This window comes from Paenibacillus sp. CR_12 (assembly GCF_041953985.1).
Lineage (GTDB): Bacteria > Bacillota > Bacilli > Paenibacillales > Paenibacillaceae > Paenibacillus_AQ > Paenibacillus_AQ lautus_A.
On record NZ_JAVFHO010000012.1, the window covers coordinates 1 to 57,671 of the forward strand.

Annotated in this window: 45 protein-coding genes and 1 pseudogene (1 of these 46 running past the window's edge); 13 read left to right on the top strand and 33 right to left on the bottom strand. The window is 50.5% G+C overall.

Going from position 1 to position 57,671, the window contains the following annotated elements; all coding sequences use genetic code 11:
- Positions 1–95: 95 nt before the first annotated feature.
- Complete coding sequence (locus RB297_RS28595; protein ID WP_192570217.1) at positions 96–623, bottom strand: DinB family protein; 528 nt, start codon at positions 621–623, stop codon at positions 96–98.
- Positions 624–747: 124 nt separating this feature from the next.
- On the bottom strand, positions 748–1,884 hold the full coding sequence (locus RB297_RS28600; RefSeq protein WP_096777195.1) for a VanZ family protein: 1,137 nt from the start codon (positions 1,882–1,884) through the stop codon (positions 748–750).
- Positions 1,885–2,120: 236 nt separating this feature from the next.
- On the opposite strand from RB297_RS28600, the gene RB297_RS28605 reads away from it, so the two are divergent.
- Both RB297_RS28605 and RB297_RS28610 read left to right on the top strand, forming a co-directional pair.
- Entirely contained in the window at positions 2,121–2,522 is a 402-nt protein-coding gene (locus RB297_RS28605; RefSeq protein WP_096777196.1) for a MerR family transcriptional regulator, read from the top strand.
- Between the two features lie 11 nt (positions 2,523–2,533).
- A complete protein-coding gene (locus tag RB297_RS28610) occupies positions 2,534–3,382 on the top strand; it encodes an SDR family NAD(P)-dependent oxidoreductase (RefSeq protein WP_375121960.1) in 849 nt (282 codons plus the stop codon).
- A 50-nt stretch (positions 3,383–3,432) separates the two neighbouring features.
- On the opposite strand, the gene RB297_RS28615 is transcribed toward RB297_RS28610, so the two are convergent.
- From RB297_RS28615 to RB297_RS28635, 5 genes are all read right to left on the bottom strand, one after another.
- On the bottom strand, positions 3,433–4,422 hold the full coding sequence (locus tag RB297_RS28615; RefSeq protein ID WP_375121961.1) for an aminoglycoside phosphotransferase family protein: 990 nt from the start codon (positions 4,420–4,422) through the stop codon (positions 3,433–3,435).
- Between the two features lie 319 nt (positions 4,423–4,741).
- On the bottom strand, positions 4,742–6,220 hold the full coding sequence (locus tag RB297_RS28620; RefSeq protein ID WP_375121962.1) for a protein adenylyltransferase SelO: 1,479 nt from the start codon (positions 6,218–6,220) through the stop codon (positions 4,742–4,744).
- A gap of 177 nt (positions 6,221–6,397) precedes the next feature.
- Positions 6,398–7,138, bottom strand: coding sequence for a Bax inhibitor-1/YccA family protein (locus RB297_RS28625; protein ID WP_375121963.1), 741 nt, complete (start codon positions 7,136–7,138; stop codon positions 6,398–6,400).
- A 204-nt stretch (positions 7,139–7,342) separates the two neighbouring features.
- Positions 7,343–8,215: an SMI1/KNR4 family protein gene (locus tag RB297_RS28630; RefSeq protein WP_375121964.1), complete on the bottom strand. Its 873-nt coding sequence runs from the start codon at positions 8,213–8,215 to the stop codon at positions 7,343–7,345.
- A 181-nt stretch (positions 8,216–8,396) separates the two neighbouring features.
- Entirely contained in the window at positions 8,397–11,081 is a 2,685-nt protein-coding gene (locus RB297_RS28635) for an Ig-like domain-containing protein (protein ID WP_375121965.1), read from the bottom strand.
- A 345-nt stretch (positions 11,082–11,426) separates the two neighbouring features.
- Here RB297_RS28635 and RB297_RS28640 point away from each other — a divergent pair, with 345 nt between their 5' ends.
- Entirely contained in the window at positions 11,427–11,864 is a 438-nt protein-coding gene (locus RB297_RS28640; protein WP_375121966.1) for a VOC family protein, read from the top strand.
- Positions 11,865–11,959: 95 nt separating this feature from the next.
- Here RB297_RS28640 and RB297_RS28645 read toward each other — a convergent pair whose 3' ends face one another.
- Positions 11,960–14,059, bottom strand: a complete 2,100-nt coding sequence (locus RB297_RS28645; RefSeq protein WP_375121967.1) for a cytoplasmic protein — start codon at positions 14,057–14,059, stop codon at positions 11,960–11,962.
- 348 nt (positions 14,060–14,407) lie between these two features.
- Positions 14,408–15,043 (bottom strand): hypothetical protein, encoded by a 636-nt coding sequence (locus RB297_RS28650; protein WP_375121968.1) that lies wholly within the window; start codon positions 15,041–15,043, stop codon positions 14,408–14,410.
- A gap of 206 nt (positions 15,044–15,249) precedes the next feature.
- Here RB297_RS28650 and RB297_RS28655 point away from each other — a divergent pair, with 206 nt between their 5' ends.
- A complete protein-coding gene (locus tag RB297_RS28655) occupies positions 15,250–15,633 on the top strand; it encodes a hypothetical protein (protein ID WP_249732899.1) in 384 nt (127 codons plus the stop codon).
- A 14-nt stretch (positions 15,634–15,647) separates the two neighbouring features.
- Here the strand turns inward: RB297_RS28655 and RB297_RS28660 are convergent, their stop codons facing one another.
- The 3 genes from RB297_RS28660 to RB297_RS28670 all read right to left on the bottom strand — a co-directional run bounded on the left by RB297_RS28660 (position 15,648) and on the right by RB297_RS28670 (position 18,324).
- Entirely contained in the window at positions 15,648–16,727 is a 1,080-nt protein-coding gene (locus RB297_RS28660; RefSeq protein ID WP_213580827.1) for an ankyrin repeat domain-containing protein, read from the bottom strand.
- Positions 16,728–16,956: 229 nt separating this feature from the next.
- The gene (locus tag RB297_RS28665) at positions 16,957–17,523 is read right to left on the bottom strand and encodes a hypothetical protein (RefSeq protein ID WP_375121969.1); all 567 of its coding nucleotides are present in this window, start codon (positions 17,521–17,523) and stop codon (positions 16,957–16,959) included.
- Positions 17,524–17,586: 63 nt separating this feature from the next.
- Complete coding sequence (locus RB297_RS28670; protein ID WP_375121970.1) at positions 17,587–18,324, bottom strand: hypothetical protein; 738 nt, start codon at positions 18,322–18,324, stop codon at positions 17,587–17,589.
- A gap of 198 nt (positions 18,325–18,522) precedes the next feature.
- On the opposite strand from RB297_RS28670, the gene RB297_RS28675 reads away from it, so the two are divergent.
- The 5 genes from RB297_RS28675 (at position 18,523) to RB297_RS28695 (ending at position 23,649) form a co-directional block, all read left to right on the top strand.
- The gene (locus RB297_RS28675) at positions 18,523–19,659 is read left to right on the top strand and encodes a DUF418 domain-containing protein (protein ID WP_096777209.1); all 1,137 of its coding nucleotides are present in this window, start codon (positions 18,523–18,525) and stop codon (positions 19,657–19,659) included.
- 19 nt (positions 19,660–19,678) lie between these two features.
- Positions 19,679–20,800 (top strand): sensor histidine kinase, encoded by a 1,122-nt coding sequence (locus RB297_RS28680; protein ID WP_192570202.1) that lies wholly within the window; start codon positions 19,679–19,681, stop codon positions 20,798–20,800.
- Entirely contained in the window at positions 20,797–21,402 is a 606-nt protein-coding gene (locus RB297_RS28685; RefSeq protein ID WP_090909640.1) for a response regulator transcription factor, read from the top strand. Before RB297_RS28680 ends, RB297_RS28685 begins: the two co-directional genes overlap by 4 nt.
- A 34-nt stretch (positions 21,403–21,436) precedes the next feature.
- Complete coding sequence (locus RB297_RS28690; RefSeq protein ID WP_096777212.1) at positions 21,437–21,979, top strand: hypothetical protein; 543 nt, start codon at positions 21,437–21,439, stop codon at positions 21,977–21,979.
- A gap of 164 nt (positions 21,980–22,143) precedes the next feature.
- A complete protein-coding gene (locus RB297_RS28695; RefSeq protein WP_375121971.1) occupies positions 22,144–23,649 on the top strand; it encodes an alpha/beta hydrolase family protein in 1,506 nt (501 codons plus the stop codon).
- Positions 23,650–23,780: 131 nt separating this feature from the next.
- Here the strand turns inward: RB297_RS28695 and RB297_RS28700 are convergent, their stop codons facing one another.
- From RB297_RS28700 to RB297_RS28740, 9 genes are all read right to left on the bottom strand, one after another.
- The gene (locus RB297_RS28700) at positions 23,781–24,290 is read right to left on the bottom strand and encodes a hypothetical protein (protein ID WP_375121972.1); all 510 of its coding nucleotides are present in this window, start codon (positions 24,288–24,290) and stop codon (positions 23,781–23,783) included.
- On the bottom strand, positions 24,287–24,412 hold the full coding sequence (locus tag RB297_RS28705) for a hypothetical protein (RefSeq protein WP_375121973.1): 126 nt from the start codon (positions 24,410–24,412) through the stop codon (positions 24,287–24,289). Before RB297_RS28705 ends, RB297_RS28700 begins: the two co-directional genes overlap by 4 nt.
- Positions 24,413–24,447: 35 nt before the next feature.
- Positions 24,448–27,582: a hybrid sensor histidine kinase/response regulator gene (locus RB297_RS28710; protein WP_375121974.1), complete on the bottom strand. Its 3,135-nt coding sequence runs from the start codon at positions 27,580–27,582 to the stop codon at positions 24,448–24,450.
- A gap of 366 nt (positions 27,583–27,948) precedes the next feature.
- Positions 27,949–30,729, bottom strand: coding sequence for an endo-beta-N-acetylglucosaminidase (locus tag RB297_RS28715; RefSeq protein WP_375121975.1), 2,781 nt, complete (start codon positions 30,727–30,729; stop codon positions 27,949–27,951).
- A 129-nt stretch (positions 30,730–30,858) separates the two neighbouring features.
- Positions 30,859–32,382, bottom strand: coding sequence for an ABC transporter substrate-binding protein (locus tag RB297_RS28720; protein WP_096777216.1), 1,524 nt, complete (start codon positions 32,380–32,382; stop codon positions 30,859–30,861).
- A 117-nt stretch (positions 32,383–32,499) separates the two neighbouring features.
- The gene (locus RB297_RS28725) at positions 32,500–33,447 is read right to left on the bottom strand and encodes a carbohydrate ABC transporter permease (RefSeq protein ID WP_009590967.1); all 948 of its coding nucleotides are present in this window, start codon (positions 33,445–33,447) and stop codon (positions 32,500–32,502) included.
- A 21-nt stretch (positions 33,448–33,468) separates the two neighbouring features.
- Positions 33,469–34,398: an ABC transporter permease gene (locus RB297_RS28730; RefSeq protein ID WP_009590960.1), complete on the bottom strand. Its 930-nt coding sequence runs from the start codon at positions 34,396–34,398 to the stop codon at positions 33,469–33,471.
- Between the two features lie 271 nt (positions 34,399–34,669).
- Positions 34,670–36,220, bottom strand: coding sequence for a response regulator (locus RB297_RS28735; RefSeq protein ID WP_375121976.1), 1,551 nt, complete (start codon positions 36,218–36,220; stop codon positions 34,670–34,672).
- On the bottom strand, positions 36,217–38,079 hold the full coding sequence (locus tag RB297_RS28740) for a sensor histidine kinase (protein WP_375121977.1): 1,863 nt from the start codon (positions 38,077–38,079) through the stop codon (positions 36,217–36,219). The genes RB297_RS28735 and RB297_RS28740 overlap by 4 nt, the downstream gene beginning before the upstream one ends.
- Positions 38,080–38,514: 435 nt before the next feature.
- Here RB297_RS28740 and RB297_RS28745 point away from each other — a divergent pair, with 435 nt between their 5' ends.
- Positions 38,515–38,865, top strand: a complete 351-nt coding sequence (locus tag RB297_RS28745) for a hypothetical protein (RefSeq protein ID WP_375121978.1) — start codon at positions 38,515–38,517, stop codon at positions 38,863–38,865.
- Here RB297_RS28745 and RB297_RS28750 read toward each other — a convergent pair.
- The 3 genes and pseudogenes from RB297_RS28750 to RB297_RS28760 form a co-directional block, all read right to left on the bottom strand.
- Positions 38,843–39,268: pseudogene (locus RB297_RS28750) on the bottom strand (uracil-DNA glycosylase); the annotation flags it as partial. The gene RB297_RS28745 and the pseudogene RB297_RS28750 overlap by 23 nt on opposite strands.
- A gap of 339 nt (positions 39,269–39,607) precedes the next feature.
- Positions 39,608–40,384: an AAC(3) family N-acetyltransferase gene (locus tag RB297_RS28755; protein ID WP_375121979.1), complete on the bottom strand. Its 777-nt coding sequence runs from the start codon at positions 40,382–40,384 to the stop codon at positions 39,608–39,610.
- 198 nt (positions 40,385–40,582) lie between these two features.
- Entirely contained in the window at positions 40,583–41,137 is a 555-nt protein-coding gene (locus RB297_RS28760) for a TetR/AcrR family transcriptional regulator (RefSeq protein WP_192570191.1), read from the bottom strand.
- Between the two features lie 167 nt (positions 41,138–41,304).
- On the opposite strand from RB297_RS28760, the gene RB297_RS28765 reads away from it, so the two are divergent.
- On the top strand, positions 41,305–42,756 hold the full coding sequence (locus tag RB297_RS28765; RefSeq protein ID WP_375121980.1) for a DHA2 family efflux MFS transporter permease subunit: 1,452 nt from the start codon (positions 41,305–41,307) through the stop codon (positions 42,754–42,756).
- A 53-nt stretch (positions 42,757–42,809) separates the two neighbouring features.
- Here the strand turns inward: RB297_RS28765 and RB297_RS28770 are convergent, their stop codons facing one another.
- Both RB297_RS28770 and RB297_RS28775 read right to left on the bottom strand, forming a co-directional pair.
- The gene (locus tag RB297_RS28770) at positions 42,810–43,388 is read right to left on the bottom strand and encodes a TMEM175 family protein (protein WP_375121981.1); all 579 of its coding nucleotides are present in this window, start codon (positions 43,386–43,388) and stop codon (positions 42,810–42,812) included.
- 251 nt (positions 43,389–43,639) lie between these two features.
- Entirely contained in the window at positions 43,640–43,999 is a 360-nt protein-coding gene (locus RB297_RS28775; RefSeq protein ID WP_375121982.1) for a DoxX family protein, read from the bottom strand.
- Positions 44,000–44,166: 167 nt separating this feature from the next.
- Between RB297_RS28775 and RB297_RS28780 the strand changes: the two genes are divergently transcribed.
- Positions 44,167–44,766, top strand: coding sequence for a TetR/AcrR family transcriptional regulator (locus RB297_RS28780; RefSeq protein ID WP_213580841.1), 600 nt, complete (start codon positions 44,167–44,169; stop codon positions 44,764–44,766).
- Positions 44,767–45,045: 279 nt separating this feature from the next.
- Here the strand turns inward: RB297_RS28780 and RB297_RS28785 are convergent, their stop codons facing one another.
- The 4 genes from RB297_RS28785 to RB297_RS28800 form a co-directional block, all read right to left on the bottom strand.
- On the bottom strand, positions 45,046–45,486 hold the full coding sequence (locus RB297_RS28785; RefSeq protein ID WP_375121983.1) for an SRPBCC family protein: 441 nt from the start codon (positions 45,484–45,486) through the stop codon (positions 45,046–45,048).
- Positions 45,483–45,932 (bottom strand): SRPBCC family protein, encoded by a 450-nt coding sequence (locus RB297_RS28790; RefSeq protein ID WP_375121984.1) that lies wholly within the window; start codon positions 45,930–45,932, stop codon positions 45,483–45,485. Before RB297_RS28790 ends, RB297_RS28785 begins: the two co-directional genes overlap by 4 nt.
- Positions 45,929–46,435 carry a MerR family transcriptional regulator gene (locus RB297_RS28795; RefSeq protein ID WP_015738063.1) on the bottom strand — a complete coding sequence of 169 codons (507 nt, stop codon included), beginning with the start codon at positions 46,433–46,435 and terminating at the stop codon, positions 45,929–45,931. Before RB297_RS28795 ends, RB297_RS28790 begins: the two co-directional genes overlap by 4 nt.
- Positions 46,436–46,653: 218 nt before the next feature.
- Positions 46,654–47,574: an alpha/beta hydrolase family protein gene (locus RB297_RS28800; protein ID WP_096777226.1), complete on the bottom strand. Its 921-nt coding sequence runs from the start codon at positions 47,572–47,574 to the stop codon at positions 46,654–46,656.
- A 160-nt stretch (positions 47,575–47,734) separates the two neighbouring features.
- On the opposite strand from RB297_RS28800, the gene RB297_RS28805 reads away from it, so the two are divergent.
- Positions 47,735–48,205 (top strand): MarR family winged helix-turn-helix transcriptional regulator, encoded by a 471-nt coding sequence (locus RB297_RS28805; protein ID WP_375121985.1) that lies wholly within the window; start codon positions 47,735–47,737, stop codon positions 48,203–48,205.
- Between the two features lie 370 nt (positions 48,206–48,575).
- On the opposite strand, the gene srtB is transcribed toward RB297_RS28805, so the two are convergent.
- The 3 genes from srtB to RB297_RS28820 all read right to left on the bottom strand — a co-directional run.
- The gene (gene srtB / locus RB297_RS28810) at positions 48,576–49,355 is read right to left on the bottom strand and encodes a class B sortase (protein WP_375121986.1); all 780 of its coding nucleotides are present in this window, start codon (positions 49,353–49,355) and stop codon (positions 48,576–48,578) included.
- An 18-nt stretch (positions 49,356–49,373) separates the two neighbouring features.
- Positions 49,374–55,376 (bottom strand): DUF7601 domain-containing protein, encoded by a 6,003-nt coding sequence (locus RB297_RS28815; protein WP_375121987.1) that lies wholly within the window; start codon positions 55,374–55,376, stop codon positions 49,374–49,376.
- A 410-nt stretch (positions 55,377–55,786) separates the two neighbouring features.
- Positions 55,787–57,671: the final stretch of a CehA/McbA family metallohydrolase gene (locus tag RB297_RS28820; protein WP_375121988.1), read on the bottom strand. It continues 4,181 nt past the right edge of the window; the window shows 1,885 of its 6,066 coding nt (coding positions 4,182–6,066); its start codon lies off the right edge, out of view — the gene reads right to left on this strand; it ends in the stop codon at positions 55,787–55,789.

Below are 57,671 nucleotides of genomic sequence, written 5' to 3' on the forward strand. Positions count from 1 at the left end.
TCGAATGCGGATCATCGGCTTTTTATTATATAGGTAAGACTCCTGCGGTGCTTACCCCCGGACATATAGAGGGTAGGGCCTGCCGATTGACATCATCATCGTCTCTTCAGAATTCCCAAATACTCGATCCATGGCCCCACGTCATGCCGGTAACGCTCGGCCAGGACCCGCACAATTTGAGACGTATGCGTTAAATCGTGAACCACCCACGTCGACAGCAGCTCTCTTAATTTCACCACGCCGAATGCCGGGTGCAGGCCCGTCCGTTCGAAATCCGGCGCCGAATCCATCAGAACCTTCAGTTTAGCCAGATTTTGAGTACGGATGGCCTTGAACGCCTGCAGCTTTTGATCGATGGATTGCTCAGCCGCCTCGTTCAAGTGGGCGTAACGGTCAAAGGGCGGAAACGGCTTGTCCTCCCCTTCCTGCAGCATAAACTCCAGCCGCGGTATCCAGTTGGTCCGCTCAGCTTCGATAAGGTGCTCGATCACCTCCATGGCATTCCAGGTGCCTTCCCCTTCATGGCTCCTAAGCCATCCATCCGATAAACCGGATAACATGTGCTCCAAGGTGACGGGGGTTCGTTCCAGAATCTCAACGGCTTCCTTGATATCAAAATTCATGCTCCCTCAGCTCCCATCTGTTCCGTATTCACCATGCCACTTCCTATGGAAACCGGAATCGTCTCGATTTAATAACGCTATCGACTTATTCTTGGTTCCATATAATCCGTAATTTTTACATTGATCACTTTTCACCCGTGATTCTAACAGCCTCTATGCGACTGTATCGATTAAAGTAAAGAACGTTGTCCTTTTTGATCCATCTAATCACGATATGGCAGAAGATAAAGAACCATAACAGGCCTGTAAGGAAAACCACCCCAATTGCAAAAAGGTTGGCTAGAAGATCTTCTCCCATATGATTCGAAAATATCTCCGATAAGGCTGAGCACAAAAAAGGCAAATAGACAATGGCGTAACGTCGGCTCAAGCTTCCTATCCAATTCCCCTTTTCCGGAATTAATCTCATGCGAACGATCTTGGAGCCCAACGTATTTCCCTTCCAAATCACAGGGATAACGACCATCAACACAAAGAAAACAATGGCAAAGATGATCTCGTCAACCAATAATCCTCGACTCTTCAGTAGCCCTAATATAAAGCCGGTTATCACTCTGGCAATCATAATATTTAGAAGAATCTCCATGAGTTGGGCACCAAAGGTTGCTTTTCTCTGATTGTGAAAGAAGTGGCTTTGCTCACTAAGGGTTTCCCGCGATGGTATTAACACCAAAAACATGGGGGCGAGTATAAAGCCAAGTACAGTCCCAACCGTATTCGTCAACAAATCATCTACATCAAATATACGATAGGGGCATTCAAAAAAGCCAAACAAAGCGGTTCGTTGGGTGATTTCAAAGAAAAGCGAAACACCAAAGCCAATAAGAGCAGCATGAAACCATTTTGCTTTACCTTTGAAAAAATACCTCAGAAACACACCTAAAGGAAACAAAAGCAAAACATTAAAAAACATTTGATAAAAGGCCCGCGTTGTTAACAAATGGAGATAACTTGAGGGGTTCGTCCAATGAAATCCGCTTTCACGCTGAATATCCCGTATAAATTGAAAAGGGCGATACTGAATGAGAATCGTACCGGGATCCATTGAAGCACAATTATTCCGGGCACTGGGGAGTGGAAAAATCACTAAAAAGAAAGCACTTAATCCATACAAGATAAAACTAAAGATAAGTAATGTTCTCCAAAAGCTAAAGTACCCATGTTTACGGTACTGATAAACGGCCCAAGGAAGCGTCAGAAAAGACGCTAATAAAAAACATACGGAGATCGCAATGAAAATAGGCAATACATAAGCTTGCATTTCATTCTCCCTTTCTAGAAGCAGCTAGAGAAATAACAACTGAAAAGATAAATAATCTTTAGTCTTTTATATAAGCATTTCCAAAAGATCGATCTGGCAATACTTTAAGATCCTTCATCAAAGGGCACAGAGACGTAAATGATCTGTGAATAAAAAATAGATATTGACTTGGTGTTAACACCAAGTTGTACGATAACGTTGCAACTCGTTACGAGCTGCAGAAATGAGGTGACCTCATGGGAGAAACATTCTCCATCAAGCAAGTGTCTGAACGAACCGGATTGACCGAGGATGCCATTCGCTATTACGAAAAAATCGGGCTCCTCCCCTCTCCCAAAAGAAAGGATAACGGCCATCGTGTCTATCACATAGAGGATGCCGAAATTATGGAGTTGATCACATGCCTGAAGAAGACAGGAATGTCGCTGGAGGATATGAAAGCCTATGTGCATCTTCCCTTTAAGGAAAATATTCAATCCGTTCCGGAGCTGAATGCCATGCTCCAGAATTACCGTCAAAAAATTACCGGTCAGATTTCGGACCTGCAGCGCATTCTGCGTTTCATCGATGACAAGTTGAACCAAAATCAGTCCCTGCTTAATCCCGAAAAGGCGGCCAGCAAAGAATCCGAAGTATAGGAGATTTACACATGACAGAGAAAAGAATGAATAACGTCGCCTTGATCACGGGAGCAAGCTCCGGCATTGGCTTGGAGTTAACCAAGCGATTGTTATCCGAAGGCTGGCAAGTCCTCGCTTTGATCCGTTCTGCCTTTCCAACGGACGATGCACGGATTCAAGATGCACTGCGATTGCGGCAGCTCAGAACGTACAAGGCTGATTTATCGGATTTCACGGATCTCCAAGCCTCGCTGGATCAGATCAAGAAACACGAGGGTCATATTGACTTGCTGTTCAATAACGCAGGCGTCTCCTTCGGCGAATTATCCTACTCCCAACAAGGACGCGAGATGCATTTTGAAGTAAACTCTATCGTCCCTTATATCATCTTGATGGAACTGAAGGAGCTTCTTGGGAAAGGCAGCTTCAAGACGGTAATCAATACGTCTTCGAATGCGTTGTTGTATCTCAAACAGTTCGATCACCGTACCTTGGCGTCCCCTGTCGGGTTCAAGAAGCTGATTGGGCCTTATGCTGCGAGCAAATTAGCCTTATCGTTGTGGACTCAGGAGATCGCCACTTCCATGCAGGCAGATGGCATTACGATCCGAAGCGTCTGTCCGGGAGGGAATAAAACAACCATGACCAAAAACGCCGGGATGCCAAAATTTATGATCCCGATCCGTAACCTGTTCTTCTCCCATCCCAGTGAAGGAGCTTCACGCCTGTATGAAGCAGCGCTAGGTCAATCCCGACAATCGACGGGGGCATTTCTCAACAAGGGTAAAGCAACGCCTTTAAAATTCTCAAGCCAAGGTGCAGAGCTGCTTAGCACGATCGAGCTAATCTATAAGCAGGAGTTTGCAGTCAAATCTTAGAACCCATGCAGCCCGAGGGTTCGTGATGTTTCCAGCCTAGCTCATGAAGGCTAGTTATCGAGCTGCCATTCCTCCATGAATCGTAGGGTGTTGCGAGCATGATAATCAGCCAAATTCGAAGCAAAGACCCGATCCGGAAATCCACGGTGAAGAAGCTTCAAGCCGCCCGAGGTTAATGAGATATAGTGATGCAGACGGTAAAATAGCATCCGATTCGGATCAAGCCCGTTTTGTTGGAAATACCGATAATGCTTCCCGAATCGCAGCTCCAGAAATGTATGCTCATGCTCGATGTCGAAGAATTGCGCACCTTCAATATCAATGAGATAAGGCTCTAAGCGGTCTGTGACCAGGACATGGTCGGGTCCCAACTCGCCGTGGATAAAGCCATATCGCTTGCGTGAATCTATCCTGGATTCCAGTTCATGCAACACAGCGAGCAGCCTGTCGTGATTCTTCCGGATACTCTCGTTATGCAGGACGATGTAGGACAGCTGTTCCTTGGCATTTTCCAGCTGTAGATGATGGCATCGCTCCCGTTGGTTCCCGCTTTGATCGGGCTTTCCGTAACTCTGCCTGTGGTTTGCATGCATGCGTTCGATCATGCTGCCTATCCGTTCCAGGACCTCATCCCGGACCCGTTGGTCCGGGTCCTGAAGGCAAGCTTCTGCCTTCTGTCCTTCAATACATTCAACAAGAGCATAGTCAAACGGGTAACGGTCCTGTCCCGTGTGAAGATCATATAGAGCAGGCGTAGAAATACCATGATTCCTTAACCATCTGTTATTGGTTTCGAACGAATGTCCGCCAAAGGATCGTTCATGCACACGCTCGTTCGCTATTTCTTCCTGAAAATAATTCTTCGTCAAATCCCACACATACAGCACGCAGGCAAATCCATTGCGACAGTGAATTTTATAGACCACCTTTTGCGCTCCGCCATGCATCTTCTTTACATCCGCGACAATATATCCGGTACCCAAAACCTTCCCGACATACTCCTGTACATCTGTTTCATCGAGGTGACAAGTCCAACTCATGAAAACACGCTCCATTCCATTGTTTTTGCCGGCTCCCCCACTCTATGGCATTTCCGGGCAAAAATATAGACTATTTCTTTCGGCTCTGCTATGATGTTGAATTAGGTCTCGAATAAAACAGCCATACGATTTATAGCCCTTGGACGCTTGGTCCAGGGGCTTTTTTGATGTGTTTTATATATAAAAAAGACCAAGCAAGGTCATTCTTGCTTGGTCTTGACGCATCTCGGATATCGGATCTCGCATCCGCTGCCCGTGGTACACGATGATCAATATCCATCCATCATCTTCGGGACGTTCCACGGGTGGCTATCCTTCCTTACGTGCCGCAGAAGGTACGGTAAGGACGGGAACGCTCGGGCACGATCGCATATTCCGCTTGTTCCGGGGAATGCGCGTATGGATCAGACAGAACGTTCAGCAGTTCATTCATCACGCTGTAGTCCCCTTCGTTCTCCGCGGCTTCCAGCGCTTCCTCCACCCGGTGGTTCCGCGGAATGACCGCAGGATTGCTGCTGCGCATCAGCTGATGGGATTGGTCCCTGGATTCCTGCTGGCGGCCAAGCCTTGCTTGCCAGCGCTCGTACCAGGAAGCTAATTCCGGCGTGCCGTTTAGAGGCGTGTCCTCGAGTTTGTCAAACGTTAACGCACGGAAGGTATTGGTATAGTCTGCCTGATAATTTTTCATCATCTTGAGAAGGTCTTCGATCAGGGATTCGTCGTCCTCCTCTTCATGGAAGATCCCCAGCTTGGCTCTCATGCCTGCAAGCCACTGCTCGTGATACAGATCGGTGAAGGACCCAATCGCCCCCTCGGCCAGCTTGATTGCCTGCTCTTCCTCTTCATGCAGCAGCGGAAGCAAGGCTTCCGCCAATCTTGCGAGATTCCAAGCGGCAATATACGGTTGGTTGACATAGGCATAGCGGCCTTGAGAGTCGATGGAGCTGAATACCGTATTCGGGTCAAAGGCATCCATGAAGGCGCAAGGCCCATAATCTATCGTTTCGCCGCTGAGGGTCATATTATCGGTATTCATCACCCCGTGGATAAAACCGACAAGCTGCCATTTGGCGATCAGGACCGCCTGACGCTGGATGACCTCCTGAAGCAAGACCAGATAACGGTTGGCACCGTCACCAAGGTCTGCCTTAGGGTAATGCCGCTGCAGGGTGTAGTCCGCCAGAGCCCGTAAATCCTCGGTTGTCCCCGCTCCCCTAACATATTGAAACGTCCCCACTCTTACGTGACTTGAGGCCACGCGGGTCAGGATGGCGCCCGGCAAATCTCTTTCACGGGTGACAGGCTGGCCGGTCGCCACGACCGCCAGGCTTCGGGTAGTCGGAATGCCCAGCGCATGCATGGCTTCGCTGATAATATACTCGCGCAGCATCGGACCCAGGGCAGCCCGGCCATCGCCTCCCCGGGAATACGGCGTCCGGCCCGAGCCCTTGAGCTGAATATCCATGCGATCTCCCTGCGGCGTGATTTGTTCACCCAACAGAATCGCACGGCCGTCGCCCAGCATCGTAAAATATCCGAATTGGTGCCCGGCATATGCCTGAGCGAGCGGCTCGGCCCCCTCGGGTATCTCGTTGCCAGCAAGCATTGCCGCTCCCTCCGGGCTTTGCAGGGCATCGGCGTCCAATCCCAACGACGCTGCCAGCGGTTCATTTAGAACAATCAGTTCCGGCGAGCGCACCGGCGTGGGGTCTTGCTTGGTAAAAAAAGATGCCGGCAATAACGCGTAACTATTGTCAAAATTCCATCCTATATCGTTCAAAGCTTTCCGGTTGGTCATGGGATCTCCTTCTTCAAGCAATTTGATGATGACGGTATCTACCTATTATTTAAACACAAGTCGCTCTTTGTAGGGTTTACTGAGGGAAATTTATTATTCTGCTGATTAATTGCTGCATTCATAAAAAAAATCGCCATCGAGAATCCCTCGACAGCGATGTTTGGTTCATACGAATCCTTAGTCCCGATTCGCCAGCTTCGCCAGCAACCGGATAATTTCGATGTACAGCCAGACGAGTGTTACCAGCAAACCAAATGAGCCGTACCACTCCATATATTTAGGTGCACCATGACGCGCGCCCTCTTCAATAAAGTTAAAATCCAGCACGAAATTCAGTGCGGCGATGATGATGATCACAACGGAAATTCCGATACCGATCGGTGTGCTGTCATGCAGGTAAGGTACCGTTACGCCGAACAGGCCGAGAACCATGCTAAACAGGTAGACAAGCGCAATGCCGATCGTTGCCGCGATGATCCCCTTTTTGAAGCCTGGCGTCGCCCGGATCAGACCTGTCTTATACGCGAGCAGCATGCCCAGGAATATGCACATCGTCAGTAAAGCCGCCTGCAAAGTAATGCCATAGTACAGATATTCGTAATGCGCGGATAATGCACCCAGGAAGAAGCCTTCCAGGATCGCATAGATCGGCGCCAGATACGGTGCTGCCTTCGGCACGAAGCTGATGATCAGCGCCAGGACAAAACCGCCGATCGCTCCGCCGATCATGAACGGGAATACCTCATACCCGTTAAAAAACATAACCCAAGAAATGACCGCTGCCCCGATCAGCAGCGCGAGCAGCATGAACGATTTGTTCACCGTTCCGCCAATCGTCATCGTTTCTTGATTGTTGTAATACCCACTCTTCTCAAAGGTTTCTTCGTTGAGTGTCGGATTTCCACTGCGCCCTATCAAATAAATTGCCTCCCTAACAGTCTGTTTTATATCCATTTTAACATAGGTTGGAATATTTTAGGATACGCAAAATATTGCATTACGGACGAATCCAACCGAATTAGAAACTAACGGTATGCAAAAAGAAAAAAAGCATCTCCTGCAGGGGATGCTTTCTTTGTTAGAAGCGAGATCATGGATCGTGAATTCGCCTTGCCTATCTTTTTACTCCAATCCACTAATGAAAGCCTCGAAGTTCGCGGCAAGACGGGTGATTTTGTAATCGCTGGCCTTGTCCACATGAATAACCTCCGGCTCTCCATCGTTCCCCGATGAACGGTAATCCAGCATCACGACCTCGGACGGGGACGGACAATCGCAGATCACCACGCCAATCTCAGGATATCCGCCGTTCTCGATCATAAAGCGGCTGCCCAGGCTTCCGCACAAGGATTTTTTCTTGTCTCGTCCGATTCCCAGAATACCTGATATTTCAATAAAATCCTGTGCTCCACCCTCTATAGGGAATTTCCGGTTTCGGGGAATCCCCCCGTTATGTACTTTCATGGCTTGAATATAAGATGCCGGCAGCTTGAAGACCAGCGCTTCCTCCACGGATTCGATCAGCTCGTCCGTAGGCGGAGCAGAGACGTATTTATCGGCCTCCGGGGCGCCGTCATCCCAGAAATTCAGTACGTCAGGATCCGTATAAGACACGGCGGCACTGGACTTCTCTGCTGGCTTCGGAGCCGTTTTGTTCCGGATCCATTCCAGAAACTCCAGCGTATCCTCATCTCCAGGTTCTAAATGATCGGCCACTTCGAACGCTTTGCGAGCATCTTCGTAACGATCCAAATAGTAATATGCGAGCCCAATGCGGTAATGCCACAGCGGATCGTCCTTGCCCTCTTCCCGAATGGACAGAAATTGCTCAACCGCCTCTTCGTAGCGTTCGAGATTGTTCAGCGCCCGGCCCAAATGGCTGATCAGCGCATAATCCCGCTCTTCCTCCGGGATCTCCGAAATCGCATCTACGATTTCTTCAAACTCGTCCTCTTCATGCCACTCTTCCAGCTGCTCCAAAAGCTCCTCATTCATCGTTCATGCCTCCCACTCTATTCATCCTTTCTGAAATTATACCATTCCAGCATAGCCCTCTCCAGCATGGAAGCTACAGAACTGATCGATATGACAACAAGCAAGCACACCTGCGGTTTATTACGTTCAATGCAAATACAGAGGACACTTTTTCGGCGTCCTCTGTATTCATCGCTAAACTTTATTTGGATTGACCTAACATGTTCATTAGAACGGTTACGGCCTCTGCCCTCGTGGTTTGAGCGCTTGGATTAAACTCGCCTGCGCCAATTCCCTTAACAATACCAAGTTCCTTCAGCGCTTCAACAGAGCTTTTCGCCCAATCAGGAATAGCCTTGTCATCTGAAAAAGAGGTTGTGGGGATGTCCTTGATGGATAGCTCGAGCGCATTCGCAATCATTGCTGCCATCTCAGCACGCGTCATTTTTGCGTTTGGACGGAAAGAGCCATCCTGATAGCCTCGAATAATGCCAGCCTGGACGGCCTGCGAAACTGCCTTCCTAGCCCAGTCACCGATCCAAGCTGTATCTGTGAATATCAACTCCGCTCCAGCATCTGTCGACTTCAGCGCATTCATCAGCATGAGGGAAAATTCTGCACGCGTCACGGTGTTGCCCGGCTTGAACGTTTCATCCGGATATCCCGTCACGATACCCTCACGTACCGCTTCCTTAATGCTTACTTCGGCCCAATGTCCGGAAATATCGGTAAAGGAAATTTCCGTTGACGGGTCTGTTGGTTTGTCGACAACGGGCATTCCGTTGGCTTTATTTACTACGAGTGCTGCATACTTCGTAAAGTGATTGACCTCTACGGATATATAATTCTCCTGTATGATGCTGCCCTCGACTTTCACCCATGCCTTTTTCACTTCATTAAAGTAAAAGACGGCCGCTGTTTGATCGCTCTTTAAGCTTGCGGCGTCGTAAGCTAAACTCAGTTTCACGGGTTTGTTAAAATTCCCCGAGACGTTTGTTAGAACTTCAAATACCGGGCTTGCCAAAACCTCGTTATTCTTTAAGAGAGCTTCGGTATGTTGTATTTTCTCTATCGATAATTTCAGCTCCTGAGGTGTGGCGCCTGCCGGAATGGAGATGATGATTTCTTTCCCCAGGCTAACCAACCCAGGTCTTCCTGTTGGCAGCGTGATTTTTCCATCGGATGAGGTAACTGTATTGTCCATGGGAGCCGATGGTTTGGACGAACCGCCATCGCTGGCTGTACCTCCCCCATTAGAAGAACCGCCACCGTTAGAGGAGCTATTCTCGCGGGTCACAGTAATCGTGTAGATTCTGGTCGATTGATCGCTTGCCGTTACAACAATCGTGATCGTATTCGATCCCACGTTTAGCAGTATATTGGAGCTTGCTTGCCCGCTTAGTACTGAAGTACCGTTAACCGTTATCGTAGCATGACTATCGAGTGCAGTCGCCGTTACGGTTAATACGGAAACGGAGTGAGGCACGCTTGACGTGTACACTTCAGTTCCAGAAGCAAAGACAGGGCTTAGTGTCCCGTTCGATAACGCTACACTGCTCAAATCCGCAGATGCCGGCACCGTGAACACTGAGTACGAATTGGATTCCGTCAAGCCTGCTCCCGCATTGCCTGCGTAATCGGTCACCCCCGAGTTATCAAGCGTGATGTTATTCGTCGCAGCATTTACATCGGAATTCGGCGTGAGCGTTGCAGTCCATGTGATGTTGTCAGATGAACTAACGCTGCTTAACGCACCGTTTACCACCGTCAGGTCCCCATTGGCGAAGCCACTAACCGCTTCCGAGAATGTAATGGTCACCAATGAAGTTTCGCCAATAGATAGCGCCGTGTCGGCAACTACAATAGTAGCGGTTGGTCTCAGTGTATCGATCGCGTAATTGTTAGAATCCGTGGTACCCACTCCCGCATTACCTGCTGCATTCTGTACGCCCGTATTGTCGAGCGTAATGACATTGGTTGCATCTGTGATGCCGGCGTCTGGCGTCAACGTCGCCGTATACGTGATATTGTCAGACGTGCTCAAACCGCTTAATGTGCCATTCGCTACCGTCAGATCTGCTAGCGTAAAGCCTGTTACCGCTTCCGAGAACGTGATCGTTACCAATGAAGTTTCTCCAATCGATAGCGACGTATCGGCAACCACGATCGTGGCCGTCAGCTGTGTCGTTTCAATCGCATAATTGTTGGAACCGGTGATACCAACACCCGCATTGCCCGCCAAATCGGCCACGCCCGTATTATCGAGCGTGATGATGTTGGTTGCATCTATAATGCCAGAAGTTGGCGTCAACGTCGCCGTCCAGGTGATCCCGCCATTGGACGAGCTCACGGCACTCAGCGTACCGTTTGCCACCGTCAGATCTGCATTCGTGAAGCCTATTACCGCTTCCGAGAACGTAATGGTCACCAATGAAGTTTCGCCAATAGATAACGCCGTGTCGGCAACTACAATGGTGGCGGTCGGCCGCTGTGTATCGATCGCGTAATTGTTAGAATCCGTGGTACCCACTCCCGCATTACCTGCCGCATTCTGTACGCCCGTGTTGTCCAGCGTAATGACATTGGTTGCATCTGTGATGCCGGCGTCTGGCGTCAACGTCGCCGTATACGTGATATTGTCGGACGTGCTCAAACCGCTTAATGTGCCATTCGCTACTGTCAGATCTGCTAGCGTAAAGCCTGTTACCGCTTCCGAGAACGTGATCATTACCAATGAAGTTTCTCCAATCGATAGCGACGTATCGGCAACCATGATCGTGGATGTCGGAGACGATGCATAGACTACACCGGTCGGCTTGAGAAATAACAACCCCGCTACAATAGATACGATTAGAGATAACAGTCCTATTTTCTTGGCAAAATGCATATGTGCCTCCCCTAATGAGTGGATAAATTCCTCAATCTATCAAATTATGTACGTACCGTCGGAATTATCGCAGTTTACGCCACGCCATATTCCATATGATGTGAATTACTTTTATCGACAAATTCCAACCGCCTTCTATTGTATATCGTCCATTTCTTTCAAAATAGTGACTGCTGTCATGAAAATCGTCATTTTACATCCCCATATCATAAAAATGATAGCTCCTATCGTGTTAACCAAAAACTCCCACGCTTAGAAAAAAACCAAAACACTGACATAAAGACGTCAGTCATCACCGCTCATAATAGCCATAAAACCAATCTTAATCGTCCTAGGAGGAAATATATGATAAACACAAACCAAACATTGCGGGGATTTGCGACCATCAGTTACTGGGCAGATGATATGGAAGCGGCAAAGGCTTGGTATTCCGACCTGCTGGGTATTGCGCCATACTTCGAAAGGTCAGGTCCCGACGGGAAACTGGCTTACGCCGAATTTCGGATTGGGGACTACCAGCACGAGCTGGGTCTCATCGATCGCCGTTTTGCCCCTGGTCAGCCAACGTCCGGCCTCGGCGGAGCGATCATGTACTGGCATGTCGATGATATAGAGGCCACCCTCAGCCGATTGAAATCCATGGGTGCCCAAGAATACGAACCGCTCGCCCACCGCGGGGAGGGATTCATTACGGCATCCGTCACCGACCCCTTCGGCAACATACTAGGCATCATGTACAATGCTCATTACCTAGAGATACTGAATTCCAGAATCCAGGGGTAACCAGAAGCATGCTACTTCACTCTTCGATCCAGCAAAAAAGGAGCAGCCTAAGCTGCTCCTTATCTTAACGGCATCTACATGGCATCCGCATGAACTTACACAACATAATCCGCCATAATATGCTCGATATCGAACGGGGTCACCCCATGTTCCACCGAGAAGATCGTTTCCGCCTGTTCCGCATGATCTACGGACTCTCCTCTTGCCTTGGCATGCAGCATGAACAGATCATACAGATCGGGCTTCCGCAGGGCTGTCATGGCTTTGCCCATCAAGACCATCCCCTTCTGATTCCCCTCTACATTGTTGTAGTAGTGTGGATGTCTGGTTAGGGACAGATCGGTCCAGATGACCGTACGCTCCACCAAATCCAAGATAACGGGAATAGCGATCTGCGTATCGGCGGCGACATCGATTTTATTTGCCACCGTCGAGGGCTCGAATATTTCACCGGAACCGGGTTTCTTCCGCATCATCCAGCCCACGAAGCACTCCGGCAGGTTGCAGTACGGTTGATTTGTATACGAATGAAGAGTCGCCACAATATAACGTCCGCCGTATTGGACGATGGTTGGAATATGCAGATCAATGAATTCGCATGCTCCTTGAGGAGCTGACACGATATCCCCGCTGTGCACGGCCCTGTAATGGGAGGACCGCAGATTCGTATAAGAAATATGCTCGACGTACTGCCAGTCGTGATCATACATGACGGCGGACAGGTCAATATCCACGCGGCCCGTAGGCTCTCCGTTCACGCGTCCTTCCTTCCACCAGCTGAAGAAACGGATGGTATCCCCTTCCGCCATCGGCACCCGGCTTCCCCGAACTAACGTATGCAGGGCTTTGCTTGCCGATCTCTGCGAGAACGGCACATGATAGTCCTTCAATCGCTTATCGACATAGGCCTTCCCCAAGGGCGGCAGCGCGGCGAACCGCTGGATCAACGCCTGCTCGCATACCTGCACGATATCTCGGCATGCCGCTTCATCGATCTCCGGAAGCGTATGGGGTACGGCAAAGGCTTTAGCCACATTTCCTTTCGGGAAAAAGACGCGCAGCTCTTGAGGCTGGCGGCGGCGGGCAAAATGATTCTTCACTTGCAGCAAGACCGGCGTCGATACTTGATTCGCCACCTCGCCAAACGCCAGAACGACATACTCCGTATGTTCGGTGGATCGCAGCAACTGATCCAATCTGCGGGCAAACTCACCCGGACGCTGCATCAACAAATCGATCAAGTTCCAGACCTGGCCGTACTGAAATGCAAGCTCGACACTCCCGTTATAGGTGGTAAAGGGCTTGTGATTCCGCAAAATATCAAAGGCTTCCTCACAGCGTTTATACCGGTGCTTATATTCGGAAGGATGGAGGATTTCGCCCAAACGAATCCAGCGGTCCTTAAATCTGAGCATATCCTCCGTTATCGGATGACAGCGTTCCAGCAACCCCAGCAGCAGCCGTCTTTCGCGCCGCTTAAATTTGCGAAACCGGGTGGCTTCCGCCAGGCTGACATCTCCGCCTGACCAAGCCACCGCTAGACGAAGGACATCGGTTGCGGTTTTGAAATAACGCCCGATCCGCTCGACGTTCCCCTTGTCATGCTTCATTAACGCAGCTGCCACGAATCCCGCATTCTCCTTGAACTGAATCTCGGAAGGGAGAATGACATCCAGTTCCTCGGGGTCGACAAGCTCAATAACGGCCTCAATATCCCCTTTATCCGTTGGGGAGATGGAGCCTTTAGCTTGGATCAGCTGGCGTATCATGGCATAGAAATCCGCCCTGCTTCCCAGATCAATGGTTTTCAGGTTGATGTCATCCTGCAGCGGAGGTCTCTCTTCATGCTCATATGCAGGCAAATCCCAAGTCAGATCATGATAGATGGCATTCAGGTACAGCTCCGCATCGTCCTCCTCCATCACCTGCAGCGGGAACGCGGGATACATCGGCACATATTTTACATGCGCGCCTACCATCACCCGTAAATCGTCAATCAGCGGTTGATAAAGCGCTTCGAACTGCTCTTTGGATAAGGCTCGCACGGCGTTCAGCAATGGATACGAGAACGTATACCCAAGCTGCTCGATATTCTTCACGGCCGTCGCCAGATAAGCTTTTGGGAGACGATCCGATTCATTCTCTGCATCAACCATCAATTTGTTCGCTCTTCGTAAATAAATCGAGTTCATCATATCAAGAGTCCAGGAAAGCCATATCCCTAATGTCATTGAAAGAATTATAGAAGGAAGGAATATGATAGCCTGGACGCCTCCTCTCTTGAAACAAACTCCCTCAGGAAAGCTGCGACCCTAGGTTCGCCAAATGAAGTAGAAGGAAGGATCGCAATAGCCTGAAGGCCAAAGGTTCAAAGTCCATGACCTCAAATCTTTGATGAACCCATCATCCCATACCTTGCAGCCGGCCAACAGGGCGAAAGTATTACGACTTTGGAAAATGAGGAATGATTTCACTCTTCATCATGATGAAAAAGCGACCGCCGCAGTCCCGGCAATCGCTTCCTTGGTTAGTGTTATTCATTTTCATGAGAACTGCCAGAAGCCCGCTACCGGGTCCTGAACGTCATTCGTGGTGATTTTGGCGTAAATATACAGAGCTCCAAAACCAAAAGGATAACTGCTGTCCTCTCGGAGCAGTGTCTCGGGATACCCATCTTCGTCCACCTGAAACAAAAAGGAGAATCCTTCCTCCCTCAGCTTGGCCGAATAATAAGCTTCATCTTGGACCAGTCTCGGGCTCCCGCCGAATTTGATCAGGAAAGACTGATCCATCGAATGGAGGTCGCTGCATGTCTCTCGATGCGAAATAAGATGCTTGATCAGGTCCGGGTGCGCAAAATGATCGCTCAAGCTCTCGCCAGTCATTGGGTGCTCCATTACCTTGATAGAGCAATCAGGATATTGATTGTGCTCTACGTATTTTTCATAGTCATTAGGGATGAAAATAGAGATCATAGAGGCAGGCTTGAAAGGATGAATAAGACTTAAATAGAAGTAATAGCCCAGGTCACCTTCTTGGATGACATCCGCTTTGTCGTCGAAATAGGCCGGGGCATTGCCGCCGATCCAGCCCGTACTTTGTCCTGTAGATGGACCTCGACCGGCCTCATACAGTATACAGTCCTCGCGCTCAGCTAAAATATTCGCGTAATTTTCCATACATATGATATGAATCCGGTTAAAGGACCCTTTCCTCCTGCTGATTTAGTTCATGCAATGCCAAGTGATTTCGGCTTAATAGCCAGTCCTGCAGAAATGGACTAGAACAAAAAAAGCGAAACCCCTAGACTTATCTTTTTTGCTAAAATAAACTTAAAATGGAAGCCGTACGATTTTCGAATTCCCGATCATGATTGGAAAGCGAGGTGCAGCCATTGACGACCCTTATTGTGATCATCGTCATTTTCTCACTGATCACGCCGTCCTTCTTCATCGCGAAATTCACCAAGGAATTACGGGCGAACAACAACCGAAACGTGCAGCGCAAGGCGATTCTCGCGAGCGGTACGCCCGCTCAAGCACAGATCAACTCGATCCGGCAAACGAATGTGCAGGTTGACGATCAACCCGAAGTGTTGCTGGACCTAAGCGTCACCAAACCGGATGGCGAGACGATCCATACCGTCGTAAGAACCGTTATCCCGATCATAAGCATCCCCACGTTCCAACGAGGCAATATCATCGAAGTAAGGCATATGACCATAGACAATGAGTTGAAATTCGAGGTCGTAGGCGCCTATATACCTTGACCCTGAATTCTCGATTACAGCTCTCCCTCAAGAAAACGGATGAGGTACGATTCAGGCTGCGCAAGGAACTCGGTAAAGCTGCATAGATCGGCATACGTCTGATGCTCCACATCGTAACAGCCAATCAGTCCCTTTTTCTTCGGATTCCATACGAGCTGCAGATCGGAGTAATTGTCAATGTCGGCTGACAGGCGCAGAAACTTTTGTCGGCCGACTTTCATCTCGATCGTATCTGTCAGGGTGAAGAAATCGATATACCCGATTTCATATTCATTCTCCGGCAGCTTAAGCCGCAGCTGGTCTCCTGTCAGAAAACGGACCAATTCATCGGTCAATTTATACTTTTTCAGCGCATACTTCTTGTTCTCTAAGCTATGAAACTCGGCCGGCTCCAGCGATTTCAAGTAGTCGGCCAGGACGGTATCCTTATTGCCGACCGCAATCGTATACGGCCGCTCGCCGTCCTTTTCCGCCAACGTCACGTCAGCGCCGCGCTCAATCAGATGCTTGACCATGCGCTGATTCCCCATCCGCGTGGCCACGGTTAGCGGAGTCGCTTGATAAGGATAGACCATATCGGGCTGATTATAATTGATGTCCGCCCCATGATCGAGTAGATAATCGAGTGTCTTATAATCATGGTCCGACACGGCTTGGCGCAGCACCGCGCTGCCATGCAGCTTGAGATCCAATCCCAGCTCATGAATGAGCGGGATGTTTTTTTTGTTGCCGTAATAGGCCTGTGCATATGCGCCTGAACCGGTTTGATTGAGTTTATCCAGCTCGGCGCCCTGCGCTGCGATATAACGAACGATATCTTCCTTGCCGTACCGCACCGCTCGCAAAAAAGCCGGATTATGATGGACATTCAGGTTAACGCCGTGCTCGACCAGCAACTTCACCACATCCGTTCGCTGCGAGATCAACGCCAGATCGAGCGGGCTTAATGTCGTATATCTGCTTAATACGATGCCCTCCTCGATATCCCAGCCTGCGGTTATTGCCTCCTGCAAAGCCGGAATGTTCCCTTGGTAGATGTGCATCGCAATCTCCGGTAATTCCTCGAACTTGCCGATATCTTTCAGAACGATCATCGATATTCCTCCCTGCGTAAATCCTGTGTATGTATGCTTCTTCCTTATTTCAATAATTGGCTGATTGAGCTCGGCGAAACGGCTGTCCCTTACATCGGGGAGCATTTGAATGACAAGCCTAAAGAGGATACGCGGCTGATCTTGGAGACGGCAGTTCGAGATTTGGGACAGCTCTAGCCCTGCCGCTTGATACGCTCCTATCACACGAACAGCTTCGCTCCTTAGGCGCCTACAAAGAATATGGCTGGGCTTTTCCTGCTGCGATGTTATCGGGATGAACGTCTGCAGGCTCATGTCCATTCATGCGGAGATACATATATTCCGCTTCTTCCAGCGGCATTTGCAGCGTTCGGCTGATTTCATAGAGGTCGATGTCCTGCGCCAGAAGCTCCCGTGCCTGATGGATTTTTCCATGCAGCCAACCGTGTTCGAGCATCCATTCTTTCACCCGGTCCAGAAGCTGTTTTTGGGTCTCCGCATCTGCGTGCTTTTTATATTTAGCAACGGACTCCGACAGATAGTCGTAGAGATAACTCCCCAGTGCCTCGCGCTGCTCGTGTTTGGACATTCGTTGGTACTGCTCATAACTTAAACTGATATCCAAGTCGAGGGTATGATCCCTGCTATCAAAACGTCTGGATGTTTTTCGGCCATAACTTTCCGGCAAAACGCGAAATACGACAAAGATATCGAACGGAAACTTCCAGGCGGCAGCCAGTTCCCCTAACGGCAGCAGCTCGTCCCTTAATTGACCTACGCACGTTCCGTGTGCATCCAGCGAAAAAGCCAGCTTCATCCCATGTCCCCCTTATCTTAAACGCAGTTCCCCACTTGATGAGTACCGATATGGATCTAAGTGTTATGATACCCTTTCGCACCCTTTCGACAGGAGCCATGCCTCTATAACGGCAAATGCCTGCCCTGCATCCTGTTCATAGAAGACGGCTACCTCTTGCTGATAAGCATAATTGAATCGTACATATCCGCCCAGTTCCCGGTAGAACAAGCTGCATGTATATTCGTTTTCCACGCACAGATCCGGCGAAAAGGACGCTTGACACATACCGGCCAGCTCGGTCAGCGAAGGCTGATCCTCCCCTGGCGGCAAACGCAAAAAGAGATGGCTCCGCGTACCCGTCCACGGTTCGTAATAGACGACTCCCTCTCGGCTGCTTCCATACACCTGACGGTATATTTCATCCAGCACCGCGGCGTACAGGCTTTCATCGTTCCGCTCCCGTGACTGCAGCAAGATTGCCTGTATATGGTCCGCATGCCGAGGAAGCCAGAGCAACTGAGCCGTCTGGGGATGCACCGCCAGAAAATCACCGTCCACCGTTGTGCCTATAGCGATACACTCTGCAATCTGCGGCTCCGTAATGGGACTGTCATCGTCATGCTCCCATAACCCGTACTCGGCAAAAGGCTGCAGCACCTCCCTATCCGGCTGCTGGACATTCATCCACCCGCGGTAAGTCCCTTCGCCGAATCGCTGCATAAACCGGACGTAGCCCGGCGGATAAACCCCCTCTTCCTCTCTTCCAAGCACTTGACTTTGGCCATCCGACAGCGGCCTCGGTCCCGATACGATGTACATGATCACTCCTCCTGTTTTCTTCTATTATTCCACAATTTTCAAGCCATGACGAGAACCCCATCCGACTTCTTCCGTTCGTTCTCCCTGCTTTTATGACACGTGTCATACGGATCTCTTTACAGGTGTGAATGTTGCGCCAGGGAGATCGTACCTACAATAAAAAGACAAGAGAACCTAGAAGAAAGAAGGAATGGGAGAATGGAACAACGTACGGGCAGAATTCGCCTGCTGGATATTTTGCGGGGCTTCGCGATCCTGGGAACGCTCGGGACGAATATTTGGATCTTCGCACATGCGGGGGATCTACGCTACATTACCACCTTTGATCACTCCGGCTGGTGGGGAGCGGACGATCTTCTCCGGATGATCGTCTTGTTTCTGGTAAACGGGAAGCTGCTCGGACTGCTGACGATCATGTTCGGGGTCGGTCTGGAAATGAAGTACCGGCAGGCCAAGCGCAAAGGAAAGCCGTGGCCTGGCGTTTATTTATGGGCCGTTTTGTTTTTAATCCTCGAAGGCCTGCTGCATTTTATATTAGTCATGGAGTATGACATCTTGATGAGTTACGGAATTACCGCCATCATTGCAGCCTTTATCGTAAAGGGCGGCGACCGGCTCATCGCCCGCACGATGAATGTAATCGGCAGTATCTTTGCCATCGCGATCCTGGCCCTTGCGGGACTCATGCTGGCAAGCGGGGCCAGCGTATCGCTGGGCAGCTTTGACGATGTCGCTGCTCTCTATCAGGAAGGCACTTGGATCGAACAGGTCCGGTACCGGCTGGCGAATTTCCTCCCGTTGCGAGCGGAGGCCATCCTCGTCATCCCGACGAACGTGTTTCTGTTTCTGCTAGGGGTTCGCTTTATGCGCTCAGGCGTATTCTCCCCGGACGACAACGGCAAAAGGCTGCGAAAAAGGCTATTCAAGCTGGGTATATATGTCGGCGTGCCGCTCAACCTGCTCATATTCGTTCCCGGCGGCGCTTTCGATCTACCGGTGCGCTATTTATTCGCTCCACTTATGTCTATGGGGTATATAGCAATCATTGCGAGAATGATACAATATACGAAATGGGAATGGCTATGGTGCCGCCTGGAGAACGTCGGAAAAATGTCACTGAGCTGCTATGTGCTCCAGAACATCATCGCATCCACCATCTTTTACGGCTGGGGGTTGGGGCTTGCCGGCAAGCTGAATTCAGCGGCCACTATCGCCATCTGGCTGGTTATCTCCGCATTTCTGCTGGGCATGGCGTCCCTATGGCTCCGCCGCTTTAAGCTGGGGCCCATGGAGACCGCCCGCAAACAGGCGATAGGTTTCTTCGAATCAAGATAGCCGAAATTGGAGGCTTGATATGTTCTATAAGTTGTACCCGAGGGATCAGATCAAAAGTTATTTGCTCATCGATATCATACTGACCGTATTCTTATGCTACCAGGTGTTTCGTTCGGATACGGCGCTGGGACTGTGGGGCAGCCTTTTGCTGCTCCTGCTGTTCCTTGTTTCATTCTATGTCGCATTATGGCGTCGGGGCGGCTGGCTGCTGGCTGCCGTGCTGGCGGGCCTGTTCGCTGTAGGCGTACTCGGGGTGTATACGGGGCCGAGCACCCTGCTGTTCGGGATCATTTTTGCCGATTTGCTGGGCCGGTCCAAGTCCAAGGTACATATCGCCATCGGCTGTGCGGCCATTGCCCTATCATTCCTGCTCGTGTTCGTTTTCCGAAAGGAACCGCTGCTCGAAACGTCCAATGCCATTTACCTTCCGATCATGATCATACAGTCGGTATATCCGATCGTCATCTACATCAAGGAGAAAGCAAAAAGCCTGCAGGGGGAGCTGGATGAAGCCAACGAGCAGATCGCAAAGTATATCCAGCAGGAGGAGCGGCAGCGAATCGCCAGGGATCTCCACGATACCTTGGGGCAGACCCTCATGATGATCAAAATGAAGAGCGAGCTGGCAACGAAATGGGTGGATAAGGATCCGAGCCAGGCCAAACGGGAGTTAGGCGAGATTCTGGATACCTCCAGAACCGCCCTCAAGCAGGTAAGGGAGCTGGTATCCGATATGAAGTTCATCTCGCTGGCAAGCGAGCTGGAGCATTCGGCCAAGCTGCTGCATACGGCAGGAATATCGCTGAGCATCGAGAATCCGGAGAAGCCTCCACTGTTATCCAGCGTGGAAGAAACGATGCTGGCGCTCTGCGTCCGGGAAGCCATGACCAATATTATCAAGCATAGCCGGGCCGAGCGGTGCACCGTCAAACTGGAAACGAAGGATCATGCCTTCGGGATCCATATCGCGGATGACGGCGTGGGTCTTGCGGGGAACGCCGGCGGAAACGGCCTTCCGTCGATCATGGAGCGGATGAAGACGCTGGGCGGGTCCTCCGCCATCGACCCGTTGCCTCAGGGGGGCACCAAGGTGTACCTGAAACTCCCGCTTCGCCGGCATGAAAAGGAGGACGCATCATGATTCGAATCGTCATTGCAGAAGATCAGCAAATGCTTCGCGGCGCATTCGCCTCACTGCTCAATTTCGAAGACGACATCGAGGTGGTGGCCGAGGTGCCGGACGGGCAGCGCGCCTGGGACGCGATTCGGCAGCATCAGCCGGACGTGTGCCTGCTCGACATCGAGATGCCTCATATTAACGGCCTGGAATTGGCCGAGTCCATACGTCAAGCAGGCCTATCCTGCAAAATCATGATCGTCACGACCTTCGCACGTCCCGGTTATTTGCAAAAAGCGATGGATGCGCAGGTGGAGGGCTATCTGTTAAAGGACGAGCCCATCGATTTCTTGATTGAGGCCATCCGGCGGGTCATGAAGGGCGAGCGGGTCGTGAGCACCGACTTGGCGGCCGCGCTCTTCATGAAGGAGGAGAATCCGCTCAGCGAACGGGAAATCGAAATGCTCCGGTTAACCAAGGAAGGCATGACTACCGGCGACATCAGCAAAGCCTTGTTTCTGACAAGGGGAACCGTGCGCAACTACCTGTCCTCCGCCATCCAGAAGCTGGAGGCGGATTCCCGGCAGCAGGCCGTCACGATCGCTGAAGATAAAGGGTGGCTGTAAACTCCCCGGGATACATATGTAGGAGGTGAAGGAGATGAACGCTTTGACCCATACGACAGCCAGCGTGCCGTGGCAGCGGTTGACGACAGCCTATGGAAGAGGCACGGATATTCCTCGGCTATTGGAAACACGACAATATAAAGAATTGGCCAGCCTGATCGAGCACCAAGGCACCCTGTGGCAGACGACGCCATGGGCCCTGCTTATGCTCCTGCGGGAGCTTGCCAAACAGAAACCGGAGCAGGTCTCTTCAGAAGAAATGGAATTATACTTATCCGTAGCTTCAGCCATAACCGTGGAATATATGGATTCGGCACAAACGGTTGAAACGATGGATAAGCTGCTGGACGAAAGATACTTATGGCCGGAAGACGACGAAGAAGACGATTTGCGATGGGAAGAAGAGGAACCCCCCGGTTATGAAGCGGAAATCTTCATCAGTTATTATTACTTCAGTTATGTGCTGCTGCAGGAAGCGGCTCCTGTTTTCCGAGCGATCATGAACAGCAGCGATCAGCATGCCGACTCCATTTCGGAGCTGCTGGCACTGCTCGAGCCGAAAGATGCCGATATGTAGAAACATGCAGGTTCGGCAAAAAGCGCGAGCCTCCGGTACCGACACCGGAGAATCCTACATAGGACAGCACGGATTTAAACCTTTTTTAAACGAAACCATCCGCTCGTTTTAACCTTGATCCGTTATCATACAAATAATTGCGATAACAAGGAGCGAGCGTGCGTATGAGAGTTCTGGAAATGTTGTGGGTTGCAGCCTGCGTTGCGATGCTGATAATACTGTTGAGCCGTGACACAATAAATCGGAAGGCTGGCGCGATCGTCGGCATCGCTGGCGGTTTGCTGTTCGCCGTGCAGCTGCTGGTCGAGGGATACAGGTGGCAGATGATTCCGGCCTACATCGTCACCGCGTTGCTCTTTGTGTTGGTTCTGTTCAGACGCCGAACGGTCAAGAAACCGCTGCGGTACACGATATGGGGCCTTTCGGTCGTTTTGCTGGGCGGATCGGCTGCCTTATCGGCACTGCTGCCGGTTTTCCATTTACCGACGCCCTCGGGCGAGTTCAGGGTGGGAACGGATACGCTCCATTTCGTTGATGCGGACCGGGAAGAAACGTTTACCGAACAAAAAGGCGACAAACGTGAGCTTATCGTTCAGGTATGGTATCCGGCCGCAGCGTCTGGCCAAGGCGCCGAGAAAGCTACGTTGTTTCCGAAGGATAAAAGGCTCTTTCACACCTATATGCAAGCATATTCCGAATATCTGGGCCTTCCCGCGGCCGCGTTAGACTATTGGAAATACAGCCGGGCCAACGCTAACGGCCATGCCGATTTGCGGCTGGCGAAGAATCCGTATCCGGTGGTGCTGTTGTCGCACGGCATGGGGGTCGGCAGAATTTTGCATTCGTCCCAGGCCGAACATCTTGCCAGCCACGGCTATATCGTATTTGCCATCGATCATACGTACAGCACGGCCGCCACCGCATTTCCCGATGGGCGCGTAACCGGTTTTCTTACGGAACAATCCCAGGAGCGATTATTCGAGGACAGCCGCACTATTTTGAAGGTGTGGAATGAGGATATCGCCTTTGTCACGGATCAGTTGGAGAGGCTTCAATCAGGCGCCGTCGCCAGCAAGTTTAAAGGAGCCTTAGATCTGGACAACATCGGCATGATGGGCCATTCCTTCGGCGGGGCTGCAGCCTTTGAAGCCGTTTATTCCAACCCGCGGATCAAAGCCGGCGTGAATATGGACGGAACGCTATTCATAACGAAGGACCGGGACGACATGGAGAAACCGTTTATGTTCATGGAATCGGAGGATTTTATGAAGGTGAACGAACAGCAGGCGAAGTATCGCCAAACCCCGGCTACGGAAGCCGAGCTCCAAGCACTGGGGTTAACGCGAGAACAATTCGACATGATTCTGGCGAATCGGGAATTGGAACTGAAGCTGATGGATCGCTTATCTCAACAGGGACTAGGACGGACCCTTTATATCGAAGGCGCAGGACACTATAATTTCACCGATCTTCAGCTGTACTCTCCGCTTACCCGCCTGACCGGCATGACCGGAAGCATGAATGGATCTAGGGGAGCCGAAATCGTCAACCGCTACGTGCTGGAATTCTTTAATCAGCATTTGCGCGGAATGGAGAGTAAGCTTCTAACCGGTCCCTCGGAGGAATACCCGGAAGTGAAGTATCCGGACCGGGTGTCCCGCCCTCGATAGGCCCGCTTTCCCCATTTATGAAGACCACGGTTGGCGGGCTTTTCAAGGGTAATGCGAATTTTTCCGTACAATACATCGTGGAAGTGAGGGGGATTGCGGCTCATATGAATGGGGATTACCGAGGATTCCTCTTACGTACCTGATATGTCCTTCTTGTTGTTCATAACCAGCCCATATTTCCTTACGATCCACGAGTCAATCAGATCATTCACCGCTTGTTGACTTATGCGAACAGCCGGCTTCTGCTCCTGCATAGCGTTTGCGGCTTGTACCGAGAAACGAAGCGGCTTGGTCATTTTTTTCATGGATGCTGCCATTTCTTCGAAAAAAACATACGTCAACGGCCGGTGTCCCCGAATATCCTCATACAGATAATACTTTCCTCGTTCATCCTCTGCATCGATTCGAATTCCCTTTGGAAGGGAGAGCAAGACATAGGGTAATTCATCTTCTGCCCACTGTCCCCGGTAGGGGAATGAGACACCTTCATTTCTGACAAAGAATCCGGAGCTTTCATCGCCCTCAGCAATCGAAATAGAATAGACAAAGAAAGGGTGGTAATCGGGCCTGTCCTGCGCCGTAAAATACTGATAATAGGTACGATACGCCTCAGTCACCTGATCCAGATCATGCTGGGTCATGGCATTTTCGTACGATGAAATTTGGCCTGTTTTTGCTCAAAGCGTGCCAACATTTGGTTGAATTCTTCCGGCGTTATTAAAAATTTCAGTTTATAAAATCCGCTGTTTTTCAATCTCTCCATTCATCTCACCGCCTGATATCGTTTTATCCCGGGGTTTAGATGCGTGCATGAAAAGTAACCCGGGTTCCTTCGCCTAACCTGCTCTGAATATGAAGCCCTGTTCCGAAGTGCCGTTTTAATCGCTGGTCCGTATTGATCAATCCGACCCCGGACTGATGATTCGCTGTTCTCTCTAGGATTCGCTGCAATTGAGCTTCATCCATTCCGATCCCATCGTCCTGAACGGTTATCTCGGCATGCGTGGCATGGACGGAAATTCGAATATGTATGGTTCCCCCATAAGTGCGCTTCATGACGCCATGCCTTATCGCATTTTCGACCAAGGGCTGGATCGAAAGGAACGGAATTTGCAAGGCTCCGCAGTCGTCTACCTCCCAAACCACCTGCAGCCGATCTTCAAACCGAACCTGCTCGATATAAAGATACGAGCGTACCAGGCTCAGCTCCTCCTCGATCGGTACAAGTCCAGCCGTGTCTTGGAATCTGAATTTATATCTCAGAAAGTTGCTGAACTCCTCAAGCAGATTCCGCATCTTGTCCAAATCAACGTCGCTTAGGGCCGTCACCGCATTTAAAGCATTGAATAAAAAATGAGGCTGGATTTGCGCTTGCAGCCATGCCGCTTCCAGTCGGAGCTGCTCCCGGACGGTTTGTTTAATCGTCGTTAAGGCCTCAATCCTCGACCTGATTTCCAAGGCCTCCACCGGCTTGGTCACATAATCGTTGGCCCCCGCCAAAAACCCGCTTTGGATGTCTTTCGGTTGGCTTCTTGCAGTAAGCAGCAGCACAGGTAGCTCCGTGAGCGTAAACCGCTCGCGAATCCTCCGCGTCAGCTCATACCCGGACATCTGCGGCATCATAATATCGGAGATGACCAAATCCCACGCCTTCGCATCCAGTACAGCCAACGCTTCTTTACCGCTTGTTGCCATCGTCACCTCGTATTCGTCAGGAGGCAGTATGGCCTCAAGCACCTGAAGGTTGACGGGATCGTCGTCAATGATGAGCAGGGTCGGCCGGTTACTTCTCCTTTCGGGCAAAGCTCCTTGTATCGCGGCTGTCGGGAAGATCTCCTCTTTTTGCAAACCGGCCCCAATGGTATCCTGCATCGGCATGGACGGCAATGTTGGCGGTCCGTTAGAGTTCGAATCATGCTGCTCTTCCTCTGTTTCGAGCCCTGCCAGCTTTAACGAAAACGTAAATATCGAGCCCTCCCCTGGAACGGAGGCCACCTCAAGCGTACCACGATGAAGCTCAATGAGCTGCTTGCTTATGCTTAGACCTAGCCCAAAGCCGCCTTCGATCATGGTCTCGCTGGCGCTCGCCTGCTCATACGGAAGGAACAAGCGCTTCAGCATGGCTTCGTCCATTCCGATCCCCGTGTCGGCAATCGCGATATAGGCTCTGTCGTCCTCTGTAAAAGCTTGAATCGAAATATACCCTTCATTCGTATATTTTACGGCATTATGCAGCAGATTGAACACGACTTGAATCATCCGGTTCTCGTCCGCCAAGACGGGAGGGAAATCCTCCGGGATCTGATTGACGATGCTGACCGACTTCACTTCCGCGTTAAATTGCAGCATATCCATCACCCCCGTCACGATGGGCTGGATCGATACGGCCTTTTTCAGCAGCCTCGGATTGCCATCCCGCAGACTCATGACGTCCATCAAATCGTTTAATATTAGTGTTAGACGACGTCCGACGGTCAGAATCGTTTCAAGCTCTTTCACACTCCTGTCCTGCAGCAAAGGCCGTTCCCGGTTCAACACGGATTGCGACATGTTAAGCATGCTGTGCAGCGGATTTTTGAACTCATGGGACGTGTTCGCCAGGAATTGATCCTTATGGTCATTCACTCTTTGCAAGGTTGCGGCAATCTCTTTCGTGTTCGCATGCATTTTGAAATAACCCTTAAACCATACAGCGGCCAAACATCCCATCGAAAGGATCAGGTCAAACGGATAATGGGCAACACTTAAGGCGCTTTCCCGCAAGAACAACGCCCACAGGAAATGATGGACCAACGCAACCATGGAAAAAAGCAGCAGCAAATGGTCTTTAATGCCCTTGATTACGGTTTTGGTGATTGCGATGATCGTGATGACGGCCGTTACGCAGCCCAACAGCAAATAAACCGGGAATAGCATGATCACCTGAGGCGGAGCCAAGAACAAGGTAATGCCTGCAGTTCCTAAGATCGTGACGGCATAAACGGGATAAACCCTGTTCCAATAAGAGAGTTCGCGATGATTCGTGCATTCCAGCAACGCATAGCATCCAATCATAAAGGCGGCATTGGACAACCGAAAATCCCAATCGCTGTTGATGTATATGAATTGATGGAACAGCTTCTCATCCGTGCTCAATATGCTCGAAAGGGTTACGCAGAGGGTCAGCAAGGAAAAATACAGCAGCCTCTTTTCCCTATTCCCCAGTAAAAATAAAATGAGTGCATAAACGGAATGCATAAGGAAGATAACGGCTCCCAGTGTTTGCATCGAAACCGAGAGTTTCATTTCTTTGGCCACGGCTTCCTCTGAACCCAATTTAATGGACCTGGCTATGCCGCTGCTTCGGCTATCCACATAATTGGCCGCCTGAATCACTAATTCGATGACGCCGTTGCCGTCCGCCGTAAAGCTTGTAGTATACGGCAGGTTCTTCGCGGTATAGGCTTCCTTCGTGTCCGCCACCCGCCCGGATTTGGCAAGCAAACGTCCATTGACATATAATTCGGATGACGAGCGTACGCTAGGCACGCGAATGCTATAATTCAGCTTCTCCTCGGGATTCACTAGAATACGCAGGCGATAGGAAGCAAATCCATATGGAGACGCTTTGCCATTACCATGCAGAGCTTGATTCCATCCCCCCGGAACCGCAATCAGCTTCGGCTTCGGCCCGCCTGATGCACCCTGCCCGCTCCCATCCAGCAGCCACTGCATGGGATAAAACTCCCACTCTCCGTCAAGCAACAGAATGCCGCCTTCTTCGGCATCCCATTCGCGCAAATCGAGATGCCCCTTCTTTATCGTCACCTGCTGTTGATCAGGGAACACTTCCACCCACAGCATGCGCATGCTCGATAGAATCACTATGAGTAATCCTATTAACCATAAAATGTGGCTCTTTTTTATTTGGTGACTTGGTGGGCTCTTTGCCAAGAGATATTCCTCTCCTAATCCACTTTAATGTAAGCATAGCTCCATTATTTACAATTGCAAACCCAAATGAAAGAACAACCATTGATGACTGCCATGCCATCAATGGTTGTTTGTTCTACTCATTATTTATCGGTCAGACCGGTCACTTTCAGCATTCTTGCCATCAATGCCGTCCTCAGCTTGTGTCATTTGCGCAGCATCCATATACTGTCCTACATAAGATTAACAACCCTATCTATACAAAATCTATACACGACACGCTGGCTCAGGGGCCTAAACGGCGCTTCTATGACGGATCGGGACGATATAAATAACCAAAAAAGAGTGTTCCCCCATGAAGGGAAACACTCTTTCTAGTCATCCGTACTATTTCAAGCCCAGCACTTCAACATCGTAAATCCGTGCAGCCGTGTCCCCGCCCTGTGTCGCCTTCTCGATCTGAAGACGCACGTACCGTGCGGAGGTAAGTTCGATGGCATGGCTGCTGATCCCTTGCGTGTTGTCTTTGACCGAGACGGCATCCTTCCACTCCTTGCCGTCCGAGCTTACTTGAATGGAGAAAGCCCGCGTGTTGAACGCGGCAGGCTCGCCTCCGGCTTCCGCGTGCTTGATCACGAATTCGCTGACCTTGTGCTCGGCTCCCAAGTCTACCGTCAGCCAGTGCGGCCCGTCTCCGACGGCACACCATTTGGTGGCGGCATTGCCGTCCACTGCAAATGGCGGCGCTTCCTTCTCGTTCACGAAGCTGGATGCGGACGCGCTTTTGCCAAGAGCAAGGTTGCCGACGCCGTTCTCGGCTTCCCGGGTTACCGTGATGAGCTTCTTCTGGATCCGATCCTCGCCAACGCTATTTTTAGCGGTCAGCGTGACCTCGTACGTTCCTTCCTCGGGATAGGTCACTTTAGGATGCTGGTCCGTACTGGACGCCGGCTGCCCGCCAGGGAAGCTCCAGCTCCAGGACTCCGTCACTTCCGAGGAAAGATCCGTGAATTGCACCGTTTCTCCCGGCGCAATCAGGGTTTTATCCGCCTTGAAGGCTGCCGTCGGCTTCGGATATTCCGGCCAGTCGAAGCTGGCGGATGCCGCCTTTCCTTGCTGGTAGTGGCGGTTTACCGGAATCACAACCATTTTGGTTGCCTCCTCCTTAAGCGAACGCTTCATTTCCGGTACGTAATAAACGGTATTTCCCGTCATGCCCATCAGTTCGTACTTGCCGTCCGGATGGATGCGATAAACCTGATAGTACAGTACGTCTTCATTCTGTTTCGGCGCTTCCCACGACAAGCGCGCATCACCATATATTCCATCGCGGAAATCATTCTCGATAACCTTCAAATCGGTTACCGCGTGCGGTTTCTTCGCCTTGTCGTTCACCTGCGTAACCGCCAGGCGGCCGATGTTGGCCCGATAATCCGCCTGATCCGCCGCGGACTCGAATTGAAGCGAGATTCCGGCAATCGTGCGGCCTTTATACTTGTTCAGCTTGACGCTTCCCTGCTTCCAATCCTGATTCGCGCCCGTGGCGGTCCATTTGCCAGGCTCGAAAAATTCGTACCGATCCGGCGCATCGGAGAATGCCAAGCCGATCTTCACCTTGGCGTCCTTGGCATTGTCGGCATACACGAGTGATACTTCCGTGGTCGCTTCCACCGGGATATTCGCCTTATACAGCTTGAGATGGGTGGAGGAGCCTTTGCTTACGGCACCCGCCACTTGAAGCGAGCTGCCGCCGTAGTAGGATTTGCTGAAATCAAATCCAGGCTTGAGGGCTTCACCCTTTCCATTAGTTTCCGCGATCCAGCGCCAGGTCGGCAAAATATCCTGCAGGCTCCGGTTGCTCCAATCGCGGCTTCGCATCACCTTGCCGTCCACCGCAAACAAATGGCCGTTGCCCGTATTGAAATGGGTGACGAATTCGGAGTCGGTCAGCACGGTTTTTGCAACGACATCATGGGCAATCCCTCTCCAGGCAAGCGGATCGGTCCCTGCAGGCTGTGACGTGTTCGCTGGATTCATTCCGGGTCCCACCCAGAAAATCTGCTCCTTATTCATGTACTCCTCATGGGTTTCGGAGCTGTTGTACGCCCAATCCGGACGGTAAATGCCCAGGGAGGTCGTGGCTTTCTTCCCGTCCGGGAACAGAACCGGCCAATTGAACCTGCCTTCGTAGCCTTTCGCCTCCACGTCGATGCCGGCATATAGATCATACGGACTGCGGCCAAGCTCCGCCGCTTTGGCCGGGGAGTTCAAGAACGGAGTAATGTAATCGTATTGGCCGTTCTTCTCGTCTTTGAACTGCCAGCGGAAATCGATGAACATGTTGTCGGAAACCCGCTGATTTCCCTGTTGGAAGAACATTTCGTTCTTATCCGTCAGGGCCCCCTGCCACTTCACCGGTCCCTCCTTGATCATGGAATCGTACCAGATCACTTCCATGCCGGGTCCTTGGTTCTGCTGCAAGTAAGTCAGAAACTCAGCCATCTTGGCCGCATCTTCCGGCGTTCCGCCCTGCGTTTCCTGATTGATGAACCAGCCGTCGAATCCGTAGTACGTCGCTACCTCGATCAGCTTATCCGCAACCGGGAAAGAACCGTCCTCCCGCTGCTTTAACAGATCATGCAGCCACTGGATTTTGCCTCCGTGCTCGGTTTGCGGCAAGAAAACGGTTCCAAAAACAGGAACCCCATTCTTATGGGCCGCATCGATGACGTCGCTGCTTGGCGGAACGATTAATCCTTCGCCTGCGGAGCCGCCCCACATGACCAGCTTGTCGATGTACTGCCAATTGCTGAACGTATAGGTATGGAACTTCTCCGAGCCTTGCGAAGGAGCTCCGCTTGTGCTCGGATACATGGAAGCGATCGATAGCACCTTTACTTCTTCCTTGGCGTTGCCGTTTACTTTGCTTCCTTGGATGCGCTGATCCTCCAGCTTCACCGTTCCCCGGTTAAAACGGGCATCCTTGTCCTTGGACGGCGACCATTCCAGCAGCGTGTTCGGATACCAATACGACGAATGCGGCTGGGCCGCTTCGGCTTCTCCGGCAAAGCCCGTCAGGGATGCGGCAAGCAAAGCCGTGCTCATCCATGCCGCCATTCTGCGCTTCCACTGGGTTCTTGCGTAATAATCCGGTTTGATTCGTTTCATGGGGAAACCTCCTATTATTCGAAGATCATTTCGCTTACGCACATTGGAGCCTTTTTCGGTGAAGTAAGAAAGGACAGAGAGAAACGGCCGTAAGGAACAGCCGCTTCTACCCTTCATACCCTTTACGGATTACTTGTTTTGAGCCTTCCACTCATCGAACTGCTTTTGAGCTTCGGCGATCACTTTGTCGATGCCGGCATCCTGGAACTTTTGTTTAGCTTTCGGCAGATATTCTTCAGGATCGACGGAGCCGGTGTACAGCGCCGGAATAAATTCCTTGGCTACGTTCGTGATGGCCGCGACCTCCGTTTTGACCGGAGCCGTGTCGAAATTAAAGCCGAATGTAGGCGCCACTACGGCAGAGGTGTTGAATTTCTCGAATGCTTCCCATTTGTCCTTCGGCTCGCCTTCGTGAAGGTACGTCAGGAACATGTTGCCGAGCGCGAAACCAGGCATCGCGTAGTTCTCCTGCATGGCAGGCATATCCTCGATATACGGCTCTTCAAGCTTCTTGTAGTGCGTTCCTTCCAAGCCGTATTGAATCATGTTCCGGAGTTTCACGTCCGTGTTCAGCAGGTTCAGGAACATCATCGCCCGCTCCGAATTTTTGGAGTAAGAAGAAATGGCCATCATCGAACCTGCTGCGGAGCTGGTGTAAATGACAGGATCATGCATCGGTCTGGTCACGATGTCATAGCCCGCGTTTCTGGACCAGCCAAGCTCTGCGTATGGCTGCGTAATTTCGCGGTCCACGAGCCATTTGCCGGTTTTGATGTTGTCGATGCCGTCCAGCGTTGCAATGTCCTCACGCACATAGCCCGCTTTATAGTATTTGCGCATGGTCGTCAGCGCCGATTTCAATTCAGGCGAATCCAGCAAATTCACGAATTTAAAGTCCTCGGTGTCCAGATACATGCCGATCGGAATTTCATCGCCGAGCGGGTAGTCAAACGGCATGTACGGTTTAAAGCCTTTCGGTACGGCAAGCGGCGTAATTTCCGCAGGCTCGTTCTCTTTAATCGTTTTGAGAAGCGGTTCCAGATCTTCAAGCGTGGTCACCTTGGAAATGTCCAGGTTGTACTTATCCAGATACTTTTTGTTGAAGCGCCATACAAATTGCTGTGCCAGTTCCTTGTTGGCCGGGATGCCATAGTTGACGCCGTTAACCTTCGTTCCTTCCAGGAAACGGGGATCCAGTACTTCCTTAATGCCTTTTCCGTACTGATCGAGCAGTTCGTTCAGCGGCTTAAACGCGCCTTTTGCCGCATTTGGAAGGTAATCGAACGCCCACGAGCTGGTGAAGGCGATGTCGTAATTCTCGCCGGAGCTCGTAATCACCTGCATCCGCTGGCTGTAATCGCCCCAGTCGATCATGCTGATTTCGATCGTTGCATTGATTTTTTCCGTCAAATATTTATTGATTTCCTCTTGAACCATAGGCAGGTCTTTCTGATTTGGCCCGATCATGTACATTTTCAGTTTGACCGGATCCAGTTTGGAGGCATCAATGGTGCCGTCGCTTTGGACAGCCGCCTCTTCCTTCGCTGGTTCACTTGGCTTACTGCCGCCTTCCTTGCTGCCGCAGGCCGACAGTACAACGGTCAGCAGAAGCACGAGAGCAAGGGACAGTAAAGAAATCTTCTTCTTAAACATGAGTTTTTCCCCCTGTGTCACTTAATGGTTATTGCTATATTGATACCGCTTACACACCCGGGACATGAAAGCCGGATTTCTCCGGCAGTGTGCGCTTGCGGGTTCAACCTTATGAAATTATCCTTTGACCGAGCCTACGGTCAGACCCTGGACAAAATACCGCTGGAAGAACGGATACGCCATGACGATCGGCAGCGTGGCCAATACGACCATCGCCATCCTTACCGTCTCCGTCGGCAGGCCGGCGGCCACATCGAACGAGCCGATATTCTGCGCATTCTTCGTCAGGAAGTCCATGTTCTTCTCGATCTGCATGAGCATGAACTGCAGCGGTGGCGTCGCCTGCGGATTGTTATAATACAGCAAGGCGTTAAACCAGTCGTTCCAGTAGCCCAATGAGCTGAACAAGCCGATGGTGGCGATCCCCGGCAGCGAGACCGGCAGGACGATACGGATAAAGGTCAGAAATTCGCCGGCGCCATCGATTTTGGCGGACTCGATAATCTCATCCGGAATCGTCGTTTGAAAAAAGGTCCTCATGACGATGATGGAGAACGCGCTCAAGGATAGCGGAAAGATTAGCGCCCAGATCGTGTTCTGCAGATGCAGGAACTGGGTCATCACGATATAACCCGGTACCATGCCGCCCGAGAACAACATGGTGAAGAACGCCAGAAAGCTGAAAAACCCTCTAAATTCAAAGTTTCGGCGGGACAAGGCATACGCATAGGTCGTAACCAGCGCCAGACTCACCAGCGTTCCCAGCACCGTGACCAGGAGCGTCAAGCCGAATGAGGACAGCAATTCGCTTCCCGTTTTGAAAATATACTCGTACGCGGCCGTGCTGAACTGGCTCGGCAGCAGCCTAAAGCCTTCCAGGACCAGCGTCTGTTCGTCCGTCAGGGAAATAATGATAACAAATAGGAACGGAAAGATACAGGAGAACGAGAAGAGCCCGATCACGATATTGAAAATCGTATTCCACAAAGGGGAGATGGCATTATAGTCTCTCTTCCTTGAACGCTTGGCCGACTGGCGGGCGGTTTGCGTTGATAGCTGCGACATTGAAGTTACACCTCCCTCGGATTAGAAGATCGCATGATCTTTTTCGATTTTTCGAACGATATAATTGGCAACCAGAATCAGAACCAGTCCGACAAACGATTGGTACAAGCCCGCTGCCGTGCTCATGCCGATGTCTCCCATGTTGATCAGACCGCGGTAGACGAAGGTATCGATGACGTTCGTAACCGGGTACAGCGCGCCCGAATCCTTCGGAAGCTGGTAGAACAATCCGAAATCGGAACGGAAGATGCCGCCGATCGCCAGTATGGTCAGGATGATCATGAGCGGCTTCAGCAGCGGAATGGTGATGTACCGCACCTGCTTCCACTTGCTGGCGCCGTCGATGACGGCTGCTTCATAATAAGACTTGTCGATCCCTGTGATAGCCGCAAGATAAATAACGCTGTTGTAGCCTACGCCTTTCCAGATGCCGACAAAAATGATGATGAAGGGCCAATACTTCGCTTCCGAATACCAGCTGATCGGCTCTCCTCCGAAATAGGTAATGATTTGGTTCAGCGTTCCTTTGTCCACGCTCAGAAAGGTGAACGCAAAATAACTGATGATGACCCACGACAAAAAATGCGGCAGAAACATGCCGGTCTGATATACCTTGGCCGTCCGCTTGTTGACAAGCTCGCTCAGCATGATCGCAAACCCGACCGCAATGACCAGGCCCAGAATGATAAAGGCGAGGTTATAAAGAATCGTATTTCTCGTAATGATATAGGCATCATTGGTCGTAAACAGATACTCGAAGTTTTTGAATCCTACCCATTCGCTGTTGAACACGCTGGCGAAGAAACCGTCCGGGCTGATGCGGAAATCCTTAAACGCGAGCACGGTACCGAACATGGGCAAGTATGCAAAGATCAGAAACCAAATGGTTCCGGGCAGTATCATCAGCAGCATGAACCGGTTGCGTATAACCTTTTTGATGAACCCCGACATGGGCACTCCTCCTCTTCCCTGTTAAATGCAAGTGATGCGACCGAAGCTTTAAAATGTCCCATGATCGTTGTCAATGCGGCTTTATCCAAGAGCCGGCCGTTATCTTCTCACTCGTCCTTTAACTACTTTCATTGTGCCAAGTAAGCGCTACCGCCCTCAAGTTGAAAAATACTAGAACGGGATGGATAAATTAAAGAATCCTCCACAAACAACAAGAAAAACAGGCCAAAGCGGATTCGCCTTGAGCCTGTCGCAAAGAGAAACGTTGGTGTTAGATCCGATACATGGACCTCATCTCGGTTGGAGATACGCCCGTATATTTTTTGAACTGCCTGTAAAAGTACGAGCTGTCCGTGTAACCTACGCTGAAAGCGATATCCGCCGTCTTCTGATCGGTATGCAGCAGGAACTGCGACGCTTTCTCGATGCGGTACTGGTTCAAATAATCCGAAAAGCTTGCGCCGACCTCCTGCTGAAAGAGCTGCCCCAAATAATTCGGATGCATCTGCAGCCGCTGGCTCAGCGTCTTCAAGGATAGCTCTTCCGGATAATGGTGCTGCACCTGCTCGACAAGGAACGATACATGGGGGCTGTACCCCTGTTCCGCTTCCTGCAGGCGCTGGAGGCTGCGCTCGACAATGCGCCATACATGGCTTCGGAGCCCCTGGAGCGTATTGATCCGGTGCATTGGCGTGAACACCTCGCTGTAGTCGGGGCTTTTCTCCACATCCTTTGCCGCTATCATCAATTGGACAGCCGCATTCATGCAGGCTCCCCTGTGTACCGTCTGCGCCCCGCTGCCGCCGTCAAGAACGGATTCGATGTAGGCCTGCAAGGACGAAACATCGCCTTCGATCAGCAGCTTCGCGAAGGCATCGGGGCGAACCGACGGCGAAGATGCCGGATCGGACTCCGGTTCCGCAGGCGGATGGTACAAGGTCTCTTCATCTCCTGCAATCAGGCGGGCGTTGAAGTGGCCTTTCGCTAGCCTGTAGCTCTCCTGAATATCTTTAAAATCATGGACAGCCGCATGACCTTCGGCGCACCACATGCGCAAGCCGGTCAACTGCCGCAGCTTGGCCATGGCTCCTCGCATCCCTTCCCGCGCAGCATCCTTCCGCTCCTTCATCGAGGCCGTCAAAACAACGATGTCGTCATCCGCATCGGGGAAACAAATGACCTCATGATCTCCCCCAAGCTCCTCCGAAAGAGCTTGGCAGCATTCATCCGCCAGGCTGGTCAGGCGGAAGAGCTGGGATACCGAGCGCTCGTCGGATATGAGCCGCAGCACGTTAACCTGGTATGACGGATAATGCAGCGGAATGCCGAGAAGCTCGGCTCTTTGCTTGAGCTCCGAGCTTTTGATTTCGCCGTTCACCCATCGCTGCAAAATATTGCTGCGGAGAACCTTCCAATCCTCCTCGGAGCGAAACCGCTTCAGCTCCTCGCGTTCCCAATCGCCCCGGATATGCTTGATCGTTGCTTCCAGCTCCTCGATGTTGATCGGCTTCAAAATGTAATTTTGGATGCCGAGCGTAATCCCTATCTTCACATATTCGAATTCCTCATACCCGCTAAGCACAATGAACTTGGTGCGGGGATGCATGGCTTTCACCTTCTTAATGAGCTCGAGTCCGTTCATTCTTGGCATCATAATATCCGTGATCAGCAGATCCACAGGCTCTTCCTTCAATTTCTCTAGCGCCTGCAGCCCATCGTTGGCCGAACCGGACACGTGCAGATCGTATTCCTGCCAATCCACAATCGTGGCCAATCCCTGAGCAATCAAAGGCTCATCATCAACAAAAAATACGCTCCTCATGTCGTCTCCCCCCTGCGAAGCTTCGGTATTTCCATGCGGACCTCCGTTCCCTGCCCCTCCGTGCTGCGGATGGTCACGCCGTAATCGCTTCCGTAATTCAGAACGATCCGTTCATGCACGTTCATCAGCCCGATCGACCGGTAGCCCTTGTCGGGAGGCTGGAGAACCTTGTCCAGCGTCTGGCGGATCTGGATCAGCTTTTCCTCCGGTATGCCCGTTCCGTTGTCCGAGACGGTGATCACGACCCGGTCCTCTGCCCCGTGGGCCCGGACAGAAATTTTATTGTTGTCCTCAAGCGGACGGAATCCGTGAACGATATAGTTTTCCACGATCGGCTGGATGAGCAGCTTGATAATGCTAAGGTTTTGGATTTCCGGGTCGACCTCAATTTCCGTCTCCAGCCGCCCTTCATAGCGGATGCGGAACAAGTCGAGGTAAACCGAGCACATATCGATCTCCTCTTCAACGGTAACCATCGTGCTCTTCTTCACCATGTTCTTGAACATGACCGACAGGCTGTATATCATTTGGCCCACTTCCTTCGCTCCCACGAAATACGCCTTCATGCGAATGGATTCCAGCGTATTGTATAGGAAATGGGGATTGATCTGCGACTGCAGGGCAACCAGCTCCGCGTTTTTTTGCTTGATTTCCGAGGTGTACATCTTATCGATGTACTGCTCCAAACGGTCGCCCATGTCGTTGAACCGGCGGGAAATTTGCTGCAGCTCGTCTTCGCCGGACATCTGGATGCGCGTCGACAGATCGCCTTCGCCGATGCGGTTCATCGAGCGGATGATCCGCTGCACTTTTTTGGAGAATTTTCGAACGATCGTGAACGTAATTGCAAAGCTGGCCACCATAAATACAAGCGTGACCAGGATCAGTCCGGTCCTCAAACTCTGCGTATTCTCCTCGATCGAGGATTTCGACACGATACCCACCACCGACAAGCCCGCATTCCCGACATTCAACATGTTCACCTTGGAGGGTTCGTCCAGCTCCACCCAGTCTCCGGCTTTTTCCGGTTCCAAGTGGTAGGGATAGGTTTGACCGTAATACACATCCTCCGAGTCGTAAATCACGGTTCCCTGGGCGTTCAACACCATGATCCGGCCTTTGACCGAAGCTCTGCTCTCGAGCCAGGTCGATATTTGCCGGGCGTCGAACTCCACGTTCAACATGCCTACCCGTTCCAGGGTCCAAGGGTCCTTCAGCTCTCGCGAATAGGAATAGGACCTTGCACCGGAGCCTGCGGCTGAACCTGAAAGCTCGTTTAGCGGCATGGTATCCCAGCTGTGCTGCTCCCGGCGGGCGAACCAGTTCTCCCACTTGCTTTTGGAACCGGATTCATTATTCAGCTGCTGGTTGGTCCGGCTGATGTGCATATAAAAATCGTTCGGATAACTGTAGATGGACACGCTTTTGGCGCTGGGCTCCTGCTCCAGGTAATTCTTCAGCAGGGTATTGAAGGACCGCAAACGCTGCTCCCCCGTCTTTGTGTACAAATCCAGGCGGTATTTGAGGTAACTCTCATATTCGTTGTTCAAAAAATAGATCAGCTCGTCGCTCAGCGTGGCGTCGCCGTAAATCTGCTGGAATATATTCTGGATGCTCTCATACTGCCGGCTCAAATAGATATTCAGGACATGCGCGGATTTGAGATTCGCATCCGTCTGCTCACGGAGTATGCGCTGCGTTTGGTATTGATAGACCAAGGTCGCCGCAATCGCGAACAGCACGATCATGACGGCCGAATACAGCACGACGATTTTGTTGAACATCTTTCGCTTCAGATGGTTTAAATAAAATTGGCGCAGTCTGAAAATATGTAACACACCCTGTTCTATAATGGTCACTTCGGCCCCCAGTGTACACCGTTTCCGTAAACCCGGCAATTGCATTCTGCAGCTCTGTGAACGAGCGCTGCTGTACCAAGACGGCATGGATGGGCTATGCCGGAAACGGCAGGCTGGATTCCGTTCGTCCCCACCGAACGTGTTGCAGAGTCGCTAGGCATGGGAGTGGATGTGCCGAATCCTTCAACTTGCCCGCATAGGAGATCCAGAGGCAAACAAGAGGTTTTGCTGAAGAGAACGCGCAGAACCGTATCGCAGGTTTTCGAGGATCCGTCGTTTATGAAAGAAGGCTTGGCATGTCGCTGCTTAGATAACGTCCACCTGCCGCGAAACTAGAGGAATGCCCTGCTGGATGTTGAATATCTATTAAGGATCCGTGTTAGCTACTGCCGTGTTCCCGATGAAGGAAACCTTTACGAACCGAGGATATGACCGATGAAACTTCAATTCCTATATAACGAATATCTCAATCTGAAATTCAATAGAGGATTACCGTCCACTCCGATAGGCGGCTTTGAATACGGCCTTCTTGAGGACGGTGGCGCTGCATTATTCTTTGCCGAGCGTAACGATGAGGCTTTTGTGGAGTGGACGTATGAATTGCAGCCGAGGGACGCCCATTATGTTGCGAGTCCGGACTGGAAGCCTGTGCTGTCCGACTCTTTTAAACAGCTGGACGTCTATGATGAATTGGTATTCTATTATCTGCTGTTTACGATCAATGCAACGACGTCCATAGCCAAGATCAACCCGTACAATGCCATACGGCCAGCGGATGATAGGTAAAGCCAATCGGGATTCCTTCAAATTCATGCCAGCTCCCCCGCAGCTCCTTGACGGTGGCATTCTCCTTCTGCGGGAATAATCCTTCGACTACGACATTGCCAAAGCCAAACAATACGAGCGGCTGCTTCTGAAGGAGCTGCGACTGCAAATGCGGAAGGCATGCCGCTCGGGTTGCAGGCTTATCATAAGCACGGGTTGGCCGGCGTTTCAGCAAATAGGTGACGTAAACCGAGTGGATATCCATGCCCGCTTCCCTCATGCCGAGTTGGAGGGTTTCCCGGGTCCCGCACAAGAACGGGTTACCCTTCCGGTCCTCCCGTGCTCCCGGATTATCCAGGATCATCATCAGCGAGCCTTGCGGATTGCCTTCCCCCCAGATGACGCGATTCCGCTGTCTGCACAATTCGCAGCGTTCTCAATGCTTCATATCTTCGGGCGCTTGCTCTTCTGGCAAGATGACACAGGGATGATTCGTTTCCGTAGACATGCCATTCCTTCCTTTCTGTCGCATGCAATGGTTCCATTATGCCCACCTGCCACCTAATGTAAAAACTTCCCTCGCCTATATTCGGTCAGGTCGCCAGCAGAACGAACACGGAATCCAGCGGGATCGGCCTTTATCTGTCTAAACAGTTAGTTGAGAAGATGAACGGGAAAATGGATGCAGCGTTACAAGACGGCTGGTTTATTCTTAACATCCATCTTCCCATCCATCGCAGTCACATACGATGAAAGTCCTCGTCTAAACGTTATGCATGGTATGGTCCAAGGGTTGATTATCCGAGAACAAGTCCGGATTGTCCTTGAGCATTTCCGTTATGACATCGGCCACCGCGGCCGCATCGCATACCCGGACGACGGCATCGCCAAGATGCCCCTTATGCATCGCGCCCCGACTTTCCAGGACCTCATCGACCTTCCAAAAATGCTCCGACCACGACAACCCGCAATGTCTGCGGGAAGGCACCGGGATTTCCGTTCCATCCGGTAAAACCGTGTACAGCTTCTCATGGCCATCCGTTAACCTGCCCGGGATGTCCACCCACTCCTCGACTCCATGAATAAAGGTGTTGCGTTTTAAATCGACACCCACTAACAAAATCGTCGCCTTGCGGTCAAGCAGCTTGCCCCAAGCGGATCCTCTAGCGCATGGCGTGTCGAAACGATGGTCGTCGTTTGTGAACGGGATGGCATCCTGGCCCAGTGCCGCCACGGAATGCGTGGGGTGCAGCGAACGCACCACATCCGGACGTTTGCGAAAAAGCTCCGGCAGGATTCCGACGCAGGATGGAGATTGGTCTACGTAAAATTTCGGATTATCCGCATTGATATAAGACCACGTGTGGGTGGGCAGCACCAGCAGCCCCTCTTTCATATACGCTGTCAGCGCATCGAGGACCGTGTCCGCGCCGCCTTCGACCGGCCCCATGCTCTTCATGGAAGAATGGACCAGCAAGGTCCCTTTTCCGTCAATGCCCAGCTGCTCTAATTGCTTCATTAAGCTTTCCCATGTATGCATGTTCTTCTCCTCCCGGCCAGGATATCTAAACTGGCTGTCACTAATATTTTTCGATGATTTCCCAGTGCAGTTCCGCGGATGTATCTCCTTTTATAGGCTTTTACATACGATACGTCCATGATATAGAGGACTGGGAATATTTGCAATGAATGCACGTTGGTTCTAACGTTCCAAGCTTTACCTCTTGTGCCTGATCGGTTACAAATACTTTCTTCTATACATCAAGGTAATCTGATCCGCAATGTATTCTGCGCTATGCTCGGTACCATCCTTAATCCACCACATAATAATCCCCAGAAGTGATGAGGCCACAATATCAACGGAGGCAACCCGACTTGTGGAATGGATGTTTCTTGCGTCTCTGCGTTGTTCTATCGTGTTTTTCAATAGGTTCGACAAGTGGGTTTTGAAGCCCGTATGCTCAACCAACACGGCGAAAATTTTCCGGTATTCATAAAAATAATTTAAAAATGTAATTAGCTGCTCCCGCTCGTTTCTACTTTTCACTTGTAATAGCGGCTCGACTTTCATGGACAGGTCGTCAAAGATCTCATGCACGATCTGGCGCAGCAAATCATTAATATCCTCATAATGCAAATAAAACGTGGCGCGATTTAGCTCTGCGCGGGTTGCAATTTTTTGGACGGTCAATTGAGAGACTTCCAGATTGTCGGCCAGTAATGAAAAAACGGCCTGTTTCAGCAGCTTTTTGGAGCGAACGGCTCGTGGATCCACTCTTTTATGTTCAGGCATGTCATCCCTCGATTATCGTTTATTTGGCACTTCATCGACCGATCTTCCCATACTGTCGTTTAGTCGACAGTTTAAGCAGAATTATAAATGGGAATCGCTCTTCAATGCTGTTAAGATATATTTTATTGACACTATGTCGAAAAAGCAATGAAGAGAGGACCGCAGCCATGCAAGAAGACATAAAGAACATAAATAAAGGGATATTACTAACCATCTTAATCCTTGGTTGTTTCTTATCCACGCTCAATCAAACGCTGTTAAATGTCGCCTTAAGCAATCTAATGGATGTATTTGATGTCACGGCAGCCACCGTCCAATGGATCTCAACGGGATTTATGCTGGTCAACGGGATATTGATCCCGATTACGGCCTATTTAATGAAACGCTTTACCACGCGGCAATTATTTATAAGCGCCATGTCGTTTTTATTGATCGGTTCAGTCATCTGCGCGGCGGCGCCAAGCTTTGTTGTGCTCTTGTTAGGACGGATGGTCCAAGCAGCCGGTGCAGGAATCGTGATGCCCCTCATGATGAGTGTTGTGCTCGCCATCTTTCCCGTTGAAAAACGCGGCAGCGCTATGGGGCTGCTGGGACTGGCCATGATTTTCGCTCCGGCCATTGGGCCGACGCTAGCGGGATTTATTGTCGAATACCACTCTTGGCGGTGGTTATTTATCGGTCTCATTCCACTTGTCATGATGGTCATCGCATTGGCATTCAAGTATTTGGTCAATGTATCCGAAACGGCCAAGTCGAAGCTTGATGTGAGAAGCGTTCTTCTATCAACCGTCGGATTCGGCTTTATTTTATACGGTTTCAGTAGTGCAGGCAGTAAAGGCTGGGACGATGCCACGGTCATATTGTCCTTAGGCATTGGGATCGTGGTAACGGCCATATTCTGTATACGACAAGTCAGGTCCGATGATCCCCTGTTGAACCTGTCTGTCTTCAAAAACAAAATCTTTACGTTAACGTCCCTTATTAACGTGTTAGTCACGATGTTGATGTACGCGGACATGATCTTACTGCCTATTTATCTGCAGGATGGTCGCGGTTTTACAGCATTCGAAGCAGGACTGCTCTTATTGCCGGGTGCGGTTGTCAATGCGCTGATGTCACCCGTCACCGGCAGGTTATACGACCGTTTCGGTGCGAGGCCGCTGTTCATCATTGGTTTGCTGTTTATTATTCCATCCATGTGGGCGGTAACAGATTTATCTGAATCGACCACGTATATGTATTTGATGATTCGTACCATTGGCCTGCGGATCGGATTAAGCTTCATTACCATGCCGCTCAATACGGCCGGACTCAATGCGCTGCCCAAACACCTCGGTACGCACGGTACCGCGGTGAACAATACCGTTCGCCAAATAGCCGGTGCCATTGGTACTGCCGTTGTGATCACGATTTATACCGTGCAAGCAATCGGCCATGCAGCTGATGTGATGCAGAACAATCCTACAACGACTGCTGAGCTCCTTAAATCCCTTACTTCCATTTTAGGGGCAAGCGACGCCTATTCCTTCATGATGATCCTGGCCGTCATCGCGTTAGTTATCACATTATTCATGCCGATGAAAAGCAAAACCAGGATCGAACAAAAGCAAACGCTATAAACCAAAAAAAGCTCTTCGAAGCCCGCCCGCATGCGAGAATCGAAGAGTCTTTCTTATTGGCTTCTCAGGGCATGCTCGATTCGCTTATCGGGCATGAACCAGATTACGGCAACAAGTACGAAAAAGAAGCCGGATATCCAAACACTCACATATGCGGTCAAGGCCGCCGTCAAGTAGAGTAAAGGAGAGAGTTTCCCCTTCCGATTTTTACCCATCGTTCCAACGAATGAGGAATCGCCGGAATGCTGGTTCATAATCATGCGCTGAAGCAGCCAGTACGAGAGCGCAGCTAGGAATAGAATGATACCGTACAGCGCCGTCGGTGTAGGCGCAAAATGGCTTTCCCCCATCCAAGCTGTCGTGAAAGGCACAAGGGATAGCCAGAATAGCAGCAGCAAGTTGAGCCACATCAACCTTCCGTTCATCGTTCGAACCATATGCAGCAGGTGATGATGATTGTTCCAGTAGATGCCGACATAGACGAAACTGAAAATATAACTAATTATTTTGGGGCCAAGCTCGACTAGCGCATGCCAGTCATGGCCTTTCGGCACTTTGAATTCCAGCACCATGATCGTAATAATAATGGCCAACACGCCATCGCTGAATGCTTCCATCCGATTTGCTTTCAAATCGTCTCACCTTTTCCCCTCGCAACATATGTCTCTTATTCCATTATAGAGATCGTTTGTCCTGAGTCTACCTACTTTTCACCTGAATTTTCAGGTCGGCGAACAATAAAGAAAGGAACTGGTCATAGCGCGAAGTTACAAAAGCCATCCTTGAGGGACGGCCTTTTCAGAAGTCATTCAGTCTCTATTTCAGGACCGACTTGGATTTGTATCATGGGGTCTTCAACTTGCTCATATCCCGTGGAAGAAAATCAGCTCACGATCACGTCCGCATTCAGGATGGTTAGGATGATGATCAACACAAGAAACACAACGGGCGTCATCGTTTTGCCAATCGCATCTTTGACCCTTATATGCGCAAGTAACGCCACCAGCATCGTAATTCCAAGCCAAATGCCGCCCCAAACTATCGCATCCGCATTCCAATAACCAACAACGAGTACAGCAGCTCCAACTAACTGGACCAAACCCGTAACGATACGAAACCATTGGGGTATCTTCAGATTGCTGAAAATATCAACCCAGTATTTAGCCCCTACGACCTTGGCAAAACCTGAAAAAACATAGTACAAAACCAACAAGCTTTGAAGAATGATCGACATTACGGCCATGCAGGTATCCTCCTTTGATTGGAAAAAAATTCTGCTTACTGAACAAATGGTAAAATACAACTTTATTTTCGTCAAGTACAATTTTATATTTGTTAAGTTAAATTTGACATCAATTCAGTAAGCGATTACGATAATATTATTAGATTGGTTATGGAGGTACAGCCAAAATGGGTGAAATACGCAATGCGGAACGCACGCAGAAAAAAATTCTCGAGGCTGCAAGAAGGGAGTTTTTCGACAAGGGGTTTAAAGGGTCGCGTATCGAGTCGATTGCAGAAAACGCCGGGGTGAAGAAGCAGCTGATCTATCATTACTTCAAAGGAAAAGCGGAATTACTCGAAGCCGTTTTGACTGATTCGGCGACCGGTGAGCCAGAGTGGGTCTCTCAGATTCCAGATAATCCGCTCCATATCGCCGAGCATCGATACAGGGTCAATAACCAGGTGAGAGCGGATTTTATTAAGTTCACCGCCTGGGAAGCACTTGAGCTGCGGGCAGAGCCGACGTCCTGGAATAAAGGCGGAGAGGTCGCCCTTCAATCCTATGCTGCTTATTGGAAGGATCAAAAGAAAAAGGGGGTTGTACCGCAAGAGCTTGAGCCTGAACTTCTAGCACTGGCGTTAACCGCTCTAACGACGTATCCCATTATCTTCAGCAATATTGCCAACATCATTACTGGAGTCGAGTCGACTGACCCCGAATTTCAAGCGAGATGGTCAACATTTCTTACCAAACTAAGTGAATATATTTTAACAAGTAGCGACTGAAGGTTTCGATATCCGGCTAATATCGGTTATATAGACTCTTCGAAGCCCGGCTTTAAGCGAGAGCATTCAATTTCGGTTATGCTCACGGCTCAGCTTGACGGAGAAATCAGCAACAGAAGATCTGCCTTGATAGGCGCTACAGATCTCTACCGCCGTGTTCCGTTACTAAAACAAAAATCGCCGTCCGATTCCCCGACAGGGATCGTGAACGGCGACCATTTTAGAGTCATCAACTAGGCAGCAGTCATTTCGCGTCAATGCCGATATCAAATTACAAAGCTAGTCGGCCAATTCCGCCAGCACCTTGCCAAGTCGGTCAAGCTGCTGTTCATTCGCTTCTACGCAGATGGGCTTAGCTTTTTCAAAATCCTCTTGTTTCTTGAAACGTTGACGGAAGGTGACTCTGGTCCGGCCATCGAAGACCTCGAAGGTAGCCGTCACCCGAAATTCGTGAACGTTTAGATGATCAATCACGACCCGCTCCGTCGGCACGAACTCAACAAAGACATTATGGTTGGGATAATCCACGCCATCCGGTCCGTGCATGGTGAATTTCCACGTACCTCCCGTCCTCATATCGCACTCGTGAAACGTATTGCTGAAGTCTTTGGGCCCCCACCATTTTGCTAATAAATCAGGGGTTGTCCATGCCCGATACACAAGCTCCTGCGGGACATCGTACTCGCGGGAAGCAATAAGCTCATTCTCACCTATGGTCATGTTCCTACCTCCACTTCTACTACCTTGCTCAGTGTGTCCAACATGATGTTAGTCCCGTGTTCCCGTATTTCTGGCGTATCGTGTCCGTCAAAGAATGCACCCTGCTCTGTGTAAATCAACTTCGTACCACCCTCCACCTTGATAAGCTCGACCGTTGTGATCGAGACGGAGACACGTACGTCACCTGAATCCAATGTGTACGTATAGACAATACGCTGCTCTGGAACAAGCTCCTGGTAGCTGGCATCGAAGGTAAAGACCGGCCCTTCCGGCGGCCCGCCGCGGCTGTACTCCCGTCCCCCAACCTGGAAATCGAAGATCTCCGGCTTCGAAAACCACTTGGCTTTAGCAATCGGGTCGGCCCATGCTTGATATACCCGCTCCGGTGTAGCCGCATAAATCCGTTCTACGACGAAGGTTCCATGCTTGACGAATCGTTCGTTCATTCATTCTCCTCCTTATGTTTCGAAATTCCATTCTCTTCGGCAAGAAAATCTCCCAACAGATCCAAATGTCGCTCCCAACCCGTTTGCCGCTCAATGACCGGTTTCTCAAATCTCATCTTCATCGCCTGCAGAAGGCTCGTGAAATCTTCAACCGTTAATTCCGCCTTGCCCTGCATAAGCTTGGATACATATCTTAGCTGCTCCAATAGTTTCTGCTGCAGTTTAATCTGTTCTTTGATTTGGTCGATCTGCAGTTCCACGATCTCAAGCGGACTAATCTGCCCGCCATTCAAGGCCGATTTAATCTCCTCCAGAGATAATCCCAGCTCCTTAAGCGATAATATCTGGTGCAAACGCGACAAATCCGATTCATTGTACAGCCTGTGGCCGGATTCCGTTTGCCCCGACGGAGAGAACAACCCGATTTGATCATAAAACCGCAGGGTTCGGACGGTAAGCCCCGTCAGCTTGGCGAGATCCCCGACCTTCCAATGTCTCTTCATGAACCATCTCCACTCTTTGGCGCTAGCTATGTACCGGTATCTCTATTGTAAAACATTACGTTACGTAAGGTTCAAGTGAAATCGTGACACTCTGCCAGAATTTTTCGACGCCCTAATTTTGAATGGTCCAGGCTTGTAACAATCCTCCAGAATAGAAACAGCCTTTGCTAACAACTGGCAATTAGCAAAGGCTGTCATCATTCATTTTTCTGCTTCCCTTACTTGGACTCAATACGCCCCAGCGGGATGGCGCTCTCTTCCAGAGCTGCACAAGCTGCCGGCCAGCTGGAATCTTCAATGTCCAGCGCGTTACGAAGGTAAGCCAACGTAAGCCGCTGGATCAAGCCAACTCGTTCCGGGCTCTCATCCGTCGTCTCCGCGACGCTATAACCGGATATCCCGCCGAGCGAGTGCTCCGCCCCGAAGAGAGTGAGCAGGCTCTTGCGGCCCGAGCTCAGGAAGTACGGGTCGGTGAACCAGTCCGGCCCCCGAGTGGACAGTCTGGACTGGTCATGGTCCCCCGCCACCACGAGGGTCGGCGTGCTCATCTCCGCGAAGCTCGGATTCATGAAGGGGAAGTGCTCTGCCGCGAACGGACTCAAGTCAGCTCCACCCTTGCCAGTCGTGGCAAGCAGCACGCCCGCCTTGATGCGCGAGTCGGACATATCCTCTCCCGGCTCGCCGTTGTGATCGAGGACTCGCGCGCCGAGCAGCATGCTCGCCGTCTGGCCTCCCCAGGAGTGTCCGGCAGCGGCGATGCGGCTCCGATCGAGGCGCCCACTAAGACCGGGAACGGAAGCTTCGATAACATCAAGCTGATCGAGGATGCGCTTCAGGTCCTCGACTCGGAAACGCCAGATCCGTGGCGTACGGGGATCTTCAGGAGGAAGGTTCAGCGTCCTCGAATCGAGATGAGTGGGTTGAATGACCACGAAGCCGTGAGCAGCCCAGTAGTCGGCCAATGGGCCGTAGCCGTCCAGCGACCAGCCAAAGCCGTGAGAGAACACAATAATAGGCAATTCACTTCCTGCGGCGGGCGCAGACACTCGCATTTGCAGATCCTCGCCGCGCCCTGGAGCTGATAGAACTACCGGTTTCACCGAGATGACCGGAGCAGACATACTAATGTTGATTTCCATAATAAATGTTCCTTTCTTGGAGAAAGAGTGGCCCAACCGTTGCTGGTAAGAAGCGGTCAAGCAGTATCCTGATATAAACCGAAAATTTACAAGTTGATGTATCAACCATTGCAACGATAACACATTGTGGTTGACGCGTCAACCATGCTATGATGTTCCTATGGATAAGAACGAGCTGAACGAAGAAGAAATGCGAATATGGCATATGTGGAAAGGCTCCTTTCAGAGCATTTTCGGTCGGGTAATAAAAGAGATGTCTGAGCATACAGGACTATCAGAGGGTGATTATGGGGTATTGGATCGGTTAGACCTTTTGGGGAACGGAAGCCTTCGCCAACAGGAATTGGCCGACTCGATGAACTGGGATAAGAGTCGATTGTCACATCATCTGACGCGAATGGAAAAACGCAGACTTGTGATGAGGAAACCATTAGACACGGATCGTGGTGTTCAAGTCGTTATCACTCCCGCCGGAAAATCGGCATTGGATGATGCCCGTCCCATAGTCTCCAAGGCAATACGGAAACATTTCCTTGACCAATTAACGGATCAAGACATTGAGTCGATTACGAAGCTTGCGGAAAGGACAAAAACAGGGCCTTCAGGGTCTTGTGAAGCCCCGTCGACATGACCGCGTTTTTGAGATTATTCATGAAGGGATAAGTGGATCGGTACTCCACGAAAGAAAAGAACTCTCCAGGTTTGGAGGGTTCTTTCGTTTTTATCGATATAAAAAAGTATATCATTTCTGGTCACTGTACGAATTTAGCCGAATTGTTCGTGTCATGACGGAAATGAAGCGAACAAGCGAAGCAAAGGCTGTCCGTAACCTGAAGGTTACATTTAGACCCCTTGAGGATACAATTCGGGATACTGTAAATTGGTTTAGAGCCAAGGGCACAAATGGGTAAAGGTGAGTCGTGAAATGAAACTTCTTGCAAAAAAAATCGCGTCCTCCAAGGGGAGAACGCGATATGAAGCAGCTTGATGTTCCAGCATCGTCATGAACGCTTTCGGGCGACCACCGCTAACCGGCCGTTTTCGGTCGAGTACTCGCACGTGGACAATACAATAAGCTTGTCGCCATACCGGGCTGTTACGCCCGTGTCATAAAGAGCGAGTTTTTTGATGTTGTGAACATACGAATCGAACTCGGCGGGCGTACTTACATTCTCAATCTGGTAGTATTTAAAAACGTCGTCCGATTTGCGATAAACTTGTGACAGAATGACGGCAACAATCTCATACTCTTCCTTTTCGTAAAGCGTGCTGAACTGGAACGTGGCGTGCTCTTTATAAAAGCTTTCGTTCTTGTACTTCATTAAATCTTTAAACATCCAGCCGCTTTTCATGTGATGGCCATGAATCAGCAAAATGTCCGAACCATTGGTCCGGCTATGCGCGTCCAAAAAGGGGAGGCCGCCTTTGTTTTCCTTTTTATCGAAATCATGATTGAGATAGTAATCCGCATCCTGTGGATTCTGCATGACCGGGTACTCAATTCGGGTGCCGTCCATCTTCAGCCAGCCGACGATGTCCGAGTTCCTCTCGTAAAGCTCTCGAAATTCGGGAAGCATGACCGGCTCATTCGCCTTATTGAACAAAACGGAGGGGGATGCAGCCCCTCCGCTTTTGTTCGATCCTTCCTCCCAAGCTGTTGCCAGCTCATCGATTTTCTGCTGCTCAGCATAATCCCCAACGAGAATTCTCGCAAGACTGACGAGAGAAAATACCAACACAAGGAAAGAAACGGCGATAAGAATTTTTTTGGTTTTGCTCATCTCTTACCGCCTTTCCGGTCACTGGATGTGCGTTTTCTTCTTGTTACCAAGTAGACAGAGGCCGATCGTCATCAAGGACATCAGCGCCAAAGCCAGATAGAAGATTGGCGATACGCTGTTGTCTCCGGTTTTCGGAGCATCGTCCAGCTCGTTATTTCCATTGCCCGCACCCTTATCGGCTAAGTCGCTGACATCAGGCACGTTGTCGTTGTTATTCCCATTGTTGACGTTGCCAGGCTCGGAATTGCCAGGCTGGTCAGGAACAGGGCTGACAGGGCCTGGATTCTCCGGCTCTGGAACAGGGTTAACAGGGCCTGGATTCTCCGGCTCTGGTGCAGGGCTAACAGGACCTGGATTCTCCGGCTCTGGGGCTGGGTTGACAGGACCCGGATTCTCCGGCTCTGGAGCTGGATTGACAGGGCCCGGATTCTCCGGCTCTGGAGCTGGGTTGACAGGGCCTGGGTTCTCCGGCTCTGGAGTAGGGTTAACAGGGCCCGGTCCGCCGCCAGTGTTGATCGGCTTCATTGGCACGTCGTATCTTACAATGTCAAAATCGACAGAAATCGTATCACTCCTGTGCGTCTCGTATCCGTCCTTCTTTACGATCAGATAGTAATCCGCTTCAGGAAACACCATGTATGCATAGAAGCCATTGGCGTCGCTATCCTGCTCCGGGCTCTTGTTGTCATGCGGCGCAAAATTCGGAACCGGAGGGAGCGTTACTTTCGTATCCGGAATGCGGCCGTTATCTCTATTCCGCTGCGTATCCGCATAATACAGCGTAACTTTGGCTCCAGCAATTTTCTTGCCAGTGGTGGCATTTCCTGTCGTTTCATCATAAACCGTACCGTAAGGGTCGACCAATGCCTCAGAAATATTCAGCTCTCCGTTAGCCTTCACGTCAAGCTGCGTCACTTTGAAGAGCAGCTCCTCGCCGTTTTCAGCTTGATAGCGAACTTCCATGGTGTACTGCTGCGCGCTCAGCTCTTCGTCTTCTATGGAGAAGGTGCCGTTCGAAGCCAGCGGGAACGCCTTAGGACGACCGTTCTCCTGAATATAATTGCCGTCCTTGTCCTTCAAATAGATACGCATCTGGCTGGTGAACGAATCGTTGAATAGCTCTGTTGTTCCATCCAGCTGCTTGAACAGAACGATCCCTACCGCCGTTATGACCGCCGGAACGGTCTCGTCTTTCACGTTGCCGTCCACATTTGCTTTTTGCGTGAACTCGATAGGCACATCTTTTCCGCCTACCGTATACACCTTCGTATACGTAATCGTATAGTCGGTGTCCGCCTCGGCAGGGACGAAATATTCACCCTTCTCACTCGTCTGAATCGTCTGCTTCTCACCTGTCTTCAGATTGGTCACCGTGATGGATGCATTCGGAATGACTTCTCCTGTGTTGTTGTCACGCAGCACGCCTTCCAGATACGGGCGAGTATTTTCAAAGTGTGCCTCTGCCAATGTTTTCTCCGGAATGGTGCCTGTGTGTTCGAGACTCTCAGGATCCGTCACATAGCCGTTCTTCGAATAATCATCCTGGGTCACCGTATACTTGAGATACGTCGGAAGACCTTCTATAACGTGCGTCTGGCCGTCGGTAAGCTCGAAGGTGTCTCCGCTCGTGATCGTGCCCTTGCTGCCGTCCGATTTCTCATAGGCGTAGGATTTGTCCGCTCCCTCGCCTGTGAAGGTGAGCGTGTACTGGAACGGCTTCGACTTGTCGTCGTCTTTGCCTTTAACCGTGTTGCTGATAAGCAGGCTGCCTTCGATAACTCGCACGTTCGTGAATGGAGCAGCTTCATCCTTGCCCTCCATAATCCCGGTATAATGCCGTTCGATAGGCAGGGTCACGTATTCGTCCGTTGTGTAGTCTTTCTGCGTCACTGTGTATTTCAGATCCTTAGGCAGATCCACAATTTCCAGCTTCTCTCCATCCTTAAGGGTGAAGGATTCGCCAGACTTGATCGTGCCCGGTGTACTCGTCGCGCCATCCGACTTCGTATACGCGTAGCTTCCATCCTTGCCTGCTTCTTCAAAGATGACGGTGTACTCGAACGCCTTCGTCTTGTCGCCGCCGTTGCCCATGACCGTATTGCTGACGGTCAGCTTGTTGACGGTCCGTTCATTGATGAAGTCCGCCTTATGGTCGCCTTCATTCTCGATTGTGCCGGACAGCTCTCTCGTTTCCGGCGTGGTGATATAACCGTCAACGGTCGTATAATCGGCCTCGGTTACGGTATAGACCAAATCCGCAGGCAATGTCGGGAGCGTCACAGATTCCCCGTGCTTGAGGGTAAACTTGCCTCCGCTCTTGATTGTGCCAAACGTATTATCCGACTTCTTATAGGTATACTCTCCGTCCTTGCCTTCGCCGGTGAAGGTCACGGTGAATTCAAAATCCTTGGAAGCATCGCTGCCGTTGCCTTCCACCTTATTGCTGATGGTCAGCTTACCTTGGGCCGGCGTAGGCACGACCAGCGGATTATCGGAGGCTACTTTTACGCCATCTACCCAGATAGGCTTGCCTGGCGTATTTCCTACATACACTTGATACACATGGGTGATCGGCAGCCAGGTATTCAGATCAATGTAGGTTTCCTTCAACTCATAATACCCCGGATCCGGGAATAGCAGATTAAGTTTCCCTCCGCTATCGGTTGTTCCTTTGGCGATTTGAGTTCCGTCGTCTTTCTTATAGAGCGTAAACTCTACGCCTTTTAGCGGATTGCCATCGGGATCTACCTTTTTCAGGGGCAGCAGGGCATTGGAGCTTGAACTGCCGGCTACGTCTGAATTGTCCAGCGTGCTTTCACTTTTGGCACTGACCGTTTTCAGCTTATCATCGCCCATCAGCTTTACTTCGTTGCCCATTTTGTCGCCAGCTTTCGCTTTAGACGGATCAACCTCTGTTTGGTACACAAACTGGTAAAACTTATTAGGGTCTTTCATTTTGAATAGGAGAACCGTGGTGCCTCCCGCGCCTGGTGCAGCTTCTACTTGAACTTCACCATTCGGGTCGCTGAGGTCCAGCGCTGCGCCCTCTCGTTCCAGAGCACCGCTGGCAGACAGTTTAGCAGGATAGACTGCCATACTAGGCGCTGTCAGCACAAGCTTTCCGTTTTCTTCATAGCGCAGGTTCATACCTGCACCTAGGGTATCCTGCAAATAAACGCCCTGCGTCATGTTGAATGGCGGAGTATAGTTCACCGTCCATTCCAGCACGCCTGGAACTGGCTTAGTTACCGACTTGCCCAGGGTCTGAATAGGCACAATAACTTTGCGCTGTTCGGTGAGGACCTTCTCCACGCCGCCCCATGTCATGTGCAGGTCGGCTTTGTTATACAGCACCTGCTTGTCTACGCCGTTGGTGGTGTATTCCTCCAAATATTTCTCCAGAGCCGCATTGGAAGGTCTAGCCTTTACTAAAATGACATATGGGCTTTCCAATTTAGAGAAGGTGAACGTTCCCTCGTTTCCATTATGAGAAAAACTTACTACATGAGCACTGGTACCTGGTTCAATAAGTGTTCTGGCATCGTTTCTAACACCATATTCTGTACCCGAACCATTGTCCGAATATCCTTTCCAAAGCTCAAAATCCTTACCTTCCGTAAACGGCACGAATTCCCAGCCTTCGGGCAGCGTGTCCACTAGCTTGATATTGCTGATGACTCGATTACCGCCGTCCTTAGCCATTTCCTCTGTGTTATATCCAGGCATATTTACCCCTAAACGGAAAGTGACCGTTTTGGTTGTCCTGTCATAGGCAGATATCGTCCATGCTTCATTGTTATCGTTTCTAATATAACTGCTAACGTTATTCGGGTTAACATTTTCAGGCGTACCATCAGCTTGCAATGGCTTCGACGCAAAGAGCATATCCTTGTTCAGCATACGCAAGTGCAGGTTGGTGCTGTTTTGCGCTTGTTTTACGGTGTCGCCGTCAATGAGCAAAGCCCGATTCCAGCTCGTTTTCCCTGCGTTGATATCCTGCCTGAAGAGGATGTCCGGGTTGGTCTCAAGCGCACGGAAGCTGAAAGATGCAGCTTTGTCGGTGTATCCGGTCACTTTGATCAAGTCCGCCACCACTTTACCGTTCACGGTTAAAGGAATAGCCTTCATGGTCAAGCCGGTTGCATTGGTCTTCAAGGTTCCCTTATGATACTTTTTCCAAAGTTGCTCGGAATTCACATTTCCTTTGATTTTTGCAATCGTTTCCGTGCTCACCTCGCCGGTTTCATCCACAGCGTTATCCAAGACGCTCAAATCTCCGTCATGCACCAGCACATCGTATACCGCTGCATTTGGCAGGGCATACTGTGGCGTTAGATTAACGGTCCATGTGATGCCGCCCAGGTTATAATCCTCCATCGAAATAGAGCCTGTTTTTGTAAACGTGTGCGCGCCGATGTTGACAATTGCCTCATCCGTCACTGCGTTAGGTCTTGTACCGGTCACTACATCGTTGTTCTGTATGCCATCTGGCGTTTCCAAATTCCAGTTGGCACGAGAATCTATTCTGAAGCTGGAGCCGCTTGTTACCTTGCTCTTAATCGCTAATTCTACTTTACCATTCATATCCCCAAAGGAATAAACGCCGTTGGCATCTGGTGTAATTGCTGTTTTTCCAGATGCAGTGCCATCCTCCCATGTCTGCCATTCAGCTGATAAAAAGTCCAGCCCAGCAGGTAATACATTCGTGATAGTAAAGTCCTTTAACCCTTTTTTGTTATATTGGTTCACCGTGACCTTCCATGTAATGGTTTCATTCGGATGATCATACGAACCGGATGCTTGAATCCAGTCAGGTGCAACCCACGTTTCCCGTACTGAACTGGCTTTTACATCAGCGCTCGCATCCCTTAGTTCAACTTTTGGGTCAAAACGCTGTCCGCCACCTCGACCGGGATCGATTGCCACGCCTCGATACTCTTTATAATACAGATCCTTATGAAACCATGCTTGGTACTCAACCTTTGGATCCACCCCCGTTCCTGCCGGGAAGATGTAGCTCAGACTGCCATCTACATCAATGGTTGGGTCTACCTTAGTGCCGTTGACCGTGAAGGATCCCGGTATATAGACCATACGGTAATCGGAAGGCTTCGTATAGAACGTCATTCCATCTAGCGGCAACTTCATTGTTTCATCAAGCACATCAAAAGAGGATGGAGCAGCCTGGAAGGTCAAATAACCATCCTGATAGGCTGGGACAGTCACATACCACCAAGTCCAGCTCCCATTCTTTGGCCAGTTATTTCCTGTCAAGTTGATGCTGTACCCCGGGGTAACATCCGGGTTCTTTAGCTCATACGCTCCCCCGAAAATCGAGATAGGCTTTGTATCACCGTAATTCATGCCCGTTACATCCGAATTGGCAGTGGTTTCAAAGCCGAAGGTAACCGCACGTCCAATACCGTTAAAAAACCAATCGTCACCATTAAATACAATCTTGATGCTATCCGGGGTGAAATAGGCGATGCCAAGCTGCTTCACACCCATATCCGTTGTTGCCATCAACGGTTTGGTAGCTGTTGGCAATACCACTTCCGCGAAGTAGTCATCCCTTTTTAGTTCGATCCAGTCACCTTTCTGAATGTATAGGTCTGGATCCGCATTAGTCGGATCAGCGTCATCACCATTCACGGGCACCTTAAGGCCCTCTGATTTGAGGGTAAATGCCTGTCGGCCTTGGATCGTACCGCCTGGAGCAATGTCGGTTCCCTGCGTCACCTTCAGCGGAAAGATTGAATTGGCATCCATGAACAACACCGTTTTGTCCGTCGGGCCCGACGTCTTCACTAAAGAATTGTTCGGCACATCGTACACTGCCTCAGTTACTGACGTCGGTTCGTCCGCGCTCGGCAAATCCGCTTCGATAACGGCCGCCGGCCCGGAATCGCTTGGCGCGCTATCCGCATATCCAGTGACAGAGAATGCCACCGTCTGCAAGACAAGCATGATTGCCAAGCATAAAGAGAGTATTGCTTTACCTATGCTGCGTTTTCGTTTCAAGACTTATTTCTCCTCCATCCCGGAGCTGCGGAAATTTTTAGCGACACTAAGATCATCGACCCGATTACGCTCAACCGAATCGGCATCTTCTGTTTGCTCGATCCCAGCAGCCCTTTGCATCATCAAAATCTTGCGGAGTTCCCTCCTTTATACCTCCTCCTTAGTCCGAAATTCGGCACTTTCTTTTTCATAGTTTAAAAACCTAATCTCTACAAAATCTCTACAATTTGAAAAGCTTTTGCCTTCTCCTTGCAAATCTCAATAATAGAATGGGAGTGATCGTGAGGGAGGGTATCCCTGAAGCGATCTCAGTTATCGGAAAGAGGGCTGTTCAAAAAGTAATACGTTCACTTGCGGTCATAAATGAAAATGAGCCCGGCATCATTACCGGACTCATTTCATTCAACTGCCTAATACATATGGTGCCGTTCAAACGATCTTATGGCTTGCTCCGCCGTTAAGGCAAGAGGGTGCGGCTGGTTCGCGCTCCACCACTCCCCCGTTCCGATTAAGGCCGAAGAAGTGAAAGGAAGCGTGCCTTCAGAATCCATGCCTGGGTCGACTCTCTCCATATCGATTTGCTTCGGAGTCAAGGTTTTTAGCTCATAGGATGAAACCAAGCCGTCATACTCTGCGGTGATGATTACGGTTCCTTCCGAATTCGCCTTTACTACACCGCTAACGCTGATCTCCGCAATACTGGGATCACTGCTTGTATAGGTGACGTTTATCTCTACCTTTTCACGGCTTCCATCACTGTATACTGCAGTAGTCACCGTTTGATCACTCTCTCCAACGGCCAGCGTATGCAGCCCCTCGAGCTCAAGCCCAATCAGGCGAACCAGGCCTTCTCCATTGCCTTCTGATACCGATTGTAAAACAGGTCGTTTACCCATACCGTCCCATCTCCAAATCGCGTTAAAGTCCCACCCTAACCTGTCTGTATAGGTGGATGGAGTCTCTATTTCAGTTTCAGCTAGACCTAAGCCTTTAAGGGTTGTTAATGCTCCCTCAGCGACTCCTTCTTTATCAACCATCATGCCGTCAAATGCATAATTATTTTCGAGCGTGGCGGTGTGCCCCGCAAGAACTCGTCCCATCACCCGGTTCGCCATCGTTGGCGCCGTAACCGAAGGGCCCAGGGCAATGACATTTCTGACGACCGTATCATTGTATCCGTATCCAGTCACTCCGCCCGCATTGCTCGTCATCGCCCGAACGGTTCCAGACGCATACACGTTTTCTGTTAGGCTGCCCGAGTTCGTAATTCCGATTAGGCCGCCGGCCTGACTTACCTGAGCGGTTACATCCGCGGTAGAATAGCTGTTTCTTACGGTGCCATTGGAATAGCCCACTAGGCCGCCGACTGTGCTGGAGCCTGTAATGGAGCCTGTTGAAAGACTATTCTCTATCTCGCCATTGTTCGTGTTGACGAGTATGCCTATTCTGCTCCCGCCAGTGACGCCGGCATCGATCATGGCTATATTTTTAATCACTCCGCCATTAAGATGGACTAAGCCGCCGCTCGAGGAATTAAAGTTGACTATTTTCTTCCCGTCGCCATCCAAAACACCGGTGAACGAAACATCTTTAAAAAGTGACTCAGCCGGTTGTCCTGCGTAATCCAAATCATGGTCCAAAATATACTTTTCTGCCGGGAAGGCTTCCATAACATTCAGATCAGCAATGGACTTGATTCGGTAATAACCAGCTTCATTTCTTTCCAAAGGCACGACAGGCTCGCTTGCCTCTTCAGGGTTACTGCTCAATACCGGACGCTTTAAAGCATCATTCCACATCCAAACCGACTCAAAATCCCAGTTCAGTCGATCGGTATACGTGTTAGGGTCTTCAACCTGCTGCTGAGAAAGCCCCAAACCCTTTCTGTTGTCAGTAGCGGCAATACTCTCGCCTTCTTTATCCACAATCATGCCATCGAACGCATAATTATTCTGAAGCGTTGCCGTATGCCCGGCAAGGACTCGTCCTACCACGCGGTTCGCCATCGTCGGCGTCACGACGGAAGGGTTAAGAGCAATCACGTTTCTAACAACCGTATCATTATAACCGTAGCCAGTCACTCCGCCTGCGTTGCTTCTAAGCGCCTGGACGGCTCCGGATGCATACACGTTTTCCGTTAAGCTGCCTGAGTTCGTAATTCCGATTAGACCGCCAGCTTGGTTCAGCTGGGCCGTTACATCTGCCGTAGAATAGCTGTTTCTCACGATGCCATTGGAATAACCCGCTAGACCGCCCACGGTACTGGAGCCTTCGATTGAGCCCGTGACATAACTA

What these genes read in the sequence shown, in the direction of transcription:
- RB297_RS28595 (WP_192570217.1), bottom strand. Translation starts at nt 623, where the DNA reads ATGAATTTTGATATCAAGGAAGCCGTTGAGATTCTGGAACGAACCCCC.
- RB297_RS28600 (WP_096777195.1), bottom strand. Translation starts at nt 1,884, where the DNA reads ATGCAAGCTTATGTATTGCCTATTTTCATTGCGATCTCCGTATGTTTT.
- RB297_RS28605 (WP_096777196.1), top strand. Translation starts at nt 2,121, where the DNA reads ATGGGAGAAACATTCTCCATCAAGCAAGTGTCTGAACGAACCGGATTG.
- RB297_RS28610 (WP_375121960.1), top strand. Translation starts at nt 2,534, where the DNA reads ATGACAGAGAAAAGAATGAATAACGTCGCCTTGATCACGGGAGCAAGC.
- RB297_RS28615 (WP_375121961.1), bottom strand. Translation starts at nt 4,422, where the DNA reads ATGAGTTGGACTTGTCACCTCGATGAAACAGATGTACAGGAGTATGTC.
- RB297_RS28620 (WP_375121962.1), bottom strand. Translation starts at nt 6,220, where the DNA reads ATGACCAACCGGAAAGCTTTGAACGATATAGGATGGAATTTTGACAAT.
- RB297_RS28630 (WP_375121964.1), bottom strand. Translation starts at nt 8,215, where the DNA reads ATGAATGAGGAGCTTTTGGAGCAGCTGGAAGAGTGGCATGAAGAGGAC.
- RB297_RS28635 (WP_375121965.1), bottom strand. Translation starts at nt 11,081, where the DNA reads ATGCATTTTGCCAAGAAAATAGGACTGTTATCTCTAATCGTATCTATT.
- RB297_RS28640 (WP_375121966.1), top strand. Translation starts at nt 11,427, where the DNA reads ATGATAAACACAAACCAAACATTGCGGGGATTTGCGACCATCAGTTAC.
- RB297_RS28645 (WP_375121967.1), bottom strand. Translation starts at nt 14,059, where the DNA reads ATGATGAACTCGATTTATTTACGAAGAGCGAACAAATTGATGGTTGAT.
- RB297_RS28650 (WP_375121968.1), bottom strand. Translation starts at nt 15,043, where the DNA reads ATGGAAAATTACGCGAATATTTTAGCTGAGCGCGAGGACTGTATACTG.
- RB297_RS28660 (WP_213580827.1), bottom strand. Translation starts at nt 16,727, where the DNA reads ATGATCGTTCTGAAAGATATCGGCAAGTTCGAGGAATTACCGGAGATT.
- RB297_RS28665 (WP_375121969.1), bottom strand. Translation starts at nt 17,523, where the DNA reads ATGAAGCTGGCTTTTTCGCTGGATGCACACGGAACGTGCGTAGGTCAA.
- RB297_RS28670 (WP_375121970.1), bottom strand. Translation starts at nt 18,324, where the DNA reads ATGTACATCGTATCGGGACCGAGGCCGCTGTCGGATGGCCAAAGTCAA.
- RB297_RS28675 (WP_096777209.1), top strand. Translation starts at nt 18,523, where the DNA reads ATGGAACAACGTACGGGCAGAATTCGCCTGCTGGATATTTTGCGGGGC.
- RB297_RS28680 (WP_192570202.1), top strand. Translation starts at nt 19,679, where the DNA reads ATGTTCTATAAGTTGTACCCGAGGGATCAGATCAAAAGTTATTTGCTC.
- RB297_RS28685 (WP_090909640.1), top strand. Translation starts at nt 20,797, where the DNA reads ATGATTCGAATCGTCATTGCAGAAGATCAGCAAATGCTTCGCGGCGCA.
- RB297_RS28690 (WP_096777212.1), top strand. Translation starts at nt 21,437, where the DNA reads ATGAACGCTTTGACCCATACGACAGCCAGCGTGCCGTGGCAGCGGTTG.
- RB297_RS28695 (WP_375121971.1), top strand. Translation starts at nt 22,144, where the DNA reads ATGAGAGTTCTGGAAATGTTGTGGGTTGCAGCCTGCGTTGCGATGCTG.
- RB297_RS28700 (WP_375121972.1), bottom strand. Translation starts at nt 24,290, where the DNA reads ATGACCCAGCATGATCTGGATCAGGTGACTGAGGCGTATCGTACCTAT.
- RB297_RS28705 (WP_375121973.1), bottom strand. Translation starts at nt 24,412, where the DNA reads ATGGAGAGATTGAAAAACAGCGGATTTTATAAACTGAAATTTTTAATA.
- RB297_RS28715 (WP_375121975.1), bottom strand. Translation starts at nt 30,729, where the DNA reads ATGAAACGAATCAAACCGGATTATTACGCAAGAACCCAGTGGAAGCGC.
- RB297_RS28720 (WP_096777216.1), bottom strand. Translation starts at nt 32,382, where the DNA reads ATGTTTAAGAAGAAGATTTCTTTACTGTCCCTTGCTCTCGTGCTTCTG.
- RB297_RS28725 (WP_009590967.1), bottom strand. Translation starts at nt 33,447, where the DNA reads ATGTCGCAGCTATCAACGCAAACCGCCCGCCAGTCGGCCAAGCGTTCA.
- RB297_RS28730 (WP_009590960.1), bottom strand. Translation starts at nt 34,398, where the DNA reads ATGTCGGGGTTCATCAAAAAGGTTATACGCAACCGGTTCATGCTGCTG.
- RB297_RS28735 (WP_375121976.1), bottom strand. Translation starts at nt 36,220, where the DNA reads ATGAGGAGCGTATTTTTTGTTGATGATGAGCCTTTGATTGCTCAGGGA.
- RB297_RS28745 (WP_375121978.1), top strand. Translation starts at nt 38,515, where the DNA reads ATGAAACTTCAATTCCTATATAACGAATATCTCAATCTGAAATTCAAT.
- RB297_RS28755 (WP_375121979.1), bottom strand. Translation starts at nt 40,384, where the DNA reads ATGCATACATGGGAAAGCTTAATGAAGCAATTAGAGCAGCTGGGCATT.
- RB297_RS28760 (WP_192570191.1), bottom strand. Translation starts at nt 41,137, where the DNA reads ATGCCTGAACATAAAAGAGTGGATCCACGAGCCGTTCGCTCCAAAAAG.
- RB297_RS28765 (WP_375121980.1), top strand. Translation starts at nt 41,305, where the DNA reads ATGCAAGAAGACATAAAGAACATAAATAAAGGGATATTACTAACCATC.
- RB297_RS28775 (WP_375121982.1), bottom strand. Translation starts at nt 43,999, where the DNA reads ATGGCCGTAATGTCGATCATTCTTCAAAGCTTGTTGGTTTTGTACTAT.
- RB297_RS28780 (WP_213580841.1), top strand. Translation starts at nt 44,167, where the DNA reads ATGGGTGAAATACGCAATGCGGAACGCACGCAGAAAAAAATTCTCGAG.
- RB297_RS28785 (WP_375121983.1), bottom strand. Translation starts at nt 45,486, where the DNA reads ATGACCATAGGTGAGAATGAGCTTATTGCTTCCCGCGAGTACGATGTC.
- RB297_RS28790 (WP_375121984.1), bottom strand. Translation starts at nt 45,932, where the DNA reads ATGAACGAACGATTCGTCAAGCATGGAACCTTCGTCGTAGAACGGATT.
- RB297_RS28795 (WP_015738063.1), bottom strand. Translation starts at nt 46,435, where the DNA reads ATGAAGAGACATTGGAAGGTCGGGGATCTCGCCAAGCTGACGGGGCTT.
- RB297_RS28800 (WP_096777226.1), bottom strand. Translation starts at nt 47,574, where the DNA reads ATGGAAATCAACATTAGTATGTCTGCTCCGGTCATCTCGGTGAAACCG.
- RB297_RS28805 (WP_375121985.1), top strand. Translation starts at nt 47,735, where the DNA reads ATGGATAAGAACGAGCTGAACGAAGAAGAAATGCGAATATGGCATATG.
- srtB (WP_375121986.1), bottom strand. Translation starts at nt 49,355, where the DNA reads ATGAGCAAAACCAAAAAAATTCTTATCGCCGTTTCTTTCCTTGTGTTG.